Below are 54715 nucleotides of genomic sequence, written 5' to 3'. Positions count from 1 at the left end.
GTCGGGATCGACGAGCACTACCTCGACGTCAAGTTCGCTTGCCAGCCTGACCAGCGAGTGGGCGATCGGTGATCCACCCACGACGAGCAGTCGTGTCGCCGGACGCACGGGGTCGATGAACACCTCGAGGGTGCCCTGACTGTGACACTGCATCGGGAACGCCTCGAGGCCGGGCCGATCGATCGCGTCGGGATCGGGGGCGATGCCGATCAGTCGTGGCTCGCCGTCGGCGATAGCCGACTGGGCCTCGTCGGCCACCCGCGATTGTGCACAGGAGACGCCGCCGATCCAGCCGTGTAACTCGCCGTCGGCGGTCACGAGCGCCCGATCGCCGACGGTTGCTGACACTGGTGGCTCACGGCGGACGACGGTCGCCTGTGCGTACGGTTCCTCACGCGCTTGCAGCGCTCGCTCGCGCGCCGCGAGGTCGGCGTCGGATGCGGTGTCTGGTGTCATGTCGGTGGGTGGTCTGTGAGCACGATCTGATCAGTCGTCAGCCGTGGTGTCGCTCGATTGGTCCTCGAACTCGAGGGAGACGTAGTCGGCGGGGTCGGTCGAGAGCCCCGCTTCGTCGAGTTTCTCCCAGACGGTGTCGGGCGTCATCGGCATCTCGACGTGGGTGATGCCGGCATGGCTCATCGCGTCGACGACAGCGTTGACGATCGCCGGCGGCGAGCCAACCGTTGGCGACTCGCCGACCCCTTTCGCCCCGATCGGGTGGTGGGGCGACGGCGTCACGGTGTGGCCCGTCTCGAAGTTCGGGATCTCCATCGACGTCGGCAGCAGATAGTTCATGAAGTCACCGCCGGTGACGTTGCCGTTGTCGTCGAAGGTGACGTGCTCTAACATCGCCGTCCCGATTCCCTGGGCGAGTCCGCCGTGGATCTGGCCCTCGATGATCATCGGGTTGATGCGGTTGCCACAGTCGTCGACGGCGACGAACTTCTCGAACTCGACCTCGCCGGTCTCGCGGTCGACTTCCACGACGACGATGTAGGAGCCGAACGGATACGTCATTTCCGGTGGGTCGTAGTAGTTGACCGCCTCGAGGCCCGGCTCTTCGCTCGAGGGATGGTTCATGTACGCGCCAGCGGCGATCTCGGTGATCGTGATCGATCGATCCGGTGCGCCAGCGACGTGGAACTCGCCAGTTTCTCGGTCCCAGGTGATGTCTTCTTCGGCGGCCTCGAGTTCGTTCGCGGCGATGGCTTTGGCCTTCTCGCGCACTTTGCGCGAGGCGACGGCGGCCGCCGCGCCGGCGACGGGCGTACTTCGGGAGCCGTAGGTCCCGAGGCCGTACGGATCGGTGTCGGTGTCGCCGTGTTCGACGGTGATGTCGTCGACGTCCATGCCGAGTTCCTCGGCGACGATCTGGGCGAACGTGGTCTCGTGACCCTGTCCCTGCGTCTGGACGCCGACCCGAACCGTCGCGTTGCCGGTCGGGTGGACCCGGATCTCGGCGGAGTCGAACATCTCGACGCCCGCGATGTCGCAGGTCTTGCCGGGGCCAGCGCCGACGACTTCGGTGAACGAGGAGATCCCGATGCCGAGCAGTGTGTCGGCGTCCTCGTCGATCCGGCGCTGTTGTTCCTCGCGGTAGTGGTCGTAGTCGGCCATCTCGAGGGCTTTGTCCAGTGCCCCCTCGTAGTCACCCGAGTCGTAGTTCCACCCGGTCGGACTCTCGTAGGGGAACTGCTCGGGCTGGATGAAGTTCTTCCGGCGGATCTCGGCGGGGTCCATCCCGAGTTCGTCCGCGAGGACTTTCACCATCCGCTCGATGAGGTAGACGGCTTCCGTGACGCGGAACGAACACCGGTAGGCGACGCCGCCGGGTGCGGTGTTGGTGTAGGCCGCGGTCAGCGAGCCATATGCCGTGTCGATATCGTACGACCCCGTGAAGATGTTGAAGAACCCGGCGGGGAACTTCGACGGCTGGGCGACGGCATTGTACGCGCCGTGGTCTGCGAGCACGTCGGTTCGAACCGCCAGAATCTCGCCGTCGTCGGTCGCGGCAAGTTCGCCCGTCATGTCGTAGTCACGGGCGAAGCCGGTCGACTGGATGTTCTCCGAGCGTTCTTCGACCCACTTCACTGGCTGTTCTAAGACGTACGACGCTGCGGCGGCGACGACGTAGCCGGGATAGATCGGCACCTTGTTGCCAAAGCCACCTCCAACGTCCGGGCTGACGATCCGGATCTTGTGTTCGGGGATGCCCGAGACCTGTGCGAACAGGGTTCGGTGGATGTGGGGTGCCTGCGAGGTCATGTGGACGGTCAGCTTGTCCTTGCCGGGGTCGTAGTCGCCGAGTGCGCCACAGGTCTCGATCGGCGCGGGATGCAGGCGCTGGTAGAGCATCTGCTCTTTGACCGTGACGTCGGCCTCCTCGAAGACCTCGGCGGTGGCCTCCTCGTCACCCGTCTCCCAGTCGAGACAGTGGTTGTCTTCTTGGCCCTCGATGTCGTCTCTGATCAGCGGTGCGTCGTCCTCGAGTGACTCCTCGGCGTCGACGACCGGCTCGAGTACGTCGTAGTCGACGACGACCTTCTGTGCGCCGTCTTTGGCCGTGTACCGATCGGTCGCGATGACGGCGGCGACCTCCTGGGACTGGAACTTGACTTTGTCGTTGACAAGGACGTCCTGGGTGTCGGCCATCAGCGTCGGCATCGTCGCGAGATCGTACTCGCGCAAGTCGTCCGCGGTGAGGACGGCGACGACGCCGTCGACGTCCAGCGCTCGAGATTTGTCGATGTTCTCGATGCGGGCGTGGGCGTGTGGACTGCGAACGATCTCGCAGTGAAGCATGTCCGGCTTCTTGATGTCGTCGACGTAGTTGCCACGCCCCGTGATGAAGCGCTGGTCTTCCTTTCGTTTGACGTCCTCGCCCATCCCGCCGCGGCCGTGGCCGCAGTGTTTTTCGGGCTGGGGGCCGCCGTCTTCCGCCTCCGCGAACCGCTCTGAATCACTGCTCATCTGTGTTCACCGCCTTCGGTGGCGTCGTGATCGCGATCGGTCGACGGGCCGCCACAGCAGTTCGCTGCGCCGCAGTCGAACTCGCCGTCGAACGTCGATGCCGCGGTCGTGCCGCCGTCGGCAGCCGCGACCTCCTCGAGTTCCTCCGCGGCGTACTCAATCGAGCGCACGATGTTCTGGTAGCCGGTACACCGACAGAGGTTGCCGCTGATTGCCTCGCGGATCTCCGCCTCGCTCGGGTCCGGGTTCTCGTCGAGCAACGCCTTCCCGGACATCAGCATGCCGGGCGTACAGTAGCCACACTGCAGGCCGTGTTCCTCGCGGAAGCCTTCCTGCAGCGGATGCAAGTCACCGCGCGCTTCGGGCAGTTCCTCCATCCCTTCGACGGTCATGAGGTCGCTCCCGTCGGCTTGCGTCGCGAACATGAGACAGGACTTGACTGGCTCCCCGTCTTTGAGGACTGTACAGGCCCCGCAGTTGCCGGTGTCACAGCCGATGTGCGTGCCGGTCATGTCCAACTCCTCCCTGATCGCGTGCACCAGCAGTTGGCGCGGTTCGACGTCGATCGTGTGTTCAGTGCCGTTGACCGTCAGCGTGATCTCTCGTGTGTTCGTCACTGTGATACCCTCCGTTTGACGAGTCCGGCGCGTTCGGCGGCGTCGCCGAGTGCGCGCTGGGTGAGGACGTTTACCATTCGTTCTTTGTAGCCCGCGTCACCGTGTTCGTCGGATTCCGGGTTCGACTGTTCGGCTGCCAACTCGCCAGCACGTTTGAACAGCTCGCTGCTCGGCCGTTCGCCCTCGAGGTGCTCCTCGGCGTCGGTCGCCCGGACGTTCGTGATGTCGACAGCGGTCAGCCCGATGCCGGCCTGCTCGATCCGGCCCTCGTCGTCGAGGACGAGCCGTGCGGCCGAGCCGGCCATCGCGTAGTCGCCCACCTTCCGTTTCAGTTTGTGATAGGCGCTGCCCTCTCGAGGCGCGGGTGTCGGTACCCGAATTTCGGTGAGGAGTTCGTTCTCGTCGAGAGTCGTATCGTACGGCAGCAAGAAGAACTCATCAGCCGGAATCACTCGCTCGCCGTCGGGCCCCTGTGCGACGACCTCGCCCTCGTGGGCGAGTAAGACGCTGCCCCAGTCGCCTTTCGGGTCCGCCTGTGCGATAGAGCCCGCGACTGTCCCCCGGTTTCGAATCTGTGGGTCCGCGACCAGCGGTGCCGTGTCGGCGAAGCTCCCGTAGTTCTCGGCGACCAGTTTGGAGTGTTCGACGTCCGCGTGACGGGCGAGCGCGCCGATTTTGAGCCAGCCGTCGTCTTCCTCGAGGTAGTCGAGGCTCTCGATGCGGTTGATATCGATGATCGTCTCCGGCACCGCAAGCCGGAACCGGAGCATCGGGACCATACTCTGTCCGCCGGAGAGGATCGCCCGGTCGTCTAAGCTCTCGAGCAGGCTGACAGCCTCTTCGACGGTCTTGGGTTCGTGCTGTTCGAACTGTGCTGGTTTCATAACATCCCGCGGATTCGATCCGTGATGCTCGAATCCGTCTCTTCGACGTCTGACATCTGTTGTTCGATGTTACTGAAGAAGTTGCCCACGATCTTGTTCGCGACGGGCTTGATCACCCGCGAGCCGAGCTGGGCGATCCGACCCGAGATGTCGGCCTCGGTCCACCACTCGATGCGCGACCCCTCGCCGTCCTCGAGCGAGTGGATCTGCATCCCCGACTCCATGCTGAAGCTGCTCCCGCTTGCGGTGCCGCTGCCGGTTGCGGTCATGATGAAGTCGTCGTGGTCGCGTTCGTCGATCGTTACTGAGGTCTCGAAGCGGGGCTTGACGCTGCCGACGCCGACTTGCATCAACGCCGCGTACTCCTGCCCTTCTTTAAACGCGCGTGCGGCGACGTCTTCCGGGTCGGCTTCGGGCAGTGTTTCGACGTCCTCTTCGGGTTCGTAGTCGTCGAAACCGAAGTCGTCGTCCATCGGCGTGATGTACTGACAGCCCTTCAGCGCGTTTCGGACGGCAATGGGGTCTGAGAGCACGACCCACGCTTTCTCCGGCGGGACGTCCTCGAGTTCGAATTCGCCACTGAACTCCATCATACCCACCCGTTTCGTCGCCGCCGTGGCTGTGTCTCGATCGATCTCATCTTTTATAACCCTGCACTATGTGCATACTATTTACCACACTCTATGATTTCCCATAGCACACAAATAAACATTAGTGTTTCTCGAATATCATATCTGAAAATAGGGTTTTAAAATGACAGGTATTGACTCACATGGAGGTGCCGATCTGATCGACGTCGATGCGGCTGTCGACCGCGTTCGGGCGCTCCGAACGGCGTGGCTGTCACGACTCGAGACGGCGCACGTCCCCCTCGACGACCTCGCCGGGCGAACCCTCGCCGAACCGATTTCGGCCCCGGTCGACGTCCCCGTTCAGAGCCACGCGACGATGGACGGCTTCGCGTTCGATGCGACCGACGAATACCCCCTCGAGGTCGTCGAGACGCCGGTGTTTCCCGAAGACGAGCCAGCCCCACTCGAGGGCGGTACGGCGGTTCGGATCGCCACCGGCTCGCCGCTGCCGCCGTCGGCGAACGCGGTGCTCAAACGCGAGGAGGCGACGGTCGAAAACGGCCAGCTCACGGGCCCCGACCTCGAGCCCGGAACGTACGTCTACGAGCGCGGGAGTAACGTCGCGGAGGGCGAAAGGCTGTTCGATGCGGGCGAGCGACTCGGCGCGAAGGACGCGCTGTTGCTCGGCGACCTCGAAATCGAGACGGTTCCCGTCACCGAGCGTCTCTCGGTCGGTCTGCTGGCGACCGGGACGGAGATCCACGAAGGTCGCCACCGAGACCTCGACTCGCCGATGCTCGCCGGCCTCGTGCGCTCGTGGGGTCACGAGGCGACGTACGAGGGATCGGTTCCCGACATCGACGACCGGGTCGAAGAACGGATCGCCGAGTTGGCCGACGCGTACGACGTCGTCATCACGACCGGCGGCACCAGCGTCGGCGACAAAGATTACGTCATCCGTTCGCTCGATGCCCTCGGCGACGTGCTGTTCCACCGGGTGCGACTCCGACCGGGAAAACCCATCGCGGTCGCGGAACTGCCCGACCACGACGCCGTGGCGTTTGCCATTCCGGGCAAACCCATCGGTGCCCATCTGGTAACGGCGCTCGTCGCCCGCCCGTTCTTTACCGGCGAGACGGCGCTGCCGACCGTCGCCGCGCGGATGGCTCGAAACGTCGATATTTCCACTGCCGGCTTCACCTACGGCATCCCCGTCACGCTCGAGGACGGCGTCGCGATGCCACTGGGCCACGTCGACTCGCCGCTGTCGGTCTACGAGGAGACGTTCGATCCGAGCGTGCTCTCCTCGAGTACGCGCGCGAGTCAGGCCGATGGGGTCGTCATCACGACGGACGGCGTCGCCGCCGACGAACAGGTCCGAGTCGTGCCGTACCCCGTGCTGGAGCGATGAACAAGCGCGAGCCCACCGACGAGCCAGCCGTCGCCGGGGTGATCCTCGCCGCCGGCACGAGCAGCCGCTACGGCGGTGAGAACAAACTGCTGGCGACGCTCGAGGGAGAGCCAATCGTCCGTCACGCCGCCCGAACGCTCGTTCACAGCAGCGTCGACCCGGTCGTCGTCGTCCTCGGCCACGAGGCCGATCGTGTGCAGGCCGCACTCGAGGGGCTGGCGGTCGACCCAGTCGTCAACGAGGCCTACGACACCGGGCAGGCGTCGTCGCTTCGGGCCGGCATCGAGGCCGTCTGCGATCGCGGCGACGTCGATGCCGTCCTCGTCGCGCTCGGCGATATGCCCTTCGTCGCACCCGAGACGATCGAGACGCTCGTGTCGGCGTACGCCGCCGGCGCTGGCGAGGCCCTCGCCGCGGCGTTCGATGGGGACCGCGGCAACCCGGTGGTGTTCGATGCGCGCTTTTTCGACGCGCTCACTGACGTCGACGGCGACATCGGGGGTCGGGAAATCTTCCTCGAGAGTGACTCGAGTGCGCTCATCGAGGTCGACGACGCTGGCGTTCGTCGCGATATCGACGTTCCCGACGATCTCTAATCAATCGCGTCGTCGGGACTACTCGTCGTCGCGTTTTCTGACGACGATCTGTCCGTCTTCGACGTGCCACTCGACTCGGTCGCCCGCACCGACATCGAGGAAGTTCCGGACCGGTTTCGGCACGGTTGTCAAGTTCTTCGAGGAAATCTTCGTATCCGTAAGCGTACCCATTGCCACAGTGTACTGTCGTAGTCAATACATAGTTTACGCTATGGAACCCGTCTCAGCCGCTCGAGTGCCACCGATGGGCACCGCCGTCGGACGCCTTGGAGTAGTCGAGGTCGAAGCGGCCGGATTCGATGAGGACCGGCCCCGGAACGTACCGCTCACCGGTCTCGCCGACCGGCTCGAGGAGTCGCCGGTCGGCCATCGTCGACAGGACGTCTCGAACGGTCCGTTCGTATCCGGCGGGGAGGTTTGCCTCGTCCATTACGCCGTCGACGGTGACCTGTCCCCGCAGAAATGCCAGCCGGATGGCTGACACCCATGCGGGTTCACGCTTCGTTTCCCGACACATGAGGGGTAGTCGAACGGAGCGATGTTATAGTTTCTGACGACCGTCGTCTCGTGCTGATCTGTCGGTGAAAAACAACGAACGGATCGATCACTGATGGAGCGGTTTCTCCGCCATCTCCTTGCGGAGGTCGGCGAGCGTCGACCGTGAGACGTCCCCTTCGAACGTCTGGAGGAGGGCGTACACTTCCGACCGAGAGACCTTGACATCGCCCTCACGGATGACGTCTTCCGGCCGCTCGCGGAGTTCACGCATCGTTCCGACCGCAAGCAGATACGGAATCGCCCACGCCGAGAGTCGGTTGCCGTGGGTCTCGGGGACGACTTCGAGATAGCGATGGGCGTCGTCGAGATAGGTCTCTGCCCGTCCGGTGACGCGTTTGATGACGTTCGTCACGCCGCCGTGGTTGTCCGCGTCGGTGACCTGCTCAACGTCGACGTCTTCCGCCTCGAGCCATTCGGCTGGCAGATAGACGTTGTTCTCGTCGTGGTAATCCGACTCGACGTCTTTGGCGATGTTGACCAGTTGTAACAACAGCGCAAACGAGCGGGCGTTCTCCCGCATCTCTTCGGCACGGTTCGGGGAGGCCCCCCGGGCGACCAGCCCCGTGATGAGCGTCCCGACGGTGCCTGCAGCGTACCAGCAGTACTCCTCGAGTTCCTCGAGCGTCTGCAGGCGCAGTCCGCCTTCGTCGGCATAGCGGCTCGTGAACATCGCCATCCCATCGACGAGTTCCCGGACGGGCTCGCGCATGATCTCCCGTGGCTCTTCGTCGAGTGATTCGAACGTTCGCAGTACGCGTGGCGTCTCGGCGACGACGTTCCAATCCTCAGAGCGCTCGTCAGGAATCCATGGCTCGAGGTCGTCCATAAACGCCGAGACCGACTGGTCCGTTTCCGGATCGAGTAACTGGTCGTACGTCGTGAGCAACTCGGTCTGTGTGTCCGGCGGGATGTGTCCCGCGTCTTCGATCGTGTCTGCGACACGACAGAGGAGGTATCCGATACAGATGTGTCTCGCCATCGGCTCCTCGAGCCGATCGATAGTGATCGAGAAAGTCCGCGAGACGCCGTGAACCGCGTCATAACACCACTCCAGATCGGCGTCAGTTGTGAATTCGGGCTGGCCCGTGGTCATCTACTCGTTTTCGCTTTGTTCCCATCCCGGAAAAATACCCCGGTCCCGGCGGGATATTCCATTTCCGGGCGGTCACACCGCGGTCGCGGTTCCGTCGTCCAGTAAACGGTTCACCCGTTGCCCATTGGTTCCGAGACCTGTCAATTCACTGTCCAAAGTCGGGACGATCGAGAGCCGTCTGTACCCATTCGGCGTGGTCTCGAAGCCGTTGTTCGCCACCGTCCGTGAGCGCGTACACGTCGTGTATCCCGTCCGTTCGTTTCTCGACGAAGCCCGACTCGACCAGCGCCGACAGCGAGCCGTAGAACGCCTTCGGCTCGAGGTGGTCGTCGTAGTGAGACTCGAGGCGCGATTTCAGCTGCTGCCCGCGCAGTTCGCCGTCGGCTGCGCCGGCAAGCAACACACAAATGTCGCGGCGGCGGCCGCTCTGGAGCCACTTGCTCATACGACGACTTGGTCTGGAGGCCGCTCGAGCGTTACGGTTTCTCCCCGTCACGACGACGCAGTCGCTGTCGCGAGGACTCGATACCCCTCGAGGAGGAGCGTCCAGACGAGGCCACCGAGCATCGCGACGCCGAGTACCAGCGTCGCACCGATCTCGAGCGAGACGGCACCGCTCGCGTGGCGCTCGTGCCGAAAGAGGAGCCAGCTGCTGCTCGGGTCGCCGATCACGACGGTCCCCGAGCCGACGGCGAGCGAGACCAGCACCCAGCCGAGAACTGCAATCGAGAGCGTCGAGAGCGTGCCGACCGCCCCGGCGACGACCGTCGAGATGAGGCGTGCTCCCGGAAGGCGGCTGTGATCGTGATCGCTCGAGCCGTAGATGCCAAAGCCCTGTACGTCGGTATCGGGAAGGGGCGCGACGCGAACGTCGGCGGGATACTGCACGAGGACGGCAGCCATCCAGAGGTCACCGATCGAGCCGGCGGCGTTGGCCGCAAGCGGGACGATCAATAACGGTGTCGGATAGACGGCCATCACTCCAAGACCGACGGACGTGATGCCCACGAACGGTGCCAGCAGGGCAACGAGCAACTGGTTTCGCGTGTAGCTTGCAGTCTGGGTCCTCGCGTAGGCGTACGGGAAGAGGAAATGCGAGACGCCGACACCGTATGCCGGGGTGCCGCCGTAGCGGGCCATGAATACGCCGTGTAGCAGTTCATGAAACACGACGACGAGCGCGATCAGCACACCCGAGATCACGAGCCACCCGGCGACAGCCGATGGCGCGAACGGTGAGATAACGATCGGTTCGAACGTGGTTCCTCGAATCACGGCGAGGACGTATCCGAACGCGTAGGCGAAGGCGAACCAGCCGACCACGGCGGCGACGAGCCACTGGATCGCAACTGACCGAGTCTGGCGAAACGTCGCGATCTGTCGTGCCGTCCTCCGTGACTCCGTCTGGCCCACGACCATACCCTCTCGAGGAACGAAAAAATCGGTATCGGTTCCGGCCTCGAGGTCGACAGTGCTGTGACACTCGTGGCATGCCGGAATCGATAGCTTCCCGGTCATCGATCCGTGAGTATCGGCCATGACCGACGACCGAACGGCCGAGGCCAACGGCATCACGGCGAACTACGACGAAACCGAGACCGAACGCCTCCTCGAGTTTGCGGCGACCGGCGAGGGGGCGGCGCGAGCCGGGACCACCGCCACAATCGCCCAGAATCGTGACGGGTACGCGATGTTGAAGGTTCGCCCGACAGCCGACGGCGACGAACTCGAGCGGTACTACGGGTTCGAGATGGCCTTAGATCACGCCGCGGAGTTGCTGGGGGTCTCCCAGCACGAACTGCCGATCCCGACCGCTGCCGAAGATTTGGGTATGTAGCGTCGACAGCTACGGGCAGTAGACACCACGTTAGCACGGTGACATCGACTGATCCGTGTCGTCTGCGATCAGGTCTACAATGACTGCAGTGGCTACTGTAACGGCCACGACATTCGTGGCGAACCCGGTGGTATTTCGACCACTCCAGCGCTGGCTCCTCACACTACCCCCGCTTTCTGACGATAATACTGTGTATTAAACCAATCTACTACTTCATAGTACTGCTCAGTGATACTACCCGTTGGTCGTATTGCCTTCGTGCATTCTATGTCGTTTGTGTACATACCTCGGTCAAATTTATATGACCGTTTGTTGCCATCTGCCATGGATGATGTCCACGAACACACAACAGTTCTCTGTTCCAGACGATCTCACGGCACCGCAGACCAAACTCGTCTATCTCTCCCTCCGTGTGATGGAGGAAGCGACCGTGACGGAACTTCAGGACCTGTTAGCGCTCCCGAAACTGACGCTACTGTCCGTCCTCGAGTCACTCGTCTCGAGCGGATTTGCACGACGGACGGAGGGTGGCTATGCCAGCCAATAACGCGCCTGTGACGGCGTCGCCGACCGTTGATCTCGACTCGGAGGCCTCTCTTCGAATCGACTGCTACGTGCGATCGACGGTTCCGCCGACCGTCACCGGAACGATCAACGATGTCGTCGACCGGCTACAGCGACTCGCCGAGGCCGGGCGGATCGACAGCTATCGGACTACGCACTGGCCACCGGCGTGTCACACCGTCGAGCCGACACCGACAGCCGATGCCCGTCCGGAAACACGCGCCGACCTCGTCGGTGAGTTCGAGCGCTGGGCTGCACGACATGGTCACTCACTCGAGCCGGCGTTCCGTCGTCGCGAGATTCAGCAGACGCCGTTTGGACTCGGCTGTGACGAGCCGCGTGAGCAACTGCGGGTTCCGTTCGTCTCACTTGCGATCTACGAGACCGACGATGAGACGGCCGACGAGACACTCCGCGGTGTACTTCCGTATACGGAACAGCCACAGACCGGCGACGAACGGACGTACACCGTCGACGACTGGCTGTCTACGGTTGAACCGACCGCTACCCGGCGTCTGTCGGCCGAGCAGCCAACGCGACTGGAGAGCCACCAATGAGCACAGTGACGCCCACGAAACCGGCCGCGTTGGAACTGCCGCCACGACAACCGCTTTCGGGACGGACGTGTCTGGTGACCGGTGCCTCTCGCGGAATCGGCCGTGGCATCGCTCGTGAACTGGGCCGCTACGGTGCGACCGTCATCATCAACTACCGCTCCTCGGAGGCCGAAGCACAGGCAGTCGCCGACGCGATCACCGACAGCGACGCCGACGGCACAGGCCATCCGGCTCGGGCCGACGTCACTGACCGAGCCGCCGTCGACGCGATGAGCGACGCCGTTCACGACGAGTTCGGTCCGATCGACGTGCTGGTCAACAACGCCGGGATCACATCCGACTGTACGTTCGCCAACATGAGCGCCGACGAGTGGCATCGCGTCTTCGACGTTTCGCTCCACGGGACGTTCAACTGCACCAAAGCGTTTTATGACGACTTCGAGGCCGTCGATGCCGGCCGAATCATCAACATCTCGAGCGTGATCGGCAAACAGGGCAACGTCGGCCAGGCCAACTACGCCGCGGCCAAAAGCGGCCTCTTCGGCTTTACCCGCTCGCTCGCCCTCGAGTTGGCGGGCACCGGCACGACGGCGAACTGTATCGCCCCCGGCTTTACGCGCACGGAGATGGTCGACGCCATCCCGGACGGGATTCAGGACGACCTGCGCGCAGACATCCCGCTCGAGCGCTTCGCAACTGTTGAGGAAATCGCCAGTCTCGTCCAGTATCTCGCGAGCGAGCAGTCCGGCTACATCACCGGCGAAGTGATCGACGTCAACGGCGGCATCGACCTCTAACGTCCGGTCGCTCTCCGGACGGTGTCGTCGATGTGTGAGTTCGCTCTGACTCGAGCCGCTCGTTGTTTGATGCGGTTTCCTGGAGTCACTGCCCGCCGATCGCCAGCACGGGTCGGCAATCGGCGAGCCATCGACTGACGACTGAAGCGAGCTCGTCACACCGACCACCCCCAGTTTGTGACGAGAATCGCGCGACGTAACAGGGGCGCAACCCGTTGCCCGTTGGGATCAGATTCTACCACCGTCTGTGAAACGGACGAAAGTGCCGAAACAACGGATAGCGAACGCTGTCCGGAGGAAGTAGTATTGGTTGAGAACCGAGCCGTTTGCGAGTGGGCGCTACAGGATTTGAACCCGTGGCAACTTGGTCCGAAGCCAAGCACTCTGTCCAGACTGAGCTAAGCGCCCTCATCATCACGTTTCTTGCCACCCGGTATAAGTCACTCGATTCGGAGCGCTTTCGACACTATCCAGCACACCACACGTCCCTCGAGTGGTTCCATCGGTTTCCACTTCTCAGTCGGTGAAAATTATCACACGGGGTCTTTATGATGTGTGTCCAACGCATGGATGTCAATGACGGTGAACGAGACCCCGGTTTCCGACGATAGCTGGTCTGTAGATGCACCGCTCGAGTTGCTCACCGACGACGAAAACGAGGTCTGGACTGCCGTCCCCGCCGATGCCACCGGCGACGAGCGGGTCTCTAGGTGGCTCTCGGTCGATGCCGATACGCTCTGTGATCTCGAGGCGTGGCGCTAACGCCGGACAGTTCTCGCGGAGGTCTGGTCGCTCCACGCGCGATCGCCGTTTCTCGTTCGTCGAGTAGCCCCGTCTCGGGATGCGTTCTGACTGTGGACCGGACCGTTTAACCAGCCCGACTGAGCACTCCCGTGCATGACAGCGGGTGAGACGATTCGTGGGTTGCTCGAGTTGACGCGGCCGATAAACGTGGTTGCAGCGAGTGTCTTGACGTTTATTGGGGCGTTCGTTGCCGGTGGTGTCACTGCCGAGCCGCTTGCGGTGATCGCAGCGATCGTTGCGACAGGGTGTGCAGTCGGTGCCGGGAACGCGATCAACGACTATTTCGATCGAGAGATCGACCGGATCAACCAGCCCGAACGGGCGATCCCTCGTGGAGCGGTGAGTCCACGCGGCGCGCTCGGCTTTAGTCTCGTGCTCTTCGTCGGTGCTGTTGCCCTCGCCATCACGCTTCCGGTGGTCGCCATCGCTATTGCAGCGATCAATCTCATTGCGCTGGTGGCGTACACTGAGTTCTTCAAGGGACTGCCCGGGGTAGGGAACGCGCTCGTCGCCTATCTCGTCGGGAGTACCTTTCTCTTTGGGGCTGCGGCTGTGGGAAACGTGGGTCCCGCCGTCGTGTTGTTCGTTCTCTCGGCGATTGCGACGCTGACTCGAGAGATCATCAAGGACGTCGAAGACATCACGGGCGACCGTGAGGAGGGGTTGAACACGCTCCCGATCGCGATCGGCGAGCGACGTGCGCTCCAGGTCGCGGCTGGACTACTCGTCGTAGGTGTCATCGCGAGTCCGGTCCCGTACTTCCTCGAGTATTTCGGGAGTGCGTACCTTCTGGTGGTGATTCCCGCGGACGCAGTGATGCTATATGCGGCGCTCGAGAGTTTCGACGATCCGACGGCTGGCCAGTCACACCTCAAGTATGGCATGTTTCTCGCTGCGCTGGCGTTTATTATCGGTCGGCTCTCAGTCATCGTCCCAGCGGCTCTCTAACCCGGATCTATTCCGGACCAAACAGGTGTGTTGTTGCTGGTAATTGCTATTGTTGGTAGCTGCACAATCAAAAGTAATATAAGCTGGTTGCCGTAGTTTCATACTACACGCTAGAGTAGCCAACGTACGTCGCAGCAGCATCGGTATGGCTGCAGGGGAATGTGAGTATCTGGTATGTATGACCTCGCAGATGTCCTACCGGACACCGAAATCGATCCCGGGACGAACCTGCTCATCGCAGGCCCGCCACTGACAGGGAAACGCCGGATGGCGTTCGATATCCTCGCGAGCGGTGCCAACCGCGGTGACGGCGCAATCGTCGTGACGACCAAAGACAGCGCCAACAAGGTTCTCGGGTCGATTACCGACTCGGTCACCCCCGGCGTTGAGCCACATATCGGTGTCGTCGACTGTGTGACCAAACAGCGCGGGATCGGCTCCATCGAGGAAGACCCGCGGATCAAGTACGCTTCGTCACCCGTCGATATGACCGGCATCGGGATCAAACTCTCCGAGTTTCTCCAGGAGTTTTATGAAGGACGTGGCGTGACCGAGAATCGGGTCCTGTTGTACTCCGTTTCGACGCTGCTCATGTACTCGGATCTCCAGACTGTGTTCCGGTTTCTCCACGTCTTTACCGGACGCATTCAGAGTGCAGACGCGATGGGTGTCTATATCATCGACTCGACGTCACACGACGACCAGACGATGAACACGCTCAAACAGCTGTTCGACGCCGTTATCGAACTCTCAGAAGGCAGTGACGACAACGGGCCACAGATCCGGACGGCCGGATTCTCGACCTGACTGTGGGCCTCCCACAGGCAGCGTACTGATTCTCACTCGAGACGACGCTCGTCGCTGACCTCGGTTCCGTTGGTACGAGACACCACGACAGCGCGAGCTTACTCGGCTGTCATCTCGTCTGTCTCGGAGTCGGTGGCAGCGTCGGCGTCTTCGTCGCTCGCTTCGCTCTCGGCCTCGAGTTCTGCCTCGTCGATTGCTGCCTCTGCGAGGATCTCTTCGCCATCGAGTCCCTGTTCTTCAGCGATCGCAAGCAAGAGGGCACGCTGTTCTGTGAGCTGATGGTCCATTCGGTTGACCGTCTCGTGGGTCTCGTCCATCTCCTCTTCGAGCCCGATAATCCGCTGTTGGAGCTGTTGTACCTGTTTGTACATCGCTTCGGCGCGGTCGGAGAGGCTCTGAATCTTCTTTGCAGTGCTGCCAAGTCCCATAGGTACGAGATGTGGTGGCTGGATAATGGGCCTTTTCCTCTCTCGCTTGTATATATAGTAACAACTGAAACGATTTACACACGCATCGCACAGCTGTCGTGCGATGCGGTGTGCATTGACTTTCAGTGGCTACTTAGAGCCACTGAAACACGAGCGATTTCCCGTCTCTTTTCGTCTCTCCTCGAGCGACCGTCCCGCTCACTGCTGTCGGTTCCGCAGACGCTCGAGCGATCGAGAGGCGAAAGGCCCTTAAGTTGCACCCTCGTACAGTCGAGTGGATAGGTCGGGCAGTTTGGCCCTGCTCGTTACCCGCGCTATGGTCATCAGCGGGGACCGAACACCGTGGGCGTCCGGTCAGACCGGCCGGAGCCCCGGGAGCCAACATAGAAGCCTCGTCCGTCGGGGACAGCGGTCCACGATGGCCGTCCGCAGGGACGTCCCATCGTGGTTAGCTGGTGACAGCCCATCAGGCGCGGAAGCGAGCAGTGGACCGCCGGACACCTGTCGCTCGACGGGTCGCGGGGTGGAGAAGGCAACCGGGATTCCTCCGATCGGAACGCCGGGCAATCGCGGCTTCCACATTCATACCGATTTTACTCGTGGACAGTCAGTACTCCGAGCGCGGCGTGTCGCGCTCGAGCACCGACAGTACTCACTCGAGTCCGATGAGCGACGCTCGTCGACTGTTGGATCTGACGAGCAACGGTGCTCAGCCTGCGTGTCCAGTGACAGAACCATCGCCTCGAGTGGACAGGTCGATGAGGGCGCTTGCAACCCCACCGGTGTGGTCCGATCCCGCGGTATCGACTAGGTGTTGGTGTGGGTGTGGATTTCGAGTCGATCCTACGGGCACCGCTCGAGGGGACTTGTAGTCGTATTACTCCTCGAGCGTCGAGGTGTTGTTCGTCCGCTGTTGTGCCTGGCGTTTTGCAAAACTCATCCCGCCAGCAAAGCTGAGCGTGCCGACGAGGGCAGTGATTCCGAGTAGCGTTCCGTGACTGACGTGGTGTAGGAGTATTGGTTCCATGGTGAAGCGTCGTCACAACCGTCTCGTCGTTATGTTATAATTGTTTCCAATTTAGCTTGCTGTAGTACAACTCTAGTTGTGTTCTGTCACAAGCGAAGTCACAAAACCCGACTCCCGGACTCGTTTCACGCGATCGCTGTCACTGAACACCGCTCGTGTGAGACGGTCTGCGGTACCGATGTTCCCGGTGCGATCGCCGACAGTTCCCGATCGCACCGGAACTGACGGACAGCAGGCTGTCTGACTGGTAGAGCACACGTGTGTCCCCGATCGCCACCGACGGTCGCGTGACTCGAGTGGCTGTGTCGGTGGCGTCAAAAAGCGAGTCGACAACGAGCGTCGTTACTCGGCCGGCTCGGCCGTCTGTCCGAGTCGCTGTCTGTCTGCAAGCTCGAGGCCACCCTCGAGTGTCCGGACGGGGTAGGGGATGTCGATCCCTTCCTCGTCGAATCGTTTCTTGACCGCGGTGACGTACTCGCCGCGCGTCCGAACGAAGTCGGCACGGGACGGGTTGGCGATCCAGAACCGTGACTGGAGACCGACGTCGGAGTCACCGAGCTCGGTCAGGCGAACGGACGGTGCTGGATCAGTCATGATGTCGGGATGGCGCTCGGCCTCCTCGACGATGATGTCCGTTGCCTGTTCGATATCGTCGTCGTAGCCGATTCCGAAGACGAACTTCAGCCGAAGCTTGTCGGCGTCGACGGGGTTTTTGAGGACGCTGTCGGTCAGCGCCGAGTTCGGCACTGTCAGCAGTTCGTTGTCGAACGTTCGCACACGCGTCACACGAAGACTGATATCTTCGACGACACCCGAATAGGTGCCGTCATCCCACTCGATCCAGTCGCCGATGCGGAACGGTTTGTCGGTGTAGATGAACACACCCGCGACGAAGTTCGCGATGACGTTTTGCATCGCCAGCCCGATCGCGAGTGCTCCGGCTGCAGCGATGCCGGCCATCGACACGAGGAAGTTGCCGTAGTTGGCGAAGCCGAAGGCGATCGCGATCGCAACGAACGCGATACCGAACTTCGTCAGCATCAACAGCGGGTTCTGTGCGTGTTTGTCGAGGTCCCGTTTGTCGAACGCTCGTTTGACGAGTGGCAACACGACCAGTCGACCGATGATCCAGATCGCGACGAACGCGATGACGAACTTGATCGCACTCTCTGCACTCCCGGCGAGTGTCTCATCAAGCCCGGCGTCCGCTAAGGCCTCTCCGATCGCACCGAGTTCCATCGCTTGGAGCAGGACCGAACTACCCCCGACGCTCATCGGTGAAAGACTGCCGTATGGCCGCGGGTATCGATTAGCTCAGCATTCACACGATCAGCGAGATCAGCCGCCTTCTCCTCGGTCGAGCTCCCGGCACGGGCCGCACGGAGGAACTTGACCTTTACGAGCTGTTCGTTCGAAAGCTGGTCGTTGAGTTCGTCGACGACTGCCTCGAGACCGCTCTTGCCGACCCAGACGGTAACGTCGAGGTCATGTGCTTCTCGCTTGAGTTGCTGTGTATCCATGGCCCTCACTAGCGAAGCGAGCCGTTTCAATCTTCCCGATTCGGAATGTCACCCGCGACTCGAGGGAAACGTCCCGTCCCAACGGACCGAATCGACGGCATGCAAGCGGGTCGGAGTCGGTCACTCCTCGTAGGGGTATCGTGCGTGTGCACCGCAGTCACAAGTGATCACGACGTGTCCGTTCTGGAGTCTCACGCGGGCGTTCTGTCCCGGTCGCAGGTACGCATCACAGCGGTCACAGGTGAACCGCCGGAACGTCCGTGGCAGTGTCAGCCGGTTTCGCTCTGCGACGCGACGGGCCAGTCGGACGTAGTACCGCGCTCGATCATCGTCGCCCTCTGTTGCCGCCGCTCGAGCCAACTCGTGGAGGCGCTCGATTCGTTCGGCGGCGATATCCATACTGCACGTTTTTTCGGGTCGCCTATTGCTGTTGTGTTCTCGGAACCGCTGTTGCCCAGTTCTCGATCGGGTCCCTTGATTGCAAACGGCGAGTTTCATGCTAGAAGAGCACACAAATGTGGGCGAGAGGGAAGAAAACGACAACGAAGAACGTTTCGATGGTTCTCTATAGCCAACGACAATGCGCAATATTGTTATAGAGAAACAGCAAAGCTGTATATTAGACTGAATGAACTGTGACACAACCGACCACGTTGACGGTATCGACCGGCGGTCAGTCCTCGCTGCTACCGGGGCAGGGCTGTCGCTCTCGCTGAGCGGGTGTATCGATACCGTCGAAAGTGTCGTCAGCGATGACGAGGACGACCAGCTCTCACTGTCGATCGTCACGGTCCCCGACGATGGCAACAGAGAGACCGTCCGCATCGCACGCCATCTCGAGCGGAACCTCGAGGCGGTCGGTATCGACACCTCCATCGCCTGGCGGTCGCCCTCCGAGTTTCTGGAAATGATCCTGATCGATCACGACTTCGACCTCTACGTCGGTCGCCACCCCGCCGACTACGATCCTGACTTCCTGTACGAGGCCCTCCACTCCGCGTACGCTGACGAAGCCGGCTGGCAGAACCCCTTCCAATACAAACAGCCGACGTTTGTCGACCCGTCCCTCGAGGCACAGCGCCGGGCTGACGGCGACGAACGGCGTCAGCTCCTCAAGCCAGTGTTGCGAGCGCTCGCCGAGGAGAAGCCGTTCGATCCGATCTGTCGTCCCGACGAGTATCGCGTCGCCAACACTCGCTTTGACGGCTGGGGCGACGACCACCCCGCGACCCGTCGTGGTTATCTCGGCCTCGAACCCGAAGACGATGTCGACCGACTGCACGCGCTCGTGACCGACGCACGGCCGAGCCAAAACGTCAACCCGCTTTCGGCGACGATCCGTGAGCGAGGGACGGTCGTCGACTTGCTGTATGACTCCCTTGGGACGCTCGTCGTCACCGAAGACGACGATGGCGTGAGCTACGACGTCGAGCCGTGGCTCGCCCGCGAGTGGGAGTGGGAGCCGACCGACGATGGCCGGATGACGGCGACAGTACACCTCCGAGAGGAGTGTCTGTTCCACGAGAGCGACGAGTACGACAGCCAGCCGGTCACAGCCGAGGACGTCGAGTTCACGTATGCGTTTCTCAACGATACCGCATGGGGCCAATCCGACACCCCATCGCCGGCACCGCGATATCGCGGGCAGGTAAGCGCAGTCGATGACATCGTCCTCGACGAGGACGACCCGTACCAGTTCCAGATCACCGTCGATGCCGGTGCTGAAGTCGGTGATCGTGCACTGACGGTGCCGATCCTCCCGCGACACGTCTGGCGAGCGGAGCTGCAGGATCGAATTAGCGACCTCGATTCCTTCTCGGCACCACAGGGGGACTGGGGGCTCGTCACGACCAGCTCAGTGCCCCCGGTCGGGAGCGGCCCCTTCCAGTTCGAGAGTCAGTCCCAACGGAACTTCCTGCATCTCGAGCGCTTCGACGACCATTTCACACTGCGTGCGGACGTGGCCCTCCCCGAGCCGACCGTCGAGGAACTCCGATTCAGCGTCGATCCCGGCAGTACCTCCTCGGTGTCACGGGTCGAAAGTGGCGACGCAGATCTAACGTCATCGATGCTCGAGGCACACGCGGTCGGTGACATTTCGGATGATTCCGACGCCGTCCGCCTCGAGTCGCCCTCGTGGACGTTCTATCATCTCGGCTTCAACACGAGTGTGTCGCCGTGTAGCGATCCGGAGTTCCGACAGGCGGTGTGCCGGCTGCTCGACAAAGTGTGGATCACCGAGCGGATCTTCTACAACCGTGCAACGCCGCTCTCGAGTCCGGTCGCCGATGACTGGGTTCCCGACGACATCGAGTGGGACGGTGAAGACCCGACCACACCGTTTATCGGGACCGATGGGATGGTAAACGTCGAGGCGGCACGCGCGGTGTTCGAGTCGGCGGGCAACTTTCGGTACGACGATAATGGCCGACTCCGTGTTCGAAACTAATGCTCGTTGAGGTACTGACGAGAGTCGTCCTCGTCGTCGGACTCTTGCTCCCGATTGCCCTTGGGTTGTTCGTCGGGCGAACGCGACTCACGACGACGCGAACGGAGTGGCGCTCCCGAATTCGAGTCGCTGCGCCGGCAATTCTCGTTCTCTCGGTCGTGTTGCTGGCCAGCCGACTGATCCGGTGGGGCGGTGTCGATTCGGACATCGGGTTCCATATGACCGAGACGATTCGTCAGACCGAAGGCGAGTTCGTTCTGCTCTTTTTGCAAGTGGCGACGCCGGAGTTGACGTCGTATCTGACGGCGATCTACATCTACGGCTACACGTTCTTGCTGGTCTTCCCGGTTATCGCGTATTTCGCCCTGTCGGACACCACGATGTTCCGGCGGCTGCTCACTGCGTATGCGTTCAACTACGCGATCGGACTCGTGTTTTACGTACTCGTCATCGCGTACGGTCCGCGCAACGTCTTCGTCGAACAGCTGCTTACGGGGTCAGGATCGTCACCGATGATCTACGAACACAGCGTCGAGTACAGGTATCTGACCCGGGAAGTCAACCAAAACACCAACGTCTTCCCGTCGCTACACACCTCGCTGTCGGCGACGGTCGGCATCTTCGCCTATCTCACTCGCTCGAGCTATCCGAAATGGTTCCCCGTCGCCGGTGTGATCGCCGTTAGCGTCATCATCTCGACGATGTATCTGGGGCTTCACTGGGGGATCGACGTCCTTGCCGGGCTGGTGCTTGCAGTACTCTGTGTCGCACTCTCGTATCAGATCGTCGGGCGCTGGTCGCTCTCGGAGCTGTACGGGCAACTCCTCGAGTCCAAGTGGTTCTGAGACGGAGTGCTGTCCCGATGGCCCGCCGATCGCCAGCACGGGTCGGCGACCGGCGGGCAGTGACTCCAGGGACCCGCATGAGTCGCCGCCGGTCGGACCCTCTACCGAGTCCGAGACCGCGTTCCGGTAGCACAATGTTGTTATATTGCTCCCTGCGAACGGTATCAAACGAACGAAATGGATACGCAACGGAGCGGTTCGCGCCGAAAGGTCGACGGTGACAGTGCCGGCGGCATCAGCCGCCGAGCTGCGCTGGCCGGTGCTGCTGGAGTGATGGCGTCGACCAGCGGCTGTGTCCGTGAATTTCGAAGCACCGTCAACCGAGACGACCTCGAGCCGCTCTCGCTGACGATCACCACGCTTCCCGCAGATGGTGACCGGGAAAGCATTCTGCTCGCCCGAGAAATCGCCGCGACTCTCGAGGCCGTCGGCATCGACGTCTCGATCGAGATGCGCTCTCAAGAGGAGTTCAGGCGGGCAGTGGTGATCAACCACGACTTCGATGTCTACGTGGGCCCGCACCCCGGCGGTCTCGATCCGGACTTTCTCTACGAGACGCTCCACTCGCTGTATGCGGACGAGCCGGGCTGGCAGAACCCCTTCGGCTTCACCAATCTACTGGTCGATGATCTCCTCGAGGCCCAGCGCGACGCCGACGGCGAGCAGCGCCGTGACGCCGTCGAAGCGACACTCGAGGCACTGGCGATCGAACAGCCGTTCGTTCCGATCTGTACGCCGCTCGAGCACCGACTCGTCAGAGACGACCGATTCGACGGCTGGGCCGACGGCCATCTCGCGACACGAACGGGGTATCTCGGGCTCGAGCCACAGACCGACGATAGCGCCGACCAGCTCCGGGCCGTCCACATGGACGCTCGCCCGTCACAGAACCTCAATCCCCTGAACGTGGAGTATCGTGACCGAGGAACGGTCATCGAACTGCTGTACGACTCGCTCGCAGCTGACCTCGTTGCGACCGACGGCGACCACTCACTCGAACCCTGGCTCGCCGACGACTGGGAGTGGCTCGACGAGTCGACGCTGCGTGTCTCGCTTCGACCCGACTGTACGTTCCACGACGGCGAGGCGCTGACGGCCGACGACGTCGCCTTCACCTACCGATTCCTCGAGGATACCGCACTCGGTGGAAGCGCCGCCCCCGCACCCGCCCCGCGCTATCGCGGCCGCGTCGCGGCAGTCGACGACATCGACGTTCAGGACGAGACCACACTCGAACTCACGGTCGGGACGGGACAGGACGTCGGCGAACAGGCGTTGACAGTTCCGATTCTCCCCGAACACCACTGGTCGGAGCGGGCAGCAGCCGCCACCATCCCCGGCGTTCGCATCGCACAGGGGACGACCGATGCAGTCGTCACGGACAACCTGCCGCCGGTCGGCAGCGGGCCGTTTCAGTACCACGATCACACCGAGCGCGAGCACGTGACACTCGAGCGCTTCGACGACCATTTCACACTGCGTGCGGACGTGGCCCTCCCCGAGCCGACCGTCGACGAACTGCGAGTGGGCATCGACCCACGGAGTACGTCGGCGATGCAACTGATCGAAGCCGACAGCGCCGACGTCACGAGTTCACCCCTCGAGAGCTACGTCATCGACGACGTCGACGAAACGGACGCCGTTGGGCTGCTCGAGTCGCCGTCGTGGGCGTTCTACCACCTCGGCTTCAATGCCCGGTCGGCACCGTTTGGCAATCCTCGATTTCGACAGGTCGTCGCACAGCTGATCGACAAGGCGTGGCTAGTCGAGGACGTGTTTCACGGCTACGCGAGGCCGATCGCGACGCCAGTGGCCGACGAGTGGGTCCCCGACGCCCTCGAGTGGGACGGCGCGGATCCAGCGATGCCGTTTCTCGGCTCGAACGGCGAGGTCGACGTCGACGCGGCACGGACGGCGTTCGAGGAGGCTGGCTTTCGGTACGACGCCGACGGCAACCTGCGGGTGAGACAGTGATGTTAGCACAGGTATTGACACAGTTGGTCGTCGTCGTTACGCTGCTCGTCGGTGTCTCGACCGCGTTGTTCGTTGGCCGGGACCGACTCCGGAAGACACGCGGCGCGTGGCGACAGCGAGTGCGTGCCGCCACACCGATCACGATCGCTCTCGCCGCCGTCTTGCTCTTTAATAGCGTCGCCAGACAGATCGTCCCGGATTTTTCGTGGATCATCGACTGGAACCTCACCTTCCCGATTTACGATCTCGAGGGGGAGTTCATTATTTGGCTGCAAGCACAGGCGACGCCGGCGGTGACGGCGTACTTTTCGTTTATTTACATATACGGGTACGTCTTCTTGCTGGTGTTTCCGCTCGTGGCGTACTTCGCGCTCTCGGAGACGCGCCCGCTCAGGGAACTCCTGACGGCGTACACGCTGAACTACACCATTGGCCTGCTCCTCTACGTCTTCGTCATCGCCTACGGGCCACGAAACATGATGCCAGAACTCGTCGAGGCACTGCTGTACGATACGTATCCGCAGTACCAACACCTCACCCGGCAGGTCAACCGCAACACCAACGTCTTCCCGTCGCTGCACACCTCGCTTGCAGCGACCGTCTCCATCCTGGCGTATCGAACCCGTGTGCAGTATCCGGGGTGGAACATCGTTGCGGCGGTCCTCGGAATCTCCGTCGCGATCTCGACGATGTATCTCGGCATACACTGGGTAATCGACGTCCTCGCCGGAATCGCGCTCGCGTACGTCAGCGTCGAACTCGCTCACGTCCTCGTCGGCCGCTGGTCGATTTCGGCGTGGCTCGACGGCCGTGTCCAATCGCTGCGCCGGCGCTGAATCTTTTTTCGCTCGCGAGTCGACAGCCGCTGTTCGTCTCGAGACCGTGCCAAACCGCGAGCTGTCGCTGGTCGAACACTGAGTCGGAAAGAATCGGCGGCTGGTGGGTCGTTAGTTGTCCTCGAGTGCGTCGGCGATCCGCTTGAGCGCGCGCGTCTGGTCGCGCATCTCGTCACGGAGCTGTCGGACTTCACGGACGAGTTCTTCGTTGCCGGCCTCCTCGCTGCGGCCACCCGGTGCGCCGCCCGGGCCGCCAGGGCCACCGCCCATCATGCCGCCCATCATCTGTGCGAACGGGTTGCCGCCACCACCCATGCCGCCGGGGCCGCCAGGGCCGCCGCCGAACGGGCTTTCCGGTGGCTCGCCCTCGCCCTCGCCTTCCTCGGCGCGTTTTTCGCGAATCTCTTCGACTCGTTCGCGGAACGACTTCTCTTCGCCGCCCTCGTCTCCCGCGTCGGTGGATTCGTTTTCGTCAGCCATACCTTCGGATTCTGCGCCGCCGCGGAAAAGGATTTCTGTGTTAGCTACGCTGGCGCACACTGACCTGACAGCGACGTTAGTAATCCCACTCACAGACGCGCCCCACGGGCCGACCGGATCGGCGCTACCCGAACGAGTCGAGCGACGACTGGAGATCCCGGTCCGTCGTTCCCTCGGTCACGTCGTACCCCACGAGGTCGCGCATGTCGACGGCGTAGGTCGTCCCCCCGTTCTCGAGGACGAGCAGGCGGCCTTTCACGCCGACGACGGTGCCGGCGGCGATCGTCTCGGGAACCGGCTGGCTTGTACACTCGAGGCCGTAGTCGAACGCAAAGCGGTCGATCACTTCGAACTCCTCGAGTGTGGCGTTCCACGCGCCCTCGTCGACCGTCGTTGCGAGCGAGGCGATTTTTGTCGGCGTTCGGACGCGGTCGACCAGCCGCTGGGCGATCTCGGCTTCGATTTCGCGGGCGATGCGGCCGTTCGAGACGGTGTGGACGTGGGCCCCGCGATCGGCCCCCTGCTCGCGGAGGCGGGTCTCGAGTCGCCGGAGTTTGGTGACGCCGACTTTGAACGTGTCGGGTGCGAACGCGGCGATGTAGACGGCGTGGTCCTGATAGCAGTCCATTTCGTCTTTCAGGCAGGTGCCAGTACAGCGCGCACACACCCACGTACGCGTATGGAACTCACAGTAGGGAGCCGACGGGCGCGTACACGAACGGTGCTCGCCGTCGTGGATCGTGCCGGCACAGTGTCGCGACTCGAGTGTGTAGGCAAGCGCGTCGCCGGATTCTATGGGGTGGCGCTCGATCGCTCCGTCGTCACCGACCAGCAGCGCCGATCCGCGTCCACTCGGCTCGTAGCCCACCAGTTGCACGGGTCAGATTTGGCTGTGGCTGGAAATATATGGTTCGCTGTTCGACGGCCGGTGGCGACTTCCTGATAGTCGGGATCTGTGACAGTATTTCCGTCTCGGCGCCGAAGTCGACGTATGACACTCGACGGACGACTCGAGGCGACTGTCTCGACGGCCGATGACGGGACGACACTGGTTCAGTTCGTGTTTACGGTCACCAATACAGGGTCGACGCCGGTCGAACTACAGTTTCCGGACGCGTGCAAAGCGGAGTTCGTCGTGCGCGACGACGGGCGTGACGTCTGGCGATTCACGGAGGGCCATGCGTTCGCACAGCTACACACCACGGAGACGCTCTCACCGGACGAGACGGCGACTTACGAGGCGGAGTGGATGACGCCCCAGCCGGGCGGGTACGTCGCTGTCGCCGAGTTGCGGGCACAGGAGACGACCTGTGGTGCACAGACGAATTTCGCCGTTCGGTAGTCAAAGCGCGGCCGACTGCAGGGTGGACGCGGCGACCCGCGCCGGCAGCGAAGTCCCTAAACCATCCCCCTCCTAACGTCGACGCATGCAAGCGCTGGTCATCGTAGCGCACGGATCGCACCTCAATCCGGACGCGTCGGATCCGACCTACGCCCACGCGGACACCGTCCGCGAGACGGGGGCGTTCGACGAGGTCCGCGAGGCGTTCTGGAAAGAAGAACCACACTTTCGTGACGTGATCCGCACGCTCGAGGCCAACGAGGTGTTCGTCGTCCCGCTGTTTATCAGCGAGGGGTATTTCACCGAGCAGGTGATTCCCCGCGAACTCCGCCTCGAGAACTGGGACCCGGAGCAGTGGGACTCCGATGGAACCGACGCCTCACAGGCGACCCTCGAGGCAGAAGACGTCGACAAGACGATCCACTACTGCGGTCCCGTTGGAACCCACGATGCGATGACCGACGTGATCGTCCAGCGTGCCGAGAACGTGACGGACGACCCGGATGTCGGGGAGGGGGTCGGCCTCGCGGTCGTCGGCCACGGTACCGAACGCAACGAAAACTCGGCGAAGGCAGTCGAGTACCACACCGAACGAATCCGCCAGCAGGACCGATTCGACGAGGTCAAGGCCCTGTTCATGGACGAGGAACCCGAGGTCGACGACGTTACGGACTACTTCGAGACGGACGATATTGTCGTCGTCCCGCTGTTTATCGCCGACGGCTATCATACACAGGAGGACATCCCCGAGGACATGGGCCTGACCGAGGACTACCGCCTCGGCTGGTCGGTTCCGGCCGAGGTCGACGGCCACCACATCTGGTACGCCGGCGCTGTCGGCACCGAGGGACTGATGGCCGACGTCGTCCTCGAGCGTGCGGCCGACGCCGGCGCGGACATCGGCGGTGCACTCGAGTCAGTCCGGGCGGCGACGGCGTCCGACGGTAGCCGCGGGTCGGATCTCGAACCGAGCACGGGTGCGGGGGACTGACGCGTGACGATGGCAACAGCCGAGTTCGATTTCGACGCACTGCTCGAGACGCTCGAGTCCCAATCAACGATCGCGTTCGACGGCCTCCGAATCGAGCGCGATGGCGAGACGTACACCCTCGAGACGCCCGAGAGCGAACAGACGGGCCTCGAGGCGGACGACCTCGAGGTAGCGCTCGAACCGCGTGCGGCGTACGTCACGAACTGGCGCTACTGGCAGGAGACGGTCGGCGGCGAGGGAACTGCCCGCCGTGCGTTCTTGCGGTGGTGTGAACGGGCACCGCTCGCGGCGGAGACGGACGCCGACGAGCCGTCGACGACTGCGGACGAGTCCCTCGAGGTGCCGGCACGATACGACGCGCTTCGAGAGGGAGTCGACCGCGAGTGGGGACAACTGTGTCTCACGGCCCGGCTCGTCGACGACGCCGACGCTGACGACCCCGCTGGCGAGCGCGTCTACGATCTCTGGCACGTCGACGACGCCGATACCGACCTCGCCGACCTCGAGGTCTACGACGACCCACGGGATGCCCGCGACCTCTCGACGACTGACGACGACGGTCGATACCGGCCGCTGAAGACCGCACCGACGCTGGTCTCCGGCTGGGCCTTTATTGGGCTTTCAGGCGCTGAGCTCGTCGAAGCGGTCGGCTTCTTCTATCCGGCGACGATCGCCAACTGGCATCGAGAGCTGCGAGGGACATTAGACGTCGACCACTGGCTCGAGACCGCCGAGCGCCAGACCGGAATCTACGACGTGATCGACGAACTGCCGCGGGAGGCCGTCGAGTGGATGACCGAAGCCTGCTGTGTCGACTCTCAGTGTCTGCGCCGCCGCGAGTGGCAGTACGACGAGGGGGACGACCTCGAAGTCGACGGCGGTGACGGCCAGTTCCCATGTCGGGAGCCGTGTTCGCTCGTCGTCGCCGCCGCTCGCAAGTGGACCGTCCTCGAGTCCGAGGAGGAACACACCTACGAACTCGAGTTGACCACGAGCGAACTGAACCAACTCGAGGAACTGATCGACGCCGTCGCCGAGGGCCGAACCGACGAGATCCGCGAAGCTGACGTCTACGACGGTGCGAACCGCTATCGGGCGCGATACCTCCGAGCAAAACGGTTCGACGACGAGGGCTCTCTCGAGGCGCAAGAGCGCCACGACGACTGACGACGGGTGCGTCTCCCGCGAACGCTCTGATTATCGGATCAGTAACATGAGTGCCACGAGAAACCCGACCGAAACGATGGCGAGCCCGGCCATCGCGACCGGGCCACCGATCGTGGCCGCCGTCAGCACCGCGATCCCGACGGCGACGAGCCCGAGCGCGACGACGCCGAGTGTCGCCGGCTCGAGGCCGACAGTGGCGACCAGTCGCTCAAGGTCGCTCCGTTCGGGCGCGTTCTGTGCGGGTTTCGCGAGCGATTCGTCGACGTCGACATCGCCCGGCGCTGGCTTGACAGTGAGCGGAATCGACAGCGACTCCGAGCCGTATCCGGTCAGCACCTCGAGTGTGCCCTCGAGTGGGCGCTCGATCGCCTCGGCGGAGACACGGACGAGGACGACCGTTTCGCCGTCAGCCTCGACGTAGTAGTTCGACTCGGGGAGCGTTACGACGCGCTCGATGTCGCCCTCGAGCCGACAGTGGACGTGTGCAGGGGGGCCGTGACTCTGCAATCGAAGGTCGAACGAGCCACGGACCTCGAGCGTATCGACGGCTGTCTCGAGGGATTCGGCGGACCCGCGATTGACGTGGACGGCGACCTCCCGGGACACGGTTCGAGCGGCCGATCAGGCCGGGGTTTCTCCGCGCATATCCGGCGGCAGCAGGTTCGGGATGCCGTCTTCGATCGGGTATCGCTCGCCGCATTCGGAACAGACGAGCGTGCCCGCGACGATTTCCTCGTCGTCATCGCCGTACTCGGCGTCCTCGAGTTCGACGTCGTGTTTGTCCAGCGGACAGCAGAGGATCTCCAGCAACGACTCCTTCATGATAGACAGGCTTACCGCAGACAGCAAAAGGCTTCGGGAACGAACCGGAGATGACTGCCCACCGGACGGTCGTGAGACTGCGCTCAGTCCGATCGTGTTCGTTCCTCGCGGACGGTACTGCCGACGACGAGTGCGGCCCCGATGATGACGAGGTTTTTGACGATATATTGGCCCTCAACGGTCAGCCCGTATGGAATCGTCGTGAACGTCACCTCCGGCAGGAGTACGAGCGGGAGGAAGGTGCCGGGCATCTGGAGGAACAACAGGAGGATACCGAGCCGGACCAGCGGCCGGTAGAGCAAACAGATGCCGATCAGCACCTCCCAGATGCCCAGTATCGGGACGAACAGCTCCGGCGGGACGACGTACACCGTCGCAGCGACGAGTTCTGCGGCCGGGCTCACACCGAACACCTTCAGCCCGCCGAACCAGATGAAGACGATCCCAAGTGCGATACGGAGCGTCGGCAGCCCCCACCGTCCCATCCAGTCGGCGATCGCGCGGTCGACCGCTTCGGCGCGGCGGATCGTCTCCACCGGCACGCCAAGGGCTGACTCGAGTCGGCGGACGAGTGCTGCGAATGGATCACGCATGCGGTTCTCGTGTCAACCGCACGATGCCCGCGAGCAAAAGGTCGCGGTGTGTATACTCGGGGGAGATGCGACTGTCGCCAGTCAGCGACCCGCAAAAAACGAGGTCGAAGCGTTATTCGTACGGGTTCTCGACGATGACGGTCTCGCCACGGCCGGGACCGACGCCGACGGCGTAGATCGGCGTGTCGAGTTCGTCGCTGATGTACTCGAGGTAGGTGCGAGCGTTTTCCGGAATTGCCTCGTAGCCGTTGTCTGCGACCTCGGCCCAGTCGACGTCGGGCCAGCCGTCGAAGGACTTGAACGTCGCTTCACAGCGGCCCCACTGCTCGGTCGTTGGGGGCACGGTGAAGATCTCCTCGCCGTCGAACTCGTAGCTGTGGCCGACTTTCACTTCATCGAGTCCGGCCAGCACGTCGATGTGGTTGATTGCGAGTCCCGTAAAGCCGTTCGCACGCGTGGCGTGGCGCAACATCGGCATGTCGAGCCACCCGACACGGCGCGGGCGACCGGTGACGGTACCGTACTCGCCACCCTCGTCTCGAATCTGGGTCGCGAGCGCTTCTTCGTCCTCGCCAGCACCCTCTTCCGGGTCGTAGTCGGGCGTCTGGTCCTCGACGCCGCCGAGTTCGGTCGGGAGCGGCCCCGTGCCGACACGCGAGAGATAGGCCTTGACGATACCGATAACGTCGCCCTGTCCGACGACAGTCGGGCCGAGTCCCGTGCCGACGGTCGCGCCACCCGAACTCGGGTTCGAGGAGGTGACGTAGGGGTAGACGCCGTGGTCGATGTCGAGCGACGTTCCCTGTGCGCCCTCGAGCATGACGTTGTCGCCGTCGTCGATGCGCTCTTGGAGGAACGTTCCGCAGTCGACGGTCATGCCTTCTTCCTCGAGTCGCTTCCCGTACTCGCGGTAGGTTTCGTAGAGGTGGTCGATATCGAACGCCTCGCCCGTCTCCTTGTCGAAGACCTCCTCTGCGAGGGCTTTCTTCTGGGGGACGACGTACTCGAGTCGCTCACGGAGCACGTCGGGATCGAGCAAGTCCCCGATGCGGACACCGCGTCGACCGGCCTTGTCCTCGTAGGTCGGGCCGATGCCGCGTTTGGTCGTCCCGGCCGCGAGGTCTTCCTTTTCGGCTTCCTCGATGCCGTCGAGCGCACGGTGGTACGGGAGAATGACGTGTGCGCGTTCGGCCACGCGCACGTCTGGCTCGAGGCCGCGCTCTCGGAGTGTGTCGATCTCGTCGAACAGCGTCTCGGGGTTGACGACACAGCCGTTGCCGAGGACGCCGATCTTCCCCCGAACGGCGCCGGACGGCACGAGTGATAGTTTGTACTTCTTACCGTCGTGAACGACGGTATGGCCTGCGTTGTCGCCGCCCTGATACCGAGCGACGACGTCAGCGGCGTCGCCGTAAACGTCGACGACTCCACCCTTGCCTTCGTCGCCGAGTTGCGACCCGACGATTGTGACGGTCATAACAGCGGCGGATTCTTGCCCGGTCGATAAACAGATTACGGTATGGCCGGGGTGAGTCCGTGTTGATGTACACAGACGTGTATAGATCGAGCTGAAACGTCCCAGGTGACGATCACCGTGACTCGAGTGACGCCGTGTTCGTCATTCGAACCGGACCACGACCGTCCGACCGCGGGCGCGGAGTTGGTGGTCGGTCACGCGCGAAATCATCACCGTTTCGTCGGGCGATTCCGCCGACGTGATAGCCCAGTGAATCGTTCGGCCATGCTGGGAACGGAACCGTTAACTACTGACAGGACTGAGATGTCAGTTGAGCGGAAACCGGTCAGCGATCGAGAGTAACTTTTAAAAGGCCCAAAGACAAGTTAACAAATGCCATGATAGACCGACTTGAGAAGGAAGTCGATATGTTGGAACGACATCTGCAGGTCCTGAAGATGGTTATCGAGAACGAACCGATCGGGATCGTGAAGATGTCGAACGAGACGGGCTACCCACACCACAAAGTTCGGTACTCGCTTCGTGTCCTCGAGGAGGAAAACCTCATCGAGCCCTCCAGCCAAGGTGCAATCAAGACCGAGCGCACCGCAGAGTTCGTCGACGAACTCGACGGCAAGCTCGACGACATTATGGACAAACTCGACGGTATGAAGATCGAAGACGTCGCAGAGATCGAAGGCTAATCTCTCTTCGCACCGCGCCGGCCTGACTCTGTGCGTCCGTCCCCGGGCCGGAACTATCGAGGTCGCTGTGCCTCGACCTCCAATCGGCGTCGCCATGAGACTGTCCGCGCGATACTGGCCGGTCAGGGGCGTCTCATGTGCACCCGATGCCGCGCTGTGCAGCACCCGCTTTGGGGTGGGTTCTTTTCAGGTACCATCACTGACGTAGCGACCCGCACGGTATCCGTCTCAGTCGTTCCAAAAATCGACCGCAACTGGCTCAATCCATTCTAACGGTCACAGTTCGGGCACGTTCATATGGAACCCTTCCGAACGTGACTCGACCAGACAGAGGTGATACCCCTGCTTGCGCGAGAGATTGACGTAGCTCAGCTTCGAACTCCGGCTAAGAAAGCCGCCGCTTGTCGCCTGTTCGGCGACCTCGAGTGCGCCGGGTTCGAAGTAACTCGAGGTGACGACGGTCGCCGCCGCGAGGTCGGGGTAGTTCGCTTTGACCGCCGAGGCAGCTTCTTCCATCTCCTCGAGCATCCCCTGCGTTGCGGGCTCGCGCGAATCGTTCAAGTTCACGACGACCAACGGATTCCCCATCTTATCGAACGCGACGATATCGAACGTCACGCGCTCGGGGACGTCCTCAGTGTCGTCGTCCGCAAGCGAGATCGTCGCGTCGAGTTCGGCGCGGTCGATCCGCGGGATCGCATCGTAGAGATCACCGAGCCCGTTGGCGTTGCCAGTATCTCGGATCTCATAGAGCACCAGTTCGGTAAGCCAGTCGACAAAGCGGTACTCCATCGTTGCGGTGAGAAACTCCTCATAGGGCGTGCCGTCGACGGCGACGTCGCTCGCGTCGAAGCCGGTGTGATACTCGAGCCGAAGGTTCGATGCGACCTCCGTGCGGTCGGCCTCGCCGTCGTGGGCCGTCTCGAGGGTCGGCTGGCTCTTCGAGCCGTAGCGGACGAAGAGGTTCGTTTCGGCGAGGGCCTGTTGGGCCGGAAGTGATGTGCTCGTCTCGGGCGTGTTCGTCGCCGACTCGGCGGTCGCCGCGCGAGCGTCCTCGAGGTCGGTCTGGAGCTCCTCGATCCGCGCCCGGAGTCGGTCGACCGTCGTCGATAGCTCCTCGTTTTCCGCCCGAAGTCGGTCGCGTTCGGCCTCGAGCTCTTCGACGGTGGCGACGAGCGTCTCGCGTTGTTGCTCGCGCGTTTCCAGTCGCTGGGTCAGCGCGGCGATCCGTTGTTCGTGTTCGGATCGTGACGGCGTGTCGGCTGTCGACGCCGCGTTGCTCGTGCTCGAGTCGGGCTCGGCGCGAGCCGCTCGAGACGACTCCTCGCGCGTTTGAGTCGTGGTCTCGGACTGTTGACGGTGTGTCGACGCCGGCTCGGTGGCCGTCGACTCCGACGACGGCCGTGTGGACCGTGGCTGTGCGCTCGTGTCGCCGCGACCGCCATCTCGTCCGTCTCGAGTCGACGCTGCCGTCTCGGTGTTGTCCGGGTCGATCGACGGGATGCGTCGGGTTTCACGCCACTGTGCCTCCTGTTCGAACCGTTCACTGTCAGCTACGTCTACGTCGTCGGACGCCGAGTCGACGTCGTCTTCGGTCCAAGAGATGTCGTTTTGATCCAGTTGTGCTGCGGCTTTTTCGACCGTGGCGGGATCGAGCGCGGAGCGGCCGTGTTCCTCGGTCTCGGCCTCGGCTACCGCGTCGCCGTCGTGCGCGGCGTCGCCCGTCGTCGCTTCGACGGTCTCGTCGTCACCGTCGGTGTCGGTATCCGAGATGGCAACATCGTCGACGTCCGGCATGGAGTCGCGTTCGGCCGCTTCCTGATCGACCGCGTCGTCGCTGCTCTCGTCCGTCGCTGCCTGTTCGACGACGGATTCGCTGGACGACGACGCGAGTGACGAGCGGTCGTCGACTGCCGGGGTCGACTCGGTTTCGCCGGTCGTCACCGCTGTGTCGGTGATCCCACTCGAGGGTGGAGCTGGCTCTGAGTCGTCGGGTGCCGTGATGCTTGCCCGGTCGTCCGTCGACGTTTCTGATTTGATATCCGTCGTCTCGGCTGTCGACTCCGTCGCGGGCTCCTCGAGGCTGAGATCCTCAATCGACGCGCTCGACGGCGTCTCATCGTCCGTCGTCGGCTCCGTTCCGGAGATGTCGATCGATTCGATAGCCGACTCCGTCGGGTCAGCGCTCAGTTCCGACGTGGGGTCCGATTGGGTCTGCGTGGACTGTCCGTCGTCGGCGATGGCGGTCGACGGTGACTCCGGTTCGGTGTCGTCAGTGTGCTCGTCGGCGACACTCTCGGTTGCGTCGGTGCCCGGCACGTCGGTAACGTCGATATCGACGTCGATCACTTCGTAGATGCCGACCTCGTCGTCGGCTCGGTCGAACGCCTCATCGCCGGTGAGCAGTTGCTCGGCGTTGCCGATGTAGGCCGCGGCCATCCGGCGGCCGCCGTAGTAGACGGCGTAGTAGTCCCCGCTGAGGACGTTTTCGCTCAGTTCGACGTAGCCGGTGAACGAACCGCTCTGGAGCGTCTCGTCGACTTCGTGCAGCGGTGTCTCGTTCGTGTAGTACTTCGCCCGTGTGTCGCCGTTGCCTTCCTCCATCGCCGAGAGCAGCGGGAGCGATGGATGGGGTGCCTCGTAGACGGTCCCAGACGAGGTCTCGAAATCCGAGATCGAGCCGTCGACGACGCCGACGATGCGGCCGTTGAGCAGAAACAGCCACGTCCCAGCGGCGACAACAGCGCCCGAGAAGTCAGCAGCAGCGAGATCAGCAAGGCCGTCGTACCCGCCATCGAACTGATGAGAATCCCATTGTTCGACGCGCTCTTGCGTGCGCGAGTTCATAGTTCAACAAACGGCAACTGAAACAAATACGTTTCGCCTAGATTTTCGACTCGGCGTCTTCGGCGAGTTCTTTCATCCGTTTGCCGATTCGACCGGCGCTCGAGAACTCGTCTTCGCTCATGCCGTTTGCGAGGGCGTTGCCGAGGATGAAGACGGCGTGTTTGTGCTCGCTTTTCGATTTGTGGACGTGTGATGGGTCGACGTCGAGCTGGTGGTACGGATCGAAGAGCGTCTCGTCGACGTCCTCTCGCTGGGAGAAGTGCTCCATGATGACGACGAGTTCTTCGTGGAGCTCGAGGAGTTCGTCTTTATGCATACACCGTTGTATGAACGGTTTCGATTTAAGCGTTGTGTGCGTTTCAGTCGCAAAACCCGTCTCGGGGGCTCAGCGGCTCGATACGGTGGATCTGCCCGTCTCCTGTCGCCACTGTGTGCCGGCGACGAGGAGGACCCAACCACCGAAGGCGACGGCGGCGACGAACTCCGGGACGGCGAACCACGCCATCGGGTCGTCGCTCCCGATTCGGTACAGCAGCCAGCCCAGCCAGCCGATCGGATGGAGCAGCCCGAGCCAGATGGAGGCGAGCCCGAGTCGGGGCGCTTCGGCGAGGACCAGTCCACTCCCGTAGAGCCACTGTGCAAACGGTGCAAGTCCGAAAAACAACAGCGCGGCCGGTCCGTGCAGACTCGTCGCGAGATAGAACTCGGTGTGGTCGAGAAAGAAGACGCCAACGCCGACCAGACCGATAGTCGCCACCCACAGCAAGCCGACGCCGACGCGCTCGAGGAGGGTGTGACTCGCGATCCAGAGTCGCCAGCCGAACGGGACACCGAGCAGGCCGCCGACGATCAGCCCGCCGTTGAAAAGCAGAAACGTTCGGGTGCCGTAGCGGCCCATATCCGAGAGTGCGCGGTCGCGCCACGTGAACGTCTCCGGCGCAGCGAGCAGGGTCGCGAGGACGATTGCCCCCAGTGCGATCGCGGGCGCAGCGAGTCCACACCCCGTTGCAAGTCGCCGCCAGTTTCTGTTGGCCATCGTATGCAGGTCGCGCCGAGAACGTATCAAACTGCGTGTTCGTCCAGCGAGATGGCTCTCACTCGGGATCGAAAGTGGTCCAACGCAGATGGTACGCTCGAGAACGTGGCGGAAAACGAGTACGGAATGGATCGATCGGACGCGACTGCGGACGAGTGATGACTTAGTCCGCAGCCACCTGTGTCGTTCGGTCGCGCTGGTCGGCCGGGAACCACGCGAGTTCGTGGTCAGCCGTGACGCGGACGGCGACACGCTCGTCGAGGTCGATCCGGTCGGAGTGGTTGTGCATACACTCGATGGTTTCACCCGAATCGAGTTCGACGCGATAGAGGACGGTTGGGCCGAGATACCGTCGATAGACGACGTGCCCGTTGGCTTCGGTGTCCTCGGACGGGAACGCCGTCACGTCGTCGGGACGGACGAGCAAGTCGATGTTGGTGCCGTCGTACTGATGGGCGAGGCCGTTGACGTCGTCACGAAGGACACGTCCGAGTGCGGTGTCGACGCTGTCTCCGTGGACCGCTCCCGAGAGAAAGCTGGCGTGGCCGAGAAAACCGGCGACGAACCGCGATTCCGGCTGCTGGAAGACCTGCTGTGGCGTGTCGATCTGTTCGATGTCGCCGTCGTTCATCACGGCGACGCGATCGGAAATCGAGAGCGCTTCCTCCTGATCGTGGGTGACCGAGATGGCGGTGACACCGGCTTCTTTGATGATCCGGCGGACCTCCTCGCGCATCTCGACGCGAAGGTCCACGTCCAGATTCGAGAACGGTTCGTCGAGCAACAGCATCTCGGGTTCGGGGGCGAGCGAGCGGGCAAGTGCGATCCGCTGTTGTTGCCCGCCGGAGAGTTCGTCCGGATAGGCTTCGCCTTGGGCCTCGAGGCCGACGAGTTCGAGCAGTTCGTCGACGCGAGCATCCCGTTCGGCATCGGCCCACTCCTGCAGGCCGAAGGCGATGTTCTCGCGGGCGGTCAGATGTGGAAACAGCGCGAACTCCTGGAAGACGACGCCGACACCGCGTTCTTCCGGCGGCACGAAGCGGCCGTTGCCCGCGACGTCGTCGCCCCGAAGTCGTATCTCCCCGTCGTTGGGTTTCTCGAGGCCAGCGATGAGCCGCAGCGTCGTCGTTTTGCCACAGCCCGATGGGCCAAGAAGCGTGAGAATCTCGCCGTCGCGGACGGACAAGGAGAGCTCCGGAATGACCTCTTCAGTCCCGTACCGTTTGCCGACGTCCTCGAGTTCGAGCACGATGTCATCGACCGGTGTCGTCGGAGTCTCCGGTTGTCCGTCAGCCGCCGTGGTGAGTAGTTGTCCGTTCGCCATTGATCGACCCTCCGGCATCTGCCGGCGTTCATTTGTTTTAGGTGTGCCTAAAATACTTATATCTGCCGGTCAGTTCCGAACGGCCGGAAACCAGTGTGCGGCCGATCAGAGTTCGACGCCGCTTGGGATCAAACTGTGCTGGCGAAGCAGATCCCCTTCGTCGTCGTAGACGAGAAACGTCCGTTTGTCGTAGGTGACAAACTGGTCGCTGTCGAGGCTGATCTCGACTGTATACCGCCCTTCTTCGTCAGGGGCGCTCTCACCGTAGCCACGGGCGGCCCGAATAAATGCTAAGACGTCGTCGGCGTCCTCGTTGAGTTCGAGAATGAACTCGCCAGTCACTCGGTTCGTGACGCTGACGACACCCGCGGTATCGTCGCCCAGTGGACCCTGTAGCCGAAGTGCGACGTCGGTCTCTGCTGCCTCGAGAACGTCTCCGTCAGGCCCGGTAAGGCGCTCGCGAAGCATCGTCGCCGGGCCAGTGAAGTCGATCGATACCGAGGGTTTGCTCGGTTCGCCGTTGGTTTCGACCCAGCCGACATTGTTGACATCTAACGTGAAGTGCTCGCGCCTCATTCCGTACCTGCTGATTCGCACTCACACCGTATGAACGTAACGCACGATGGGTCATCGATCGAGACGATCCGACCCCGACTGGGTGGCTGTACGTGCCGGCATTGCGAACGCTTTTTGCGCGTGCCCAAACGAGGACGGACGATGGTCGAGGAGCCGGAACGAACTGCCACGCGCTCGCGACGGGCTGCCGTTCGCGACACGTACGATCGGATCGCCACCCACTTCGCCGCGACCAGGGAGTACGCCTGGCCCGAAGTCGAGACGTTCGTCGAGACGCATGCGCCCGCCCTCGAGGACGACACAGCCCGGACGGGTCTCGATCTCGGCTGTGGCAACTGTCGGCACGCCGAACTGCTGGCTCCCCACTGTGACCCCGTCGTCGGCCTCGATATCAGTCGCGGACTCCTCGAGATCGGGCGTGAGCGCGCCCGCGAACGCGAGTTCGACGTCGCGCTCTGTCAGGGTGACGCCGCCCGAATACCGCTCGCCACCGACAGCGTCGACCTCGCCGTCTACGTCGCGACGCTCCACCACCTGCCGACCACGCGCACACGGCAGGAGAGTCTCGACGAACTCGCGCGCGTTCTCACTCCCAACGGTCGTGCCCTCCTCAGTGTGTGGTCAACCGCCCACGACACGTTCGACGAGACGGAAGGGTTCGACACGACCGTCGAGTGGACGCTCCCGGGCGGCGACGTCGTCGACCGATTCTACCATATCTACAGCCCCGACGAGTTCGAGGCGGCGCTCGAGACCAGCGCCCTCGAGGTCCTCGAGTGGGAGCTTTCGAGTGGCAACTGCTATGCGACCGTGGCAGGCGCAGCCGACTCGAGCCCGCACGCGGAGTGATACGGATTGCTGTCCCTGTGTCCCACCGATCGCCAGTACGGGTCGACAATCGGCGGTTAGTGGCGACAGCAAATCGTATGAGAGTCTGGTTCGGTCGGAAGTGAGGGCGGGAATGGCCGACTCGAGCGGGTTGATCGAAAACGGAAGCATCTTAAACACGGAACCAGAACTGGGAGATAGGCGCGGATGGTCTAGTGGTAGGACCTGAGCCTTCCAAGCTCATGGCCCGGGTTCAAATCCCGGTCCGCGCACTTCTGCTGCGAGCAACTCCGCGAGCAGCGGCAGTCGAACGAGGGGGGTGAATTATACTGAGGTTCTGCGAGCAGAGTGAGCAGGTTCTCAGGGGGAGTTCAAATCCCGGTCCGCGCACTTCTACGGCGAGCACGTTCGTACGCGACAGCGTTGCGACCGGTGTGGGACTGGTTTTGACGTTCCGTGGTGCTACTCGAGCAGGTCGTTGTCGGACACCGACTCGAGGACCGTCACCGTCGACACGGCGTGAACGACAGCAACGCCGACACTGCTGACGACCGCGCCGATTGCGGGCACGCTGCCGAGCAGCCACCCCAGCAGGCCATAGAACAGGACGAGTCCCACGAGACCGTACTCGTGGCCACTCGAGAGACGCACGCTCCGACGGATGGCGACCCACGGTGAGGAACCGAGGGCAGCGATGGCGGGCGCGACGAACAGTCGTGCGAGGACGACTAGCGCGAGGACGAACAGCAACAGAAAGAGCGCGAGTCCGACGATCCCGGAAAGCGTGACCTCGGCAATCGATCCCAGCAGCCGTCCGCCGATCGCGATCAGGACGACGAACCCGACGTACGACCGCAGCCCTGTCGTCGTTGCGTCAGCGTCCGCGGCTCGAGCGATGGTGTACCAGCCCGCGATCGAGACGGCGAGAACCGCGGCGACCTCGAGGCTGACTGCCCAGAGGAGGTACGGAGTCTCGAGGTCGACCAGCGCGGCGACTCGACGCGTGGTGCCCGGCGTCCCGGTGGGGAAGATCGAAAACTCGAAGTCGATCGCCAGCGCCGGAAGGCGCTCGGTAACCAGCGTCGGGATCGGGTCCCACAGGCGAAGCTGGTCGAGCAGTGAGAGGAGCAGGCCAGCCAGCGCGAACGGCACCAGCAGAAACGGATCGGCCCGAATTCGCGCCACTGCCCGGGCGAGCGCACCGCCCGGCTCCGACTCCTGCTCTCGGTCGCCCGACGCCTGCGGCCCGAACGGCTCGTCGGTCATCGGTCGGCCTCCTCGAGTGCGAGCACGCGGCGGTTCTGGACGACGTACAGCCGTCCGCCGCTGACGATCGGTGCCGAGGTGGGCCACTCTACGTCGAACGTCCAGCGGTGCTCGCCGGTTGCGGCGTCGAACGCGTCGAGACCGACTGTGCGTCGGGTGACGTAGACGACGCCGTCGGCGACGACCGGCGACGCCACGCCACCGAAAGCAGCGGTCCAGACTGCCTCGCCCGACTCGAGATCGATCGCATGTAGCGACCCCACGCTGTCGACGACGAAAACCCGTCCGTTGGCGACGGCGGCGGCCGCGCGGTCGGCGTCGGAGACGTTGCCGTCGTGGTCGTAGGTCCAGCGGATGCGCCCCTCGTCGGCATCGAGACAGGTCACTGATTCTCGTCCCGGGACGACGACGCCCTCGTCGGTCGCAGTCGGTGCGTAGGGTGGCCGGTCGTCGATCTCCTCGAGCCACCGTCTCTCGCCCGTTTCGGCGTCGTAGGCGCCGAGTTCGTGTGCGTAGTCGACGGCGTAGACGATTCCGTCTCGGACGGCTGGCCGATAGAGGCCGCTGCCGGCCCCGTGGACAGTGCGCCACCGTTCGGTTCCGTCGTTGGCTGCGAGCGCGACGAGGTGGTTCGTTCCCGGAACGGCCGCGTAGATCGTGTCGTCGACGGCGATCGGTGGCGGCGCGTTCGGCGGGCCGAAGATGCTGGATCGCGACACCTCGCTCGGGCCGTCCCAGCGCTCGAGGCCGAACTGACTGCCGAGCAATGGGAGGTCGATGCCACCGCCAGCGTTCAGCCCGGCGAGGCCGTCTGGCGAACTGACCGCGAGCGTGTCGGTCCGATAGACGTCGGCGTCGGCCCGCGCGGGACTCGACTGATAGTCGCCGTCTCGAGTGAACTCGACCGTGCCTGTCTCGGCCTCGAGGGCGGTAACCGCACCACCGACGACGTAGAGGGTGTCCGTGTGAAGGATTGGCGGGAGCACGCCGCGAGCCGACGCCGCCAGATCTCGGTCCCACGCGATCTGCACGTCGTCTCTTGGTCCCGTCGTGTTGGGGTTGTGCCCGGTCCCGGCAGCGTCGTAGCGAGCCATCGGCCAATCGACGGCCTCGGTACCAGCCTGATCGGCGACCGCGTGACCACCGATGAGGCCGGCGAGTGTAGCACTCGCTCCCGCGAGAAGCCAGCGTCTGGAGGGCATACAGCAAACCGAGACAATCATTTCACAAACATCTTCTGATCAGGCCGTCCCAATCACGGGTTGGACTGGCAGGGATACCTACGACTCTGGCGAGCGAGTCGATCCCGGAAACGGCTGCCCGCCGCCAGTCTTACGTGCTGGCCCACGAACCCCTCTGTGTGGAGTACGATCTGCTCGGCTGGCCGCCCGACGGGCCGAAACTGCGTCTCGATTACAAACGATTCAGCTACGCCGGCAAGTTCGTCATGACGAACACCGGGAAAGCCGTGGCTCGAGCCGACGACACGATCGTCGCCGCCGTCGCGTTCAACGAGGACCGCACTGACGCGGACACGCTGTGGCTGCGCTACGTCACCGTCGACCGCGAGCGCCGTGGCGAGGGCATCGGCCCGACGCTACTGCGACACGTTCGTGACCGTGCCGTAGAGCGCGGCTACGAGCGACTTCGGATCGCGGTCAACAATCCGTTCGCCTACGAGGCACTGTATCGAACCGGCTTCGCCTACACCGGCGAGCAGACGGGGATTGCCGAACTGCTCCTCGAGTACCCGACTCCTGCTATCGAGGACGCGCGGGCACGCTATCAGGCCGGCCTCGAGCAGTTTCGCGAGCGCGATCTTTCTGACGACGAAGAACAGTTCCTCGAGTCGCGACGCGACAGCGAGCCGCCCGAACTGGAGACCTGACAGCAACTCGAGAGTCCGTGGGCCATTCTCAGCGATAAGTACAGCAACCTCTTTTACCGGGGGCATCGGCTGGCGTCTGCGACGCCAGCCTCAACCCCCGGCAAAACCCGTTGATGCCAAAAGGCCGCCGTCGCGGGGTTTCACCCCGCTCCGGCGGAGAACCGCTCGCTTCGCTCGCGGATGCCCGACAGNCCCGTTGATGCCAAAAGGCCGCCGTCGCGGGGTTTCACCCCGCTCCGGCGGAGAACCGCTCGCTTCGCTCGCGGATGCCCGACAGTTCCGTAGTGTTCCACTCGCACGTGTCCTGACCGTCTGTGCTCGAGTTGCTGTGCTCGAGCACGGCCACTCGTTGGTGCGAAGCCAATAGTTCAAATCCCAGTCGGCCCAAACGTCCCCAATGGGAAACGCTGCACTACGCGATATCGCCGTCATCGAAGAGGTTCCGTTCGACGACGTCGAGGGTGTCGTCGCGGTCGACGCACACAACTGGCTCTACCGCTATCTGACGACGACGGTCAAGTGGACGAACAGTTCGAAATACACCACCGCCGACGGCACTGAAGTCGCGAACCTCGTCGGCATCATCCAAGGCCTACCCAAATTCTTCGAACACGACATTACGCCGGTGATGGTCTTCGACGGCGGTCCTTCCGAGCTCAAAGCCGACGAGATCGAGTCTCGCCGCGAGCAACGCGAGACCTACGAAGACCAACTCGAGGTCGCCCGCGAGGAGGGTGACGAGGTCGCGATCGCTCAACTCGAGTCCCGAACCCAGCGGCTGACGCCGACGATTCAGGAGACCAGCCGGGAACTGCTCCGACTGCTCGACGTCCCGATCGTCGAAGCCCCGGCGGAGGGGGAAGCTCAGGCCGCTCACATGGCCCGACGTGGCGACGCCGACTACGTCGGCTCGGAGGATTACGACGCGCTGTTGTTTGGCGCGCCGCTGACCCTGCGCCAACTGACGAGCAAGGGCAACCCCGAACTGATGGATCTCGAGGCCACCCTCGAGCACCACGACCTCACCTTGGAGCAACTCATCGACGCGGCGATCCTCATCGGGACCGACTTCAACAACGGTGTGCACGGAATCGGCCCGAAGACGGCGATTTCCGAGATCACCGAACACGGTGACCTCTGGAGCGTGCTCGAGGCTCGCGGCGACAGCGTCGAGTACGGTGACCGCGTGCGACAGCTGTTCCGTGATCCGAACGTGACCGACGACTACGAGTTCGAGACGACGCTCGAGCCGGACCTCGAGGCCGCGCGGGCGTACGTCACCGACGAGTGGGGCATCGACGCCGGCGAGGTCGAACGCGGCTTCGAACGGATCGAGGAGAGCGTGACACAAGTGGGACTGGATCGCTGGACCTGACGGATTACGACGAGTGCAGCGAGTCGACAATGGACTCGACCGTGTCGATCGGAAGGTCGTGTTCGGTTGCGATCTCCTCGATCGTGGCGGGACTCGGCGTCGGCGGTGTCTCGCCGGCCTGCTCGCCCTCGAACGGCGCTAACTCGGTGTCTCGAACGTTCAGGTTGACCGCGTCCCAGCGGGTGTAGTGGCCGACGGAATCGAAGTACGCCTTCGTCGCGCGGCGTTCGTCACGGTCGAACTCGGCGGTGAGCAGCGTCTCCTCACCGATTGCCGGCCCGGCTTTGACGATCCCAGCCGGGTTGATGAGCATGCTCCCGCCAGCGGCGATGTTGAAATCGACGTCGTCCATCACGCGCCCGAGCATCTCGTCGCTCATGTAGGCCGAACTCGAGATGACGAACGACTGGGTTTCGAAGGCGTACTCGCGCATTGCGGGGTACTGATCGCAGGTCTCGATCGCCGACCGATCCGTCGCCTTCGATTTGTCGCCGGGATGGCCGTGTTGTTCCCAGAACCCCGGCCAGACGGCGGGGTGAATCTCCTCGCCCATCGCGGCGAGTGCGCCTTTCGGCAGGGTCATGTGATTTTCATAGCAGATGAGCCCGCCCATCCGCCCGATGTCGGTGTCGTGTGTGTCGAGCGTCGACGGATCGCCCCGGCCCCAGATCGTTCGCTCGCCGTGGGTCGGCATGAGCTTTCGGTGGCGACGCACCAACTCGCCCGAGCGATCGAAGTAAAACAGCGAGTTGTACAGCGTCTCGCTTCCCGGCCGCTCGGATCGTTCGTTCGTCCCCAAGACGACGTGGCAGTTCGCCTCGTCGATCGCGTCGCCGAGTACCTCGAGAGCGTCGTCCTCGACCGAGAGGCTGTTTTTCTGTAACTCGACCATGAGGTCGGTCCAGCGGGCGATCGAACTCCCTCGCCAGTAGGGGTAGCCGGGGAAGAACGTCTCCGGGAAGACGACGACATCGACGTCCTGCGTGCCCGCCGTCTCGATCCATCGGCACGTCTTATCGAGCGTGGCTTCCTTGTCGTGATAGACCGGTTCGACCTGTGCAGCCGCCGCGGTGAACTGTTCTGCGACCATACACGATGGTTGCTAACGAATACCAAAAAGATACTGTCGCCGAACAGAGACGGTCAGTTGCTCGAGCAAACCGTCGGTGGGTACACGGCGTCCCAAACCGCAGAAGGGGCCTCGATGTGGTGTGTCGAGGCGACTAGAACAGGTGGTCGTCCAGCAGTCGGGCGGGGCCGCCGACATCCCAGATGGTCGTCGAGACGCCGCAGTCGGCGATTTCTTCTTCGACGCGTTCGGCGTACTCCTCGGTCGTATTGACGTAGACCGTGGCCCCGGTGTCGGTCGAGAAGTAGACCGGAATGTCCTCTTCCTCACGGAGCTGGCGCACGCGGTTGAAGATCGACAGCGTCTCCGGCTGCCAGTAAACCCAGCCCGAGGGGCCGGTCATCGTGGTCGCGGCGAGCGACAGCGAGTCCATCTCGGCGAGTTCGAACGCGGCCTCGAAGTCGTTGTTTCGCAGTGCATCCCGCATCTCGGCGATCTGGCTGTGGATATGGGCGTTGCGCGCCTGAAACATGTGGCTGTCGGCAGCCTCGTTGTGCGCGTCTTCGGTCTCTTTGTGGTAGGGGACGAGGCCGACGACGATCTTCAGCTCCTCGTGGAGGTCAGTTGGGATGCGACTCGAGCGACAGTCCTGGTCGTTCATCCCGGTGTGGAGCTGCGAGAACGCCCCGGTGACGGCGCGAGCGGCCGACGCCGAGCCGACGCGAGCGATCGTCGAAATCTCCGGTTTCGATGCGTCGAGTTCTGCGGCTTCGGCGAGCGCCATCGCGGCGGCCGCAAAGCCCGAGGACGACGAGCCAAGCCCGACGTTCGAGGGAAAACTGTTCTCGCTCTCGAGGCGAACCGGGTAGACGGTGTGGGCGGCGTCGGATTTCTGTCGGGCTTTTTCGACGACGGCTTCGACCCGCTCGTGGGCCCGCCCGTCGAGTTCCTCGCCGTCGACGACGAACGTGTCCTCGTCGTAGTCCATCGAGAACTCGACGGTCGTTCGCGTGTGGCTTGGTGCCGTACAGAGGCTGATGCTGTCGTGGTACGGCAGTCGTTTGATGTCGTCTCGCATCCCGTGATACTTCACCAGCCCCTGAATCGGGTGGGCCATGGCGGTGGCTTTCATATCCGGATAGGCGGATGATGGCCGCTTAAAGCTCACGGCATCAGTGCGACCGGCCGGCGCTCCGAGAGCGTGTCGACTCGCTTACTCGAGTTTGCCTTGCAACACTTTCGCGGCGGTCAGGATCGGGTCCCAGACGGGGCTAAACGGCGGCGCATAGGCCAGATCAAGGTTCTGTAGCTCCGAGACGGTCAGTCCCGATGAGACGGCCGTCGCGACCGTGTCGATGCGTTTCGTTCCCTCGGGGCCGACGAGACTGGCACCGAGGACGCGTTCGCTCGCTCGATCTGCGACGAGCGTAACGGTGAGTTCGGTCGCACCGGGGTAGTAGTGTGGCCGCGTCTCGGTGTCGATCGTGACGGAGACGGGATCGAAGCCCGCCTCGCGTGCGCGCTCGTCGTCGAGAATCCCGGTTCGGGCAGCACCCAGTTCGAAGGCTTTGACGATCGCCGTGCCGGCGGTGCCGCCAGTCTCCGTGGGATCACCCGAAACAGTCGAGCCAATCGCTCGACCGGCTCGGTTCGCTGTCAGCGCAAGTGGGACGTGATCTGGCTCGCCGGTGACGACGTTTTCCGCCTCGGCACAGTCGCCTGCAGCGTAGACGTTCTCGTCGTTCGTGCGGCCGTACGCGTCGGTCGCGATCGCACCCGTTTCCCCGATCTCGATACCAGCCTCCTCGGCGAGTTCGACGTTCGGCGCGACGCCGACGCCGACGATGACGAGATCCGCCGACACCGAGTCGTCTTCGAGTTCGACCGACTCGACGTGGTCGCTCCCCGCAAAGCCCTGAACGGCGGTCTCGAGGTGGAGATCGACGCCCTGCTCGCGGAGGTGGTCCTCGACGACCCGTGCCGTCTCCTCGCCGAAGGGCTGGAGCGTCTGGGGTAGCATCTCGAAAATGGAGACGTCGACCCCGCGTTCGTCGAGCGCTTCGGCCATCTCGACGCCAACGTAGCCGCCGCCGACGATTGCGGCGGTTGCTGGCTCGTGGTCCGAGACGTAGTCTTCGATGGCGTCTGCCTGATCCATGCTCCGGAGAGTGAACACGCCCTCGAGGTCGATCCCATCGAACGGTGGGACGATGGCGCGTGCGCCCGTACCGATCAGCAGGTCGCCGTAGGACTGCTCGAAGCGCTCGCCGTCGGCCTCGACGGTGACGGTGTTCGCCTCGAGGTCGATCGCGACGACCTCGTGGCCGGTCCGAAGGTCGACGTCACGTTGCTCGCGGAACTCCTCGGGCGTGACTGAGACGAGGTCCTCGAGGTCGTCGACGTCGCCTTTGATGTAGTAGGGCATTCCACAGCCCGCATACGAGACCCACTCGCCTTTCTCGAAGACGATTACGTCCCGGTCCGGGGCCTCGCGTTTGGCCTTGCTTGCGGCACTCATTCCGGCTGCGTCCCCGCCGACGATGACGAATGGCTCACTCATACTCGTCGATACGTTCGCACCCCAGTAAAGTATTTCGCAAAATTCACAATACTAAGAAACGGTCGACCACCAGCAACTGTACTTTGGACACGCGTGACTCCATCGGCGATCACGTGACTGCGTCGTGGTCGACGCTGGCCGTTCGAGAACTGTCTGTGGATGCTGTCAGCTACGGATCGTGTGTTCCGGTCTCAAGAATTGGTCGTCCTCGGATTACTCGAGGTCGACACGCCCACTCGAGTGGACCGTAATCTCGTGGCCACGATACCGAAACGAGACCTGTCCGCGACGGGCCGTCGTTCCGGACGCGGTGGGTTCGAAGAGCCGGTCCAGTGCGTTCGTATCGACAACGTCGTACAGTGGTGGTTCGAGGCCCGCGGGGTCGACGTCGTCTGCGTTGGCGACAGCCTCGATGACACGCAGACTCGGACGTGCGTTCGCCTCCAGCGGTTCGTGGTCGAGCATATGAGTTAGACCAGCAACTGGACGTCCGATTCGGCCATGTGCTGGATCGCGGTTGCTGCGCCGACGCCCGTCGTCACGCCGTCGTAGAAGTCGTCTTCGTCGTACTCCATCAGCTCGATGGTCATCTGGCAGGCCTGCAGATCGACACCCTGATCGAGCGAGAGATCGATCAGTTCCTCGATGGTCGCGGTGCCGTTCTCGTCGATTTTCTTCTGCATCATCTTCGTCGCCATCGAGTCCATGCCGGGCAGCGCGGCGAGTGCGTTCGGCATCGGCATGCTCGGGTTGCCGACGGCGGAGAGCTTGAGTTCCTTCGATTTCTCCTCGTGGAGGATGTCGAGGCCCCAGAACGTGTGGAAGACGACGACGTCCCAGCCGAAGGCGGCCGCCGTGCTCGCGAGGATCAGCGGCGGATACGCCATATCGAAGCTGCCCTGGGTCGCGATGATCGTCATCTTCTGCTGGTCATCGCCATCATCCAGCTCGGCCAGTGACGCCTCGAGTTCGTCGACGCGCTCGCGTAGCGCCTGCACCTCGGCGGCGTCGATGGTGGCGTCGGCCGATGGCGTGGTGTTATCCGTACTCATGTTATGCCGTCTTCTTCACGTAGTGGGTGTAGAGGTCATCGGCCTCGACCTGATCGAGGAGGTCGACACCGTCGGTGCCTTCTGCCCAACCCTGAATGTCACTCATGCTGCCCGAGTCGGTCGAAATGACTTCGAGAACGTCGCCTGCCTCGAGGTCATCGATCGCTTGCTTGGTCTTCACGATGGGCATTGGGCAGGACAGTCCTTTCACGTCGAGCGTCTCGGTGGTTTCGTATTCTGAGCTCATATGTTGTCTCTGTGCTCTGTATTGGAGCTAATACACAATATTGGTTGTGCCTATAAAAGGATATCGGTTATTGTGCCGATCGTGAATAGCTGTGGTTTTCCGGAACCCGTCATACACCCCGTTACTTTCCGTCAGCACAGCCTTCACACGCGTTCAAACAGTATATGTTGTCGAACCGTTGGTGGGCTGTATTGTACGGTGAGGGAAATACCATACAAACTCTTAAGTGCGAGTAGCCGATACTGGATACTGTACAACATGGACGACATGGACTTTCCAACGCCAGACGAACCGGTCGAATCGGTTACTCCTGCCGACTTGAAAGCACGAATCGATGCGGGCGATGCGGTCACGATCCTTGACGCACGCATGGAAAGTGACTACGACGAGTGGCGAATCGACGGCGACAACGTCGAGTCGATCAACGTCCCGTACTTCGAGTTCCTCGAGGACGACATCGACGCTCACGTCCTCCAGCAGATCCCCGACGACCGCGAAGTCACGGTCCTCTGTGCGAAAGGCGGTGCCAGCGAGTTCGTCGCCGGCGCACTGGCCGACCGCGGCTACGAGGTCAACCACCTCGAGGAGGGGATGAACGGCTGGGCACGCATCTACGAGGCCGTCGAAGTCGACGGCTACGACGGCGCCGGCACCCTGCTCCAGTATCAGCGCCCATCGTCGGGCTGTCTCGGCTACTTCGTCTACGACGACGGCGAGGCGGCCGTGATCGACCCGCTGCGTGCGTTCACCGATCGCTATCTGAACGACGCCGACGAGCTCGGCGTCGACCTGAAGTACGCGATCGACACGCACATCCACGCTGACCACATCTCGGGCGTCCGCTCGCTCGACGCCGTTGGCGTCGAAGGCGTTATCCCCGAGGCGGCGGTCGACCGTGGTGTCACCTACGCCGACGAGATGACCCTCGCCGCGGACGGCGACGAGTTCAACGTCGGCGACGTCACGATCGAGACCGTCTACACGCCCGGTCACACCTCCGGGATGACCTCGTACCTGATCGACGGCGAGTTGCTCGCAACCGGTGACGGGCTGTTCATCGAAAGCGTTGCCCGCCCCGACTTAGAGGAAGGCGACGACGGCGCGCCCGAAGCCGCCAGCCAGCTCTACGAGTCGCTTCAGGAGCGTGTCCTCTCGCTGCCCGACGACACGCTCATCGGTGGCGCTCACTTCAGCGATGCCGCCGTCCCCGCCGAAGACGGCACCTACACGGCACCGGTCGGCCAGCTCAAAAGCGACATGGCTGCGCTGACGATGGACGAGGACGACTTCGTCGAACTGATCCTCTCGGATATGCCACCACGCCCGGCCAACTATGAGGACATCATCCCGACGAACCTCGGCCAACAGGAGGCTGACGACGACGAAGCCTTCGAACTCGAGCTTGGCCCGAACAACTGTGCTGCCAGCCAGGGATCGCTGGCAGACGACTGAGACACGTGATCTGATACTGAATGTTCACAGAACTCGTCCCGCTCTCGCTGACCGCCGAGCTCTTTCCCAATGGGGTCTTTCGGTACGCCGTCGGGGGGCTGCTCGTCGGTCTCGGTGCGGTCGTAATCTACATGGGAACCGGGATCTCAGCCGGCGCGAGTACGTTCCTCGAGTCGACGCTGTCGTACGTCTCCGACCAGTCCCGGTTCCAGCAGTATCGCAGCTCGCGGGACTGGCGGATCGTGTTCACGCTCGGGATCATCCTCGGGGCGGCCGTCTACGCCGTCATCTGGCAGGGTGGCGCGTGGACGACCGACGTTCAGCCCTGGCGGCTTCTGGTCGGCGGCATCTTCGTCGGCATCGGGACCCGCATCGGGAAGGGCTGTACGTCCGGCCACGGCGTCTGTGGCGTCGGCTCGGCGTCGAAGACGTCGATCGTCGGTGTGATGACGTTCCTTGCGGTCGCGATCGTGACGGCACAGCTGGTCCAGCTCATGGGGGTGAGTCCGTAATATGAGTTGCGAGACGCTTGCGTCTCGAGATAGCGAACGGGGAGGTGACGACCCGTGAGCGGCAATCGTCACCCTCTGTTCATGCCGCTGATCTTCGTCGGCGGCCTGATCTTCGGCTTCGGGCTCGGCTTTAGCCACATGGCCCGTCCGGAAGTCGTGCTGGATTTCCTCCAGTTCGACGACTTCGGGCTGTTGTTCGTCATGTTCGGTGCGGCGATCGTTACCGGGATCGCGTTCGCGCTCATGCCGCGACTGCGCGACAGCGCACCGCTGACTGGCGACGCCTACGGCCGGCGGCTGAAGTCGTTCGACCGTAACGTCCTGATCGGCGGTGCGATCTTCGGCGTCGGCTGGGGCCTGTCGGGCATCTGTCCCGGCGCGGCCTACGCCAGCCTCGGGATCGGCAACATCACGATCCTCTGGGCGCTCGTCGGCATGTTCGCCGGGGCCTACATTCAAGGCTACTGGCGCAGCCAGCGTGCGGCGTCCGAAACCACACCCGCGGGTGCTGACTAACCCCGTGATTCCGGCTCCCGCTCCACGGATCGCTGTCTGAACGCGTTTTTGTACACGAGTTATGGACCCCTCAACGATACTACTGTTTAGCCTCGCCGCCGTCTCGAGTCTGTTCATGGCCTGGGTGATCGGGGCCGGCTCGAGCGGTGCGACTCCGTTTGCTCCGGCCGTTGGCGCGAACGCGATCTCGACGATGCGCGCGGCGTTTATCGTCGGGCTGCTTGGCTTCGCTGGCGCGGTCACACAGGGTGCAAGCGTCTCCGATGCAGTCGGTCGGGGGCTGGTCCACGGCGTCAGTCTCCCGCCGACCGGCGTCATCGTCGCGCTGCTGATCGGGGCCGGACTGATGGCGATCGGCATTTCGACGGGCTACCCGATCGCGACCGCCTTTACCGTCACCGGCGCGGTCATCGGTGTCGGCCTCGCGATCGGCGGCGAGCCCGCGTGGGCGAAGTACACCGAAATCGGCGCGATGTGGGTGCTCACCCCGTTCGTCGGTGGCGGTATCGCCTACGCGATCGCGAGCGTGCTCCCGCGTCCGGACGTCACGGAACGGCTCAGCGTTCCAGTGCTTGCGGCCATCGTCGGCGCAGTCGTCGCTAACCTCGAGTTCGCGTTCCTCGCGTCGGTCGGCGGGACGCTCGCAGCTGCGGGGGCCATGGCGCTACCGATCGACGGCATCGTCGCCAGTGCGGTGGTTTCACTCGCCGTTGCGCTGTTGGCTGCGTTCGTCGTTCACTGGGACGTCGCCCGCGACCGGGCGGGTGGGCTGCGTCGATTCCTGCTCACGCTCGGCGGACTGGTCGCGTTCTCCGCGGGGGCGAGTCAGGTCGGGTTAGCCGTCGGTCCGCTGCTCCCGCTGCTCGATGAGCTGTCGATGGTCTCGCCACTCGCAGTCTTGCTTGGTGGCGGCGTCGGCATTCTCGTCGGCTCGTGGACTGGCGCACCGCGGATGATCAAGTCGCTGTCTCAGGAGTACGCCTCGCTGGGCCCGCGTCGATCGATCGCGACGCTCGTGCCCTCGTTCCTGATCGCTCAGACCGCAGTCTTCCTCGGCGTCCCGGTGTCGTTCAACGAGATTATCGTGAGTGCGATCATCGGCAGCGGCCTCGCCGTCGGCGGTGGTGAAGGTATCAGCCCCCGAAAACTCGGATTGACGGTCGCCGCCTGGGCCGGCTCGCTCGTGTTGGCACTCGCGCTTGGCTATGGCTCGATGTTTCTCGTCGATCTGCTGCAACAGTAGTTGGTAGCGCAATTTCTTCATTCAGAATAGCGGATGAAACTGAAGAATCCCGATTCGACAACTACGTGTGCGTATTGATCGATGGAATCGTTGTACGATTGTATTCACTGAGATGGCTTCTCTATAGATCCTGTCCCTGGATTCTCCTTGCGTTTGGATCGGCGAGAGGTTCAATTGGTTCTCTCCCGAACAAGATGACATGGTGGATGATCCATTGAACAACCTCGATCGTCGCATCCTTCATCTGTTACAGATCGACGCCCGTGGTGCCAGCGACACGGATATTGCCAACGAAACTGACGTGACCGGGACGACCATCCATAATCGGATCAAGCAACTTGAGGAACAAGAGGTCATTCTCGGGTATAATCCGGAAATCAATTACGAGGCGGCAGGCTACCCGATGCGCGTCCTGTTTATTTGTTCAACCGAGCTCTCCCGACGGTCGGATATGGCGAAAGAGGCTCTCGAAGTCCGGGGCGTCGTCAATGTGCGGGAGATGCTGGCCGGCGAGGAGAACCTCCACGTCGAGGTCGTGGCCGAAGCGACCTCCGATGTAAAGGTAAGCACCGAACAGTTAGACGAACTGGGCCTGCAGATCGTGACTAGCAACATCCTGGCGGAGGAACATACCCAACCGTGGAATCACTTCCACCAGGAGATTGCCGGCGAACCTGACACGCTCTCAGAAAGCGAGTCTATTGAGGAGTGACATCCTCTCCGGCGTGAACGCCGGAGCTTCCCGTACCGCAGGTGGGATATTTGCTGGTCTACGATACGACCTGTTCTCTCGTGGTGAACGTCCCGCTCTCGCGGTCGAACAGGTGTACCGATGGCTGTGTCGTTCGAAAATCTTCGATTTTCGTGATGACGAGAGACGTAGTCTCTCGAACCACCACACAGCCGTTACTCCTATCCTCTCCGTGAGGACTCGGAGTTATCTTCTGTCGCATGTTTTCCGCTCCGTTGCAATCTGCGTTGGCTACCATCTCACACGATAAACAGACGTACAGGCCACGTTCGACACGATTCGACTTCGTATCGTCACCACACCGTGAACACGTCTTCGAGGTGTTCCACTCGTTCTCTTTCAGCACCTCTACTCCACGGATCTCGCCTTTGTATTCGAGGTACTGGTAGATACGATCGAACGCCCATTTGTGCAACTTCTTGTTCCCCGTTTTGCCCCAGTCAGATTCTCGCACGTCTTCAGGCCAACTCACCGCGAGCGTACCAACACCACGTTCGACACACTCCGTAATGATGGTGTCCGTGAGAACGTGGTAGAAATGCGTCTCGCGGTCTGCGAGTTTCTTGCGTGCGAGAGCTTTGCTCTCGTCAACGCCGTGAAACGGCGGGATTCTCTCGCTGTTTAAAGATAGCCTGCGCCAGTACGGCATCAGTAGTTGCACTATTAAAATTTGCCAGCGGTGCTTGACTGATAATCCATAGTTTGCTTGGGAAAGTCAATCAATTACTGCCCTCGCCTTGGAAATATCAAAAGTATAAAATTATAGTTAAAGAAACACTATATCGATACAGCCCCATCGATAGATTATGGCACCACTGAATACATCTCGACTGAACGAGACCTTCGATCTCTTGCCGCATCCGCACCGGCGATACGTGTTGCATCATCTTCGAACTAAAGCCAGGGACGTTGGCATTGAGACGCTTGCAGCCGCGATCACCGATTGGAACGAGGCATACTCAGGGATGGAACGGGCCAGTCGTATCGACAAGATCAAACGGCGTTGTATCACACCCACCTCGAGAAACTTGCGGAGGTCGACTTCATTACAGTTGATACGACTATGGATTCCATTGGACTCGCAAGAACGAACGAACTTGACCGGTTCCTTGCCGAGGCGGCCCCTATTGATGGGTACGGTCACATCACCGCTGACGGGACAATAACAAGACCATGAGTGAGCAAGGAAGTGAACACGGCGATGAAGAAGAGATGGCGGCAACTCATTGGGCATTTGATGTGGACCAAGAGGCTCCGGCAATCAACGTGGCAGCGGCAGTTGCAGAAATTGAGGGGCAGGATACTACCGACCTGCCGCCTATAGTCAATCATGATGATGTATTTGCCGCATTGGCAGCCAGTCACCGACGACAGTTACTAGTAAAGCTACTCTCCAGCCCCCAACNGCCCCCAACACGTCCCAGAACCGTCTGGCATTTCCCGAGAAGTTGCAGAAGCGGACGAGAACCTACTTCAGAGATATTTATCCAGTTCTCGAATGATTGCAGAAGTGGATGAGTATTCGGTCAGTATGCATCATATTCACCTTCCTAAATTGGCAGAGTACGGATTCATCGAGTGGGATCTAGATCACAATCTCGTAGTACAAGGTCCCTGTTTTGACGAGATAAGACCTCATCTCAAACTAGTGGCTGAACATCAGGATTGACGCCATACAAAAGGTCCCGTTCTCACCCATCGTAGACGAGGTTTGATTGAGACAGAAGACTCTGTTCAGTATTTCACCTGTACTGAACGTGAGTTTCACGGCCACCTTTGAATAAAGAAACCGTATTACCAACGACTGATAACGGCGATCAGATGAATGCCAGCGGCAGCATAATCGCTNTCGCTACCCCGATCGCGATTCCACCGGCGAGTTCGGGCTTCCCGCCGTACGGCAGGTCTGTTCCGAGATCCAACGCTTCCGGAATGAACTCCGTGAGTACGAGGTAGATCATCGCCCCCGCGGCGAAGCCAAAGCCAAAGGGCAGAAACTCCCGCGCGACGCTGACGAACGCAAAGGCGATGACGGCCCCGATCGGCTGTGGCAGACTCGAGAAAATCGCCCACCAGACCATCTTCCATTTCGAGACGCCCATCGATTTCAACGGGATCGAGATCGCCGTCCCTTCGGGAATGTTGTGAATCGAGATCGCGACTGTCATGAAAATCGCCAGTAGCGGGACAGTAAAGCCGAGGAACGCCACGCCGTCCTCGAGGCCGAGATCGGCGAACGAGACGCCGACGGCGATTCCTTCGGGGAAGCTGTGAACGGTTAGAATACCGAGAATGAGCACGAGTTTCTTGAAATCGGCCTCCTCGTACTCCCGAGGGTCGATCTCAGCGTCCATCAAGACATCGTGAGCGATGACGACGAGGAGGACGCCAGCAGCCATCCCGACGGCGATTTCGGTCATCGACCCCTCGGCGAGTCCCTCTTCAATCAGCCCGAAGACGGACGCTGAAACCATGATTCCCGAGGAGAGTCCCCAGAGCATCACGCTCCGGCGGTCGCTGATCT

General features: G+C 62.5%; 61 protein-coding genes, 2 tRNA genes, 1 other RNA gene and 1 pseudogene (1 of these 65 cut by a window edge). 28 read left to right on the top strand and 37 right to left on the bottom strand.

Annotation, left to right across the window (positions count from 1 at the left end; genetic code table 11):
• The 5 genes in view from C495_RS12300 to C495_RS12280 are tightly spaced (at most 30 nt apart) and all read right to left on the bottom strand, a layout consistent with a single transcriptional unit that may run on beyond the window.
• Window positions 1-456, bottom strand: the start of a protein-coding gene (locus tag C495_RS12300) for an XdhC family protein (protein WP_008163359.1). It extends 675 nt beyond the left edge of the window; 456 of the gene's 1131 nt are visible here — the first part of the coding sequence; it begins with the start codon at window positions 454-456; the stop codon falls past the left edge of the window.
• A 30-nt stretch (window positions 457-486) separates the two neighbouring features.
• Window positions 487-2970, bottom strand: a complete 2484-nt coding sequence (locus tag C495_RS12295) for an aerobic carbon-monoxide dehydrogenase large subunit (RefSeq protein ID WP_008163357.1) — start codon at window positions 2968-2970, stop codon at window positions 487-489.
• Window positions 2967-3587 carry a (2Fe-2S)-binding protein gene (locus C495_RS12290; RefSeq protein WP_008163354.1) on the bottom strand — a complete coding sequence of 207 codons (621 nt, stop codon included), beginning with the start codon at window positions 3585-3587 and terminating at the stop codon, window positions 2967-2969. Before C495_RS12290 ends, C495_RS12295 begins: the two co-directional genes overlap by 4 nt.
• Window positions 3584-4471: an FAD binding domain-containing protein gene (locus C495_RS12285; protein ID WP_008163352.1), complete on the bottom strand. Its 888-nt coding sequence runs from the start codon at window positions 4469-4471 to the stop codon at window positions 3584-3586. The genes C495_RS12290 and C495_RS12285 overlap by 4 nt, the downstream gene beginning before the upstream one ends.
• Window positions 4468-5064 (bottom strand): CoxG family protein, encoded by a 597-nt coding sequence (locus C495_RS12280; protein ID WP_008163350.1) that lies wholly within the window; start codon window positions 5062-5064, stop codon window positions 4468-4470. Before C495_RS12280 ends, C495_RS12285 begins: the two co-directional genes overlap by 4 nt.
• 160 nt (window positions 5065-5224) lie before the next feature.
• Here C495_RS12280 and C495_RS12275 point away from each other — a divergent pair, with 160 nt between their 5' ends.
• A complete protein-coding gene (locus C495_RS12275) occupies window positions 5225-6454 on the top strand; it encodes a molybdopterin molybdotransferase MoeA (RefSeq protein ID WP_008163348.1) in 1230 nt (409 codons plus the stop codon).
• Entirely contained in the window at window positions 6451-7050 is a 600-nt protein-coding gene (locus tag C495_RS12270) for a nucleotidyltransferase family protein (protein WP_008163347.1), read from the top strand. Before C495_RS12275 ends, C495_RS12270 begins: the two co-directional genes overlap by 4 nt.
• Window positions 7051-7068: 18 nt before the next feature.
• Here the strand turns inward: C495_RS12270 and C495_RS17670 are convergent, their stop codons facing one another.
• The 5 genes from C495_RS17670 to C495_RS12250 all read right to left on the bottom strand — a co-directional run bounded on the left by C495_RS17670 (window position 7069) and on the right by C495_RS12250 (window position 10114).
• Window positions 7069-7221, bottom strand: coding sequence for an AbrB/MazE/SpoVT family DNA-binding domain-containing protein (locus C495_RS17670; RefSeq protein ID WP_008163345.1), 153 nt, complete (start codon window positions 7219-7221; stop codon window positions 7069-7071).
• 52 nt (window positions 7222-7273) lie between these two features.
• The gene (locus C495_RS12265; RefSeq protein WP_049890335.1) at window positions 7274-7567 is read right to left on the bottom strand and encodes a hypothetical protein; all 294 of its coding nucleotides are present in this window, start codon (window positions 7565-7567) and stop codon (window positions 7274-7276) included.
• Between the two features lie 87 nt (window positions 7568-7654).
• Complete coding sequence (locus tag C495_RS12260; protein WP_008163342.1) at window positions 7655-8701, bottom strand: phytoene/squalene synthase family protein; 1047 nt, start codon at window positions 8699-8701, stop codon at window positions 7655-7657.
• A 145-nt stretch (window positions 8702-8846) separates the two neighbouring features.
• Window positions 8847-9146, bottom strand: coding sequence for a PadR family transcriptional regulator (locus tag C495_RS12255; protein WP_008163341.1), 300 nt, complete (start codon window positions 9144-9146; stop codon window positions 8847-8849).
• A 47-nt stretch (window positions 9147-9193) separates the two neighbouring features.
• On the bottom strand, window positions 9194-10114 hold the full coding sequence (locus tag C495_RS12250) for a DUF3267 domain-containing protein (protein WP_049890336.1): 921 nt from the start codon (window positions 10112-10114) through the stop codon (window positions 9194-9196).
• Window positions 10115-10238: 124 nt separating this feature from the next.
• On the opposite strand from C495_RS12250, the gene C495_RS12245 reads away from it, so the two are divergent.
• The 4 genes from C495_RS12245 to C495_RS12230 all read left to right on the top strand — a co-directional run bounded on the left by C495_RS12245 (window position 10239) and on the right by C495_RS12230 (window position 12456).
• Window positions 10239-10538 (top strand): DUF7111 family protein, encoded by a 300-nt coding sequence (locus C495_RS12245; RefSeq protein WP_008163338.1) that lies wholly within the window; start codon window positions 10239-10241, stop codon window positions 10536-10538.
• Between the two features lie 331 nt (window positions 10539-10869).
• Entirely contained in the window at window positions 10870-11085 is a 216-nt protein-coding gene (locus C495_RS12240; protein ID WP_394295666.1) for a MarR family transcriptional regulator, read from the top strand.
• Window positions 11072-11659, top strand: coding sequence for an HTH domain-containing protein (locus C495_RS12235; protein WP_049890334.1), 588 nt, complete (start codon window positions 11072-11074; stop codon window positions 11657-11659). The genes C495_RS12240 and C495_RS12235 overlap by 14 nt, the downstream gene beginning before the upstream one ends.
• Window positions 11656-12456: a beta-ketoacyl-ACP reductase gene (locus tag C495_RS12230; RefSeq protein ID WP_008163333.1), complete on the top strand. Its 801-nt coding sequence runs from the start codon at window positions 11656-11658 to the stop codon at window positions 12454-12456. The genes C495_RS12235 and C495_RS12230 overlap by 4 nt, the downstream gene beginning before the upstream one ends.
• Before the next feature lie 333 nt (window positions 12457-12789).
• On the opposite strand, the gene C495_RS12225 is transcribed toward C495_RS12230, so the two are convergent.
• Window positions 12790-12864 (bottom strand) — tRNA-Arg (locus C495_RS12225).
• Between the two features lie 168 nt (window positions 12865-13032).
• Between C495_RS12225 and C495_RS12220 the strand changes: the two genes are divergently transcribed.
• The 3 genes from C495_RS12220 (at window position 13033) to C495_RS12210 (ending at window position 15015) form a co-directional block, all read left to right on the top strand.
• The gene (locus C495_RS12220) at window positions 13033-13218 is read left to right on the top strand and encodes a DUF7511 domain-containing protein (RefSeq protein ID WP_008163331.1); all 186 of its coding nucleotides are present in this window, start codon (window positions 13033-13035) and stop codon (window positions 13216-13218) included.
• Between the two features lie 135 nt (window positions 13219-13353).
• Window positions 13354-14208, top strand: coding sequence for a geranylgeranylglycerol-phosphate geranylgeranyltransferase (locus tag C495_RS12215; protein WP_008163330.1), 855 nt, complete (start codon window positions 13354-13356; stop codon window positions 14206-14208).
• A 174-nt stretch (window positions 14209-14382) separates the two neighbouring features.
• Window positions 14383-15015, top strand: coding sequence for an RAD55 family ATPase (locus C495_RS12210; RefSeq protein ID WP_008163328.1), 633 nt, complete (start codon window positions 14383-14385; stop codon window positions 15013-15015).
• 98 nt (window positions 15016-15113) lie between these two features.
• Here the strand turns inward: C495_RS12210 and C495_RS12205 are convergent, their stop codons facing one another.
• Window positions 15114-15443: a DUF5798 family protein gene (locus tag C495_RS12205; RefSeq protein WP_008163327.1), complete on the bottom strand. Its 330-nt coding sequence runs from the start codon at window positions 15441-15443 to the stop codon at window positions 15114-15116.
• Between the two features lie 271 nt (window positions 15444-15714).
• Here C495_RS12205 and ffs point away from each other — a divergent pair.
• Window positions 15715-16026, top strand: an RNA gene (ffs, locus tag C495_RS17315) — signal recognition particle sRNA.
• Window positions 16027-16320: 294 nt separating this feature from the next.
• Here the strand turns inward: ffs and C495_RS17865 are convergent.
• The 4 genes from C495_RS17865 to C495_RS12190 form a co-directional block, all read right to left on the bottom strand.
• Window positions 16321-16470, bottom strand: a complete 150-nt coding sequence (locus C495_RS17865; RefSeq protein WP_161605566.1) for a hypothetical protein — start codon at window positions 16468-16470, stop codon at window positions 16321-16323.
• A 342-nt stretch (window positions 16471-16812) separates the two neighbouring features.
• Window positions 16813-17745 (bottom strand): mechanosensitive ion channel family protein, encoded by a 933-nt coding sequence (locus C495_RS12200; protein WP_008163326.1) that lies wholly within the window; start codon window positions 17743-17745, stop codon window positions 16813-16815.
• Window positions 17742-17990, bottom strand: a complete 249-nt coding sequence (locus C495_RS12195) for a YhbY family RNA-binding protein (RefSeq protein WP_008163324.1) — start codon at window positions 17988-17990, stop codon at window positions 17742-17744. The genes C495_RS12200 and C495_RS12195 overlap by 4 nt, the downstream gene beginning before the upstream one ends.
• A 120-nt stretch (window positions 17991-18110) precedes the next feature.
• Window positions 18111-18389 carry a ribonuclease P protein component 4 gene (locus tag C495_RS12190; protein WP_008163322.1) on the bottom strand — a complete coding sequence of 93 codons (279 nt, stop codon included), beginning with the start codon at window positions 18387-18389 and terminating at the stop codon, window positions 18111-18113.
• A 229-nt stretch (window positions 18390-18618) separates the two neighbouring features.
• Between C495_RS12190 and C495_RS12185 the strand changes: the two genes are divergently transcribed.
• The 4 genes from C495_RS12185 to C495_RS12170 all read left to right on the top strand — a co-directional run bounded on the left by C495_RS12185 (window position 18619) and on the right by C495_RS12170 (window position 24094).
• Window positions 18619-20439 (top strand): ABC transporter substrate-binding protein, encoded by a 1821-nt coding sequence (locus tag C495_RS12185; RefSeq protein WP_008163320.1) that lies wholly within the window; start codon window positions 18619-18621, stop codon window positions 20437-20439.
• Window positions 20439-21284, top strand: coding sequence for a phosphatase PAP2 family protein (locus C495_RS12180; protein WP_008163318.1), 846 nt, complete (start codon window positions 20439-20441; stop codon window positions 21282-21284). The genes C495_RS12185 and C495_RS12180 overlap by 1 nt, the downstream gene beginning before the upstream one ends.
• Window positions 21285-21461: 177 nt before the next feature.
• A complete protein-coding gene (locus tag C495_RS12175) occupies window positions 21462-23258 on the top strand; it encodes an ABC transporter substrate-binding protein (RefSeq protein WP_008163317.1) in 1797 nt (598 codons plus the stop codon).
• The gene (locus C495_RS12170) at window positions 23258-24094 is read left to right on the top strand and encodes a phosphatase PAP2 family protein (RefSeq protein ID WP_049890333.1); all 837 of its coding nucleotides are present in this window, start codon (window positions 23258-23260) and stop codon (window positions 24092-24094) included. Before C495_RS12175 ends, C495_RS12170 begins: the two co-directional genes overlap by 1 nt.
• A 111-nt stretch (window positions 24095-24205) precedes the next feature.
• On the opposite strand, the gene C495_RS12165 is transcribed toward C495_RS12170, so the two are convergent.
• On the bottom strand, window positions 24206-24574 hold the full coding sequence (locus C495_RS12165; RefSeq protein ID WP_008163313.1) for a hypothetical protein: 369 nt from the start codon (window positions 24572-24574) through the stop codon (window positions 24206-24208).
• A gap of 124 nt (window positions 24575-24698) precedes the next feature.
• Window positions 24699-25451, bottom strand: coding sequence for a DUF2797 domain-containing protein (locus C495_RS12160; protein WP_049890332.1), 753 nt, complete (start codon window positions 25449-25451; stop codon window positions 24699-24701).
• 114 nt (window positions 25452-25565) lie between these two features.
• Here C495_RS12160 and C495_RS12155 point away from each other — a divergent pair, with 114 nt between their 5' ends.
• The 3 genes from C495_RS12155 to C495_RS12145 all read left to right on the top strand — a co-directional run bounded on the left by C495_RS12155 (window position 25566) and on the right by C495_RS12145 (window position 28074).
• Window positions 25566-25916 carry a BsuPI-related putative proteinase inhibitor gene (locus C495_RS12155; RefSeq protein ID WP_008163310.1) on the top strand — a complete coding sequence of 117 codons (351 nt, stop codon included), beginning with the start codon at window positions 25566-25568 and terminating at the stop codon, window positions 25914-25916.
• 85 nt (window positions 25917-26001) lie between these two features.
• Window positions 26002-26907, top strand: a complete 906-nt coding sequence (locus C495_RS12150) for a CbiX/SirB N-terminal domain-containing protein (protein ID WP_008163308.1) — start codon at window positions 26002-26004, stop codon at window positions 26905-26907.
• Window positions 26908-26916: 9 nt separating this feature from the next.
• Window positions 26917-28074, top strand: coding sequence for a DR2241 family protein (locus C495_RS12145; protein ID WP_008163307.1), 1158 nt, complete (start codon window positions 26917-26919; stop codon window positions 28072-28074).
• 30 nt (window positions 28075-28104) lie between these two features.
• On the opposite strand, the gene C495_RS12140 is transcribed toward C495_RS12145, so the two are convergent.
• From C495_RS12140 to C495_RS12125, 4 genes are all read right to left on the bottom strand, one after another.
• Window positions 28105-28680, bottom strand: a complete 576-nt coding sequence (locus C495_RS12140) for a DUF7524 family protein (protein WP_008163302.1) — start codon at window positions 28678-28680, stop codon at window positions 28105-28107.
• A 15-nt stretch (window positions 28681-28695) separates the two neighbouring features.
• The gene (locus C495_RS12135; RefSeq protein ID WP_008163298.1) at window positions 28696-28896 is read right to left on the bottom strand and encodes a methytransferase partner Trm112; all 201 of its coding nucleotides are present in this window, start codon (window positions 28894-28896) and stop codon (window positions 28696-28698) included.
• Between the two features lie 83 nt (window positions 28897-28979).
• Window positions 28980-29489, bottom strand: coding sequence for a DoxX family protein (locus C495_RS12130; RefSeq protein WP_008163296.1), 510 nt, complete (start codon window positions 29487-29489; stop codon window positions 28980-28982).
• A 112-nt stretch (window positions 29490-29601) separates the two neighbouring features.
• Window positions 29602-30966, bottom strand: coding sequence for an adenylosuccinate synthase (locus C495_RS12125; RefSeq protein ID WP_008163295.1), 1365 nt, complete (start codon window positions 30964-30966; stop codon window positions 29602-29604).
• 377 nt (window positions 30967-31343) lie between these two features.
• Here C495_RS12125 and C495_RS12120 point away from each other — a divergent pair, with 377 nt between their 5' ends.
• Window positions 31344-31649 carry a hypothetical protein gene (locus tag C495_RS12120; RefSeq protein ID WP_008163294.1) on the top strand — a complete coding sequence of 102 codons (306 nt, stop codon included), beginning with the start codon at window positions 31344-31346 and terminating at the stop codon, window positions 31647-31649.
• 276 nt (window positions 31650-31925) lie between these two features.
• Here C495_RS12120 and C495_RS12115 read toward each other — a convergent pair whose 3' ends face one another.
• The 5 genes from C495_RS12115 to C495_RS12095 form a co-directional block, all read right to left on the bottom strand.
• The gene (locus tag C495_RS12115) at window positions 31926-34496 is read right to left on the bottom strand and encodes a DUF7527 domain-containing protein (protein WP_008163293.1); all 2571 of its coding nucleotides are present in this window, start codon (window positions 34494-34496) and stop codon (window positions 31926-31928) included.
• 37 nt (window positions 34497-34533) lie between these two features.
• Window positions 34534-34812 carry a UPF0058 family protein gene (locus C495_RS12110; protein ID WP_008163291.1) on the bottom strand — a complete coding sequence of 93 codons (279 nt, stop codon included), beginning with the start codon at window positions 34810-34812 and terminating at the stop codon, window positions 34534-34536.
• A 69-nt stretch (window positions 34813-34881) separates the two neighbouring features.
• Window positions 34882-35532 (bottom strand): DUF998 domain-containing protein, encoded by a 651-nt coding sequence (locus C495_RS12105; protein WP_008163289.1) that lies wholly within the window; start codon window positions 35530-35532, stop codon window positions 34882-34884.
• Window positions 35533-35695: 163 nt separating this feature from the next.
• The gene (locus tag C495_RS12100; protein WP_008163287.1) at window positions 35696-36856 is read right to left on the bottom strand and encodes an ABC transporter ATP-binding protein; all 1161 of its coding nucleotides are present in this window, start codon (window positions 36854-36856) and stop codon (window positions 35696-35698) included.
• A 105-nt stretch (window positions 36857-36961) separates the two neighbouring features.
• Window positions 36962-37432 carry a DUF5793 family protein gene (locus C495_RS12095; protein ID WP_008163285.1) on the bottom strand — a complete coding sequence of 157 codons (471 nt, stop codon included), beginning with the start codon at window positions 37430-37432 and terminating at the stop codon, window positions 36962-36964.
• A gap of 141 nt (window positions 37433-37573) precedes the next feature.
• Here C495_RS12095 and C495_RS12090 point away from each other — a divergent pair, with 141 nt between their 5' ends.
• A complete protein-coding gene (locus tag C495_RS12090) occupies window positions 37574-38281 on the top strand; it encodes a class I SAM-dependent methyltransferase (protein WP_008163284.1) in 708 nt (235 codons plus the stop codon).
• A gap of 180 nt (window positions 38282-38461) precedes the next feature.
• Window positions 38462-38532: transfer RNA gene (locus C495_RS12085), tRNA-Gly, on the top strand.
• Between the two features lie 190 nt (window positions 38533-38722).
• On the opposite strand, the gene C495_RS12080 is transcribed toward C495_RS12085, so the two are convergent.
• Entirely contained in the window at window positions 38723-39526 is an 804-nt protein-coding gene (locus tag C495_RS12080; RefSeq protein ID WP_008163282.1) for a hypothetical protein, read from the bottom strand.
• Window positions 39523-40728 carry a PQQ-binding-like beta-propeller repeat protein gene (locus C495_RS12075; protein WP_008163280.1) on the bottom strand — a complete coding sequence of 402 codons (1206 nt, stop codon included), beginning with the start codon at window positions 40726-40728 and terminating at the stop codon, window positions 39523-39525. The genes C495_RS12080 and C495_RS12075 overlap by 4 nt, the downstream gene beginning before the upstream one ends.
• 158 nt (window positions 40729-40886) lie before the next feature.
• Here C495_RS12075 and C495_RS12070 point away from each other — a divergent pair, with 158 nt between their 5' ends.
• Entirely contained in the window at window positions 40887-41414 is a 528-nt protein-coding gene (locus C495_RS12070) for a GNAT family N-acetyltransferase (protein WP_049890331.1), read from the top strand.
• Between the two features lie 397 nt (window positions 41415-41811).
• On the top strand, window positions 41812-42789 hold the full coding sequence (gene fen, locus C495_RS12065) for a flap endonuclease-1 (RefSeq protein ID WP_008163276.1): 978 nt from the start codon (window positions 41812-41814) through the stop codon (window positions 42787-42789).
• A gap of 4 nt (window positions 42790-42793) precedes the next feature.
• Here the strand turns inward: fen and C495_RS12060 are convergent, their stop codons facing one another.
• The 6 genes from C495_RS12060 to C495_RS12035 all read right to left on the bottom strand — a co-directional run bounded on the left by C495_RS12060 (window position 42794) and on the right by C495_RS12035 (window position 47717).
• A complete protein-coding gene (locus tag C495_RS12060; protein ID WP_008163273.1) occupies window positions 42794-43879 on the bottom strand; it encodes a carbon-nitrogen hydrolase family protein in 1086 nt (361 codons plus the stop codon).
• A gap of 133 nt (window positions 43880-44012) precedes the next feature.
• A complete protein-coding gene (mvaD, locus tag C495_RS12055) occupies window positions 44013-44990 on the bottom strand; it encodes a phosphomevalonate decarboxylase MvaD (RefSeq protein WP_049890330.1) in 978 nt (325 codons plus the stop codon).
• 81 nt (window positions 44991-45071) lie between these two features.
• On the bottom strand, window positions 45072-46418 hold the full coding sequence (locus C495_RS12050; RefSeq protein WP_008163270.1) for an FAD-dependent oxidoreductase: 1347 nt from the start codon (window positions 46416-46418) through the stop codon (window positions 45072-45074).
• A 213-nt stretch (window positions 46419-46631) separates the two neighbouring features.
• Window positions 46632-46883: a HalOD1 output domain-containing protein gene (locus C495_RS12045; RefSeq protein ID WP_008163268.1), complete on the bottom strand. Its 252-nt coding sequence runs from the start codon at window positions 46881-46883 to the stop codon at window positions 46632-46634.
• A gap of 5 nt (window positions 46884-46888) precedes the next feature.
• On the bottom strand, window positions 46889-47470 hold the full coding sequence (locus C495_RS12040) for a DsrE/DsrF/DrsH-like family protein (protein ID WP_008163267.1): 582 nt from the start codon (window positions 47468-47470) through the stop codon (window positions 46889-46891).
• Between the two features lies 1 nt (window position 47471).
• A complete protein-coding gene (locus tag C495_RS12035) occupies window positions 47472-47717 on the bottom strand; it encodes a sulfurtransferase TusA family protein (protein WP_008163265.1) in 246 nt (81 codons plus the stop codon).
• A gap of 258 nt (window positions 47718-47975) precedes the next feature.
• On the opposite strand from C495_RS12035, the gene C495_RS12030 reads away from it, so the two are divergent.
• The 5 genes from C495_RS12030 (at window position 47976) to C495_RS12010 (ending at window position 52152) form a co-directional block, all read left to right on the top strand.
• Window positions 47976-49169, top strand: coding sequence for an MBL fold metallo-hydrolase (locus C495_RS12030; RefSeq protein ID WP_008163263.1), 1194 nt, complete (start codon window positions 47976-47978; stop codon window positions 49167-49169).
• Between the two features lie 20 nt (window positions 49170-49189).
• Complete coding sequence (locus C495_RS12025) at window positions 49190-49681, top strand: YeeE/YedE family protein (protein ID WP_008163260.1); 492 nt, start codon at window positions 49190-49192, stop codon at window positions 49679-49681.
• A gap of 54 nt (window positions 49682-49735) precedes the next feature.
• The gene (locus tag C495_RS12020; protein WP_049890329.1) at window positions 49736-50197 is read left to right on the top strand and encodes a YeeE/YedE family protein; all 462 of its coding nucleotides are present in this window, start codon (window positions 49736-49738) and stop codon (window positions 50195-50197) included.
• Window positions 50198-50258: 61 nt separating this feature from the next.
• Window positions 50259-51440 (top strand): inorganic phosphate transporter, encoded by a 1182-nt coding sequence (locus C495_RS12015; protein ID WP_008163256.1) that lies wholly within the window; start codon window positions 50259-50261, stop codon window positions 51438-51440.
• A gap of 199 nt (window positions 51441-51639) precedes the next feature.
• Window positions 51640-52152 carry an Lrp/AsnC family transcriptional regulator gene (locus C495_RS12010; protein ID WP_008163254.1) on the top strand — a complete coding sequence of 171 codons (513 nt, stop codon included), beginning with the start codon at window positions 51640-51642 and terminating at the stop codon, window positions 52150-52152.
• Window positions 52153-52210: 58 nt separating this feature from the next.
• Here the strand turns inward: C495_RS12010 and C495_RS12005 are convergent.
• Window positions 52211-52762 (bottom strand): annotated as a pseudogene (locus C495_RS12005) (zinc ribbon domain-containing protein); the annotation flags it as partial.
• Between the two features lie 864 nt (window positions 52763-53626).
• Between C495_RS12005 and C495_RS18680 the strand changes: the two are divergent.
• Window positions 53627-53860, top strand: a complete 234-nt coding sequence (locus tag C495_RS18680) for a DUF7344 domain-containing protein (RefSeq protein WP_449406474.1) — start codon at window positions 53627-53629, stop codon at window positions 53858-53860.
• A gap of 148 nt (window positions 53861-54008) precedes the next feature.
• Here the strand turns inward: C495_RS18680 and C495_RS12000 are convergent.
• Window positions 54009-54715 (bottom strand): ZIP family metal transporter (locus C495_RS12000; protein ID WP_008163250.1); only part of this gene is annotated, 707 nt, incomplete at its 5' end.

The sequence above is a fragment of the Natronorubrum sulfidifaciens JCM 14089 genome, assembly GCF_000337735.1.
In the GTDB taxonomy this organism is placed as follows: Archaea; Halobacteriota; Halobacteria; order Halobacteriales; family Natrialbaceae; genus Natronorubrum; species Natronorubrum sulfidifaciens.
Note: the sequence above shows the minus strand (reverse complement) of the source record. Positions and strands in the feature narration are given on the sequence as shown.

What these genes read in the sequence shown, in the direction of transcription:
- C495_RS12245 (WP_008163338.1), top strand. Translation starts at nt 10,239, where the DNA reads ATGACCGACGACCGAACGGCCGAGGCCAACGGCATCACGGCGAACTAC.
- C495_RS12100 (WP_008163287.1), bottom strand. Translation starts at nt 36,856, where the DNA reads ATGGCGAACGGACAACTACTCACCACGGCGGCTGACGGACAACCGGAG.
- C495_RS12280 (WP_008163350.1), bottom strand. Translation starts at nt 5,064, where the DNA reads ATGATGGAGTTCAGTGGCGAATTCGAACTCGAGGACGTCCCGCCGGAG.
- C495_RS12185 (WP_008163320.1), top strand. Translation starts at nt 18,619, where the DNA reads ATGAACTGTGACACAACCGACCACGTTGACGGTATCGACCGGCGGTCA.
- C495_RS12285 (WP_008163352.1), bottom strand. Translation starts at nt 4,471, where the DNA reads ATGAAACCAGCACAGTTCGAACAGCACGAACCCAAGACCGTCGAAGAG.
- C495_RS12150 (WP_008163308.1), top strand. Translation starts at nt 26,002, where the DNA reads ATGCAAGCGCTGGTCATCGTAGCGCACGGATCGCACCTCAATCCGGAC.
- C495_RS12260 (WP_008163342.1), bottom strand. Translation starts at nt 8,701, where the DNA reads ATGACCACGGGCCAGCCCGAATTCACAACTGACGCCGATCTGGAGTGG.
- C495_RS12040 (WP_008163267.1), bottom strand. Translation starts at nt 47,470, where the DNA reads ATGAGTACGGATAACACCACGCCATCGGCCGACGCCACCATCGACGCC.
- C495_RS12275 (WP_008163348.1), top strand. Translation starts at nt 5,225, where the DNA reads ATGACAGGTATTGACTCACATGGAGGTGCCGATCTGATCGACGTCGAT.
- C495_RS12045 (WP_008163268.1), bottom strand. Translation starts at nt 46,883, where the DNA reads ATGCTCGACCACGAACCGCTGGAGGCGAACGCACGTCCGAGTCTGCGT.
- C495_RS12210 (WP_008163328.1), top strand. Translation starts at nt 14,383, where the DNA reads ATGTATGACCTCGCAGATGTCCTACCGGACACCGAAATCGATCCCGGG.
- C495_RS12115 (WP_008163293.1), bottom strand. Translation starts at nt 34,496, where the DNA reads ATGAACTCGCGCACGCAAGAGCGCGTCGAACAATGGGATTCTCATCAG.
- C495_RS12170 (WP_049890333.1), top strand. Translation starts at nt 23,258, where the DNA reads ATGTTAGCACAGGTATTGACACAGTTGGTCGTCGTCGTTACGCTGCTC.
- C495_RS12205 (WP_008163327.1), bottom strand. Translation starts at nt 15,443, where the DNA reads ATGGGACTTGGCAGCACTGCAAAGAAGATTCAGAGCCTCTCCGACCGC.
- C495_RS12155 (WP_008163310.1), top strand. Translation starts at nt 25,566, where the DNA reads ATGACACTCGACGGACGACTCGAGGCGACTGTCTCGACGGCCGATGAC.
- C495_RS12295 (WP_008163357.1), bottom strand. Translation starts at nt 2,970, where the DNA reads ATGAGCAGTGATTCAGAGCGGTTCGCGGAGGCGGAAGACGGCGGCCCC.
- C495_RS12130 (WP_008163296.1), bottom strand. Translation starts at nt 29,489, where the DNA reads ATGCGTGATCCATTCGCAGCACTCGTCCGCCGACTCGAGTCAGCCCTT.
- fen (WP_008163276.1), top strand. Translation starts at nt 41,812, where the DNA reads ATGGGAAACGCTGCACTACGCGATATCGCCGTCATCGAAGAGGTTCCG.
- C495_RS12220 (WP_008163331.1), top strand. Translation starts at nt 13,033, where the DNA reads ATGACGGTGAACGAGACCCCGGTTTCCGACGATAGCTGGTCTGTAGAT.
- C495_RS12095 (WP_008163285.1), bottom strand. Translation starts at nt 37,432, where the DNA reads ATGAGGCGCGAGCACTTCACGTTAGATGTCAACAATGTCGGCTGGGTC.
- C495_RS12125 (WP_008163295.1), bottom strand. Translation starts at nt 30,966, where the DNA reads ATGACCGTCACAATCGTCGGGTCGCAACTCGGCGACGAAGGCAAGGGT.
- C495_RS17865 (WP_161605566.1), bottom strand. Translation starts at nt 16,470, where the DNA reads ATGGAACCAATACTCCTACACCACGTCAGTCACGGAACGCTACTCGGA.
- C495_RS12145 (WP_008163307.1), top strand. Translation starts at nt 26,917, where the DNA reads ATGGCAACAGCCGAGTTCGATTTCGACGCACTGCTCGAGACGCTCGAG.
- C495_RS12175 (WP_008163317.1), top strand. Translation starts at nt 21,462, where the DNA reads ATGGATACGCAACGGAGCGGTTCGCGCCGAAAGGTCGACGGTGACAGT.
- C495_RS12075 (WP_008163280.1), bottom strand. Translation starts at nt 40,728, where the DNA reads ATGCCCTCCAGACGCTGGCTTCTCGCGGGAGCGAGTGCTACACTCGCC.
- C495_RS12190 (WP_008163322.1), bottom strand. Translation starts at nt 18,389, where the DNA reads ATGGATATCGCCGCCGAACGAATCGAGCGCCTCCACGAGTTGGCTCGA.
- C495_RS12240 (WP_394295666.1), top strand. Translation starts at nt 10,870, where the DNA reads ATGTCCACGAACACACAACAGTTCTCTGTTCCAGACGATCTCACGGCA.
- C495_RS12230 (WP_008163333.1), top strand. Translation starts at nt 11,656, where the DNA reads ATGAGCACAGTGACGCCCACGAAACCGGCCGCGTTGGAACTGCCGCCA.
- C495_RS12255 (WP_008163341.1), bottom strand. Translation starts at nt 9,146, where the DNA reads ATGAGCAAGTGGCTCCAGAGCGGCCGCCGCCGCGACATTTGTGTGTTG.
- C495_RS12110 (WP_008163291.1), bottom strand. Translation starts at nt 34,812, where the DNA reads ATGCATAAAGACGAACTCCTCGAGCTCCACGAAGAACTCGTCGTCATC.
- C495_RS12025 (WP_008163260.1), top strand. Translation starts at nt 49,190, where the DNA reads ATGTTCACAGAACTCGTCCCGCTCTCGCTGACCGCCGAGCTCTTTCCC.
- C495_RS12235 (WP_049890334.1), top strand. Translation starts at nt 11,072, where the DNA reads ATGCCAGCCAATAACGCGCCTGTGACGGCGTCGCCGACCGTTGATCTC.
- C495_RS12270 (WP_008163347.1), top strand. Translation starts at nt 6,451, where the DNA reads ATGAACAAGCGCGAGCCCACCGACGAGCCAGCCGTCGCCGGGGTGATC.
- C495_RS17670 (WP_008163345.1), bottom strand. Translation starts at nt 7,221, where the DNA reads ATGGGTACGCTTACGGATACGAAGATTTCCTCGAAGAACTTGACAACC.
- C495_RS12050 (WP_008163270.1), bottom strand. Translation starts at nt 46,418, where the DNA reads ATGAGTGAGCCATTCGTCATCGTCGGCGGGGACGCAGCCGGAATGAGT.
- C495_RS12215 (WP_008163330.1), top strand. Translation starts at nt 13,354, where the DNA reads ATGACAGCGGGTGAGACGATTCGTGGGTTGCTCGAGTTGACGCGGCCG.
- C495_RS12120 (WP_008163294.1), top strand. Translation starts at nt 31,344, where the DNA reads ATGATAGACCGACTTGAGAAGGAAGTCGATATGTTGGAACGACATCTG.
- C495_RS12080 (WP_008163282.1), bottom strand. Translation starts at nt 39,526, where the DNA reads ATGACCGACGAGCCGTTCGGGCCGCAGGCGTCGGGCGACCGAGAGCAG.
- C495_RS12180 (WP_008163318.1), top strand. Translation starts at nt 20,439, where the DNA reads ATGCTCGTTGAGGTACTGACGAGAGTCGTCCTCGTCGTCGGACTCTTG.
- C495_RS12165 (WP_008163313.1), bottom strand. Translation starts at nt 24,574, where the DNA reads ATGGCTGACGAAAACGAATCCACCGACGCGGGAGACGAGGGCGGCGAA.
- C495_RS12195 (WP_008163324.1), bottom strand. Translation starts at nt 17,990, where the DNA reads ATGGATACACAGCAACTCAAGCGAGAAGCACATGACCTCGACGTTACC.
- C495_RS12135 (WP_008163298.1), bottom strand. Translation starts at nt 28,896, where the DNA reads ATGAAGGAGTCGTTGCTGGAGATCCTCTGCTGTCCGCTGGACAAACAC.
- C495_RS12060 (WP_008163273.1), bottom strand. Translation starts at nt 43,879, where the DNA reads ATGGTCGCAGAACAGTTCACCGCGGCGGCTGCACAGGTCGAACCGGTC.
- C495_RS12035 (WP_008163265.1), bottom strand. Translation starts at nt 47,717, where the DNA reads ATGAGCTCAGAATACGAAACCACCGAGACGCTCGACGTGAAAGGACTG.
- C495_RS12015 (WP_008163256.1), top strand. Translation starts at nt 50,259, where the DNA reads ATGGACCCCTCAACGATACTACTGTTTAGCCTCGCCGCCGTCTCGAGT.
- mvaD (WP_049890330.1), bottom strand. Translation starts at nt 44,990, where the DNA reads ATGAAAGCCACCGCCATGGCCCACCCGATTCAGGGGCTGGTGAAGTAT.
- C495_RS12090 (WP_008163284.1), top strand. Translation starts at nt 37,574, where the DNA reads ATGGTCGAGGAGCCGGAACGAACTGCCACGCGCTCGCGACGGGCTGCC.
- C495_RS12265 (WP_049890335.1), bottom strand. Translation starts at nt 7,567, where the DNA reads ATGTGTCGGGAAACGAAGCGTGAACCCGCATGGGTGTCAGCCATCCGG.
- C495_RS12200 (WP_008163326.1), bottom strand. Translation starts at nt 17,745, where the DNA reads ATGAGCGTCGGGGGTAGTTCGGTCCTGCTCCAAGCGATGGAACTCGGT.
- C495_RS12030 (WP_008163263.1), top strand. Translation starts at nt 47,976, where the DNA reads ATGGACGACATGGACTTTCCAACGCCAGACGAACCGGTCGAATCGGTT.
- C495_RS12010 (WP_008163254.1), top strand. Translation starts at nt 51,640, where the DNA reads ATGGTGGATGATCCATTGAACAACCTCGATCGTCGCATCCTTCATCTG.
- C495_RS12105 (WP_008163289.1), bottom strand. Translation starts at nt 35,532, where the DNA reads ATGGCCAACAGAAACTGGCGGCGACTTGCAACGGGGTGTGGACTCGCT.